49 protein-coding genes, 1 tRNA gene, 2 rRNA genes, 1 other RNA gene and 1 riboswitch are annotated in these 52,274 nt (G+C 46.3%); of the genes, 41 read left to right on the top strand and 12 right to left on the bottom strand.

Going from position 1 to position 52,274, the window contains the following annotated elements; all coding sequences use genetic code 11:
* Positions 1-81 precede the first annotated feature (81 nt).
* The 12 genes from rrf to PAHA3_RS29435 all read left to right on the top strand — a co-directional run bounded on the left by rrf (position 82) and on the right by PAHA3_RS29435 (position 10,930).
* Positions 82-198, top strand: a 5S ribosomal RNA gene (gene rrf, locus PAHA3_RS29485).
* A gap of 401 nt (positions 199-599) precedes the next feature.
* Complete coding sequence (guaB, locus tag PAHA3_RS29480; RefSeq protein ID WP_062838151.1) at positions 600-2,057, top strand: IMP dehydrogenase; 1,458 nt, start codon at positions 600-602, stop codon at positions 2,055-2,057.
* Positions 2,058-2,473: 416 nt separating this feature from the next.
* Positions 2,474-3,862 carry a D-alanyl-D-alanine carboxypeptidase family protein gene (locus tag PAHA3_RS29475; protein ID WP_062838150.1) on the top strand — a complete coding sequence of 463 codons (1,389 nt, stop codon included), beginning with the start codon at positions 2,474-2,476 and terminating at the stop codon, positions 3,860-3,862.
* Between the two features lie 218 nt (positions 3,863-4,080).
* Positions 4,081-4,671: a pyridoxal 5'-phosphate synthase glutaminase subunit PdxT gene (pdxT, locus tag PAHA3_RS29470; RefSeq protein WP_062838149.1), complete on the top strand. Its 591-nt coding sequence runs from the start codon at positions 4,081-4,083 to the stop codon at positions 4,669-4,671.
* Positions 4,672-4,950: 279 nt separating this feature from the next.
* A complete protein-coding gene (serS, locus tag PAHA3_RS29465; RefSeq protein ID WP_062838148.1) occupies positions 4,951-6,234 on the top strand; it encodes a serine--tRNA ligase in 1,284 nt (427 codons plus the stop codon).
* A gap of 194 nt (positions 6,235-6,428) precedes the next feature.
* A tRNA-Ser gene (locus PAHA3_RS29460) sits at positions 6,429-6,517 on the top strand.
* Between the two features lie 191 nt (positions 6,518-6,708).
* The gene (locus tag PAHA3_RS29455) at positions 6,709-7,050 is read left to right on the top strand and encodes a hypothetical protein (RefSeq protein ID WP_062838147.1); all 342 of its coding nucleotides are present in this window, start codon (positions 6,709-6,711) and stop codon (positions 7,048-7,050) included.
* Positions 7,051-7,077: 27 nt separating this feature from the next.
* A complete protein-coding gene (locus tag PAHA3_RS30700; RefSeq protein ID WP_017691325.1) occupies positions 7,078-7,254 on the top strand; it encodes a hypothetical protein in 177 nt (58 codons plus the stop codon).
* A 21-nt stretch (positions 7,255-7,275) separates the two neighbouring features.
* Positions 7,276-7,428 (top strand): small acid-soluble spore protein P, encoded by a 153-nt coding sequence (locus tag PAHA3_RS29450; RefSeq protein WP_036607296.1) that lies wholly within the window; start codon positions 7,276-7,278, stop codon positions 7,426-7,428.
* A 233-nt stretch (positions 7,429-7,661) separates the two neighbouring features.
* A complete protein-coding gene (locus PAHA3_RS29445) occupies positions 7,662-8,756 on the top strand; it encodes a hypothetical protein (protein ID WP_062838146.1) in 1,095 nt (364 codons plus the stop codon).
* A 165-nt stretch (positions 8,757-8,921) separates the two neighbouring features.
* Entirely contained in the window at positions 8,922-9,794 is an 873-nt protein-coding gene (locus PAHA3_RS29440; RefSeq protein ID WP_062838145.1) for a helix-turn-helix transcriptional regulator, read from the top strand.
* Positions 9,795-9,892: 98 nt separating this feature from the next.
* Positions 9,893-10,930 carry an ABC transporter substrate-binding protein gene (locus PAHA3_RS29435; protein WP_062838144.1) on the top strand — a complete coding sequence of 346 codons (1,038 nt, stop codon included), beginning with the start codon at positions 9,893-9,895 and terminating at the stop codon, positions 10,928-10,930.
* A gap of 124 nt (positions 10,931-11,054) precedes the next feature.
* Here the strand turns inward: PAHA3_RS29435 and PAHA3_RS29430 are convergent, their stop codons facing one another.
* Together PAHA3_RS29430 and tadA are read right to left on the bottom strand one after the other, a co-directional pair.
* A complete protein-coding gene (locus PAHA3_RS29430; RefSeq protein WP_062838143.1) occupies positions 11,055-11,624 on the bottom strand; it encodes a GNAT family N-acetyltransferase in 570 nt (189 codons plus the stop codon).
* 240 nt (positions 11,625-11,864) lie between these two features.
* A complete protein-coding gene (tadA, locus tag PAHA3_RS29425) occupies positions 11,865-12,365 on the bottom strand; it encodes a tRNA adenosine(34) deaminase TadA (RefSeq protein ID WP_062838142.1) in 501 nt (166 codons plus the stop codon).
* Positions 12,366-12,697: 332 nt separating this feature from the next.
* Between tadA and PAHA3_RS29420 the strand changes: the two genes are divergently transcribed.
* The gene (locus PAHA3_RS29420) at positions 12,698-15,037 is read left to right on the top strand and encodes an ATP-binding protein (protein ID WP_062838141.1); all 2,340 of its coding nucleotides are present in this window, start codon (positions 12,698-12,700) and stop codon (positions 15,035-15,037) included.
* An 18-nt stretch (positions 15,038-15,055) separates the two neighbouring features.
* Complete coding sequence (rluF, locus tag PAHA3_RS29415; protein WP_062838140.1) at positions 15,056-15,757, top strand: 23S rRNA pseudouridine(2604) synthase RluF; 702 nt, start codon at positions 15,056-15,058, stop codon at positions 15,755-15,757.
* A 219-nt stretch (positions 15,758-15,976) separates the two neighbouring features.
* Here rluF and motB read toward each other — a convergent pair whose 3' ends face one another.
* Positions 15,977-16,795, bottom strand: coding sequence for a flagellar motor protein MotB (motB, locus tag PAHA3_RS29410; protein WP_062838139.1), 819 nt, complete (start codon positions 16,793-16,795; stop codon positions 15,977-15,979).
* Positions 16,782-17,582, bottom strand: a complete 801-nt coding sequence (motA, locus tag PAHA3_RS29405; protein WP_062838138.1) for a flagellar motor stator protein MotA — start codon at positions 17,580-17,582, stop codon at positions 16,782-16,784. Before motA ends, motB begins: the two co-directional genes overlap by 14 nt.
* 234 nt (positions 17,583-17,816) lie before the next feature.
* On the opposite strand from motA, the gene PAHA3_RS29400 reads away from it, so the two are divergent.
* The 4 genes from PAHA3_RS29400 (at position 17,817) to rbsK (ending at position 19,694) form a co-directional block, all read left to right on the top strand.
* The gene (locus PAHA3_RS29400; RefSeq protein WP_062838137.1) at positions 17,817-18,110 is read left to right on the top strand and encodes a hypothetical protein; all 294 of its coding nucleotides are present in this window, start codon (positions 17,817-17,819) and stop codon (positions 18,108-18,110) included.
* A gap of 67 nt (positions 18,111-18,177) precedes the next feature.
* A complete protein-coding gene (locus PAHA3_RS30695) occupies positions 18,178-18,336 on the top strand; it encodes a hypothetical protein (RefSeq protein ID WP_167350969.1) in 159 nt (52 codons plus the stop codon).
* A gap of 30 nt (positions 18,337-18,366) precedes the next feature.
* A complete protein-coding gene (locus PAHA3_RS29395; protein ID WP_062838136.1) occupies positions 18,367-18,663 on the top strand; it encodes a 4a-hydroxytetrahydrobiopterin dehydratase in 297 nt (98 codons plus the stop codon).
* A gap of 44 nt (positions 18,664-18,707) precedes the next feature.
* A complete protein-coding gene (rbsK, locus tag PAHA3_RS29390) occupies positions 18,708-19,694 on the top strand; it encodes a ribokinase (RefSeq protein WP_062838153.1) in 987 nt (328 codons plus the stop codon).
* A gap of 71 nt (positions 19,695-19,765) precedes the next feature.
* On the opposite strand, the gene PAHA3_RS29385 is transcribed toward rbsK, so the two are convergent.
* From PAHA3_RS29385 to PAHA3_RS29365, 5 genes are all read right to left on the bottom strand, one after another.
* The gene (locus tag PAHA3_RS29385; protein ID WP_062838135.1) at positions 19,766-20,122 is read right to left on the bottom strand and encodes a c-type cytochrome; all 357 of its coding nucleotides are present in this window, start codon (positions 20,120-20,122) and stop codon (positions 19,766-19,768) included.
* Positions 20,123-20,272: 150 nt separating this feature from the next.
* Complete coding sequence (locus PAHA3_RS29380; RefSeq protein ID WP_062838134.1) at positions 20,273-20,767, bottom strand: GNAT family N-acetyltransferase; 495 nt, start codon at positions 20,765-20,767, stop codon at positions 20,273-20,275.
* A 364-nt stretch (positions 20,768-21,131) separates the two neighbouring features.
* Positions 21,132-21,602, bottom strand: a complete 471-nt coding sequence (locus PAHA3_RS29375; RefSeq protein ID WP_062838133.1) for a C40 family peptidase — start codon at positions 21,600-21,602, stop codon at positions 21,132-21,134.
* Positions 21,603-21,605: 3 nt separating this feature from the next.
* A riboswitch (cyclic di-AMP (ydaO/yuaA leader) is annotated at positions 21,606-21,743 on the bottom strand.
* A gap of 254 nt (positions 21,744-21,997) precedes the next feature.
* Complete coding sequence (locus tag PAHA3_RS29370) at positions 21,998-22,840, bottom strand: hypothetical protein (protein WP_062838132.1); 843 nt, start codon at positions 22,838-22,840, stop codon at positions 21,998-22,000.
* 10 nt (positions 22,841-22,850) lie between these two features.
* Positions 22,851-24,842 carry a M1 family metallopeptidase gene (locus tag PAHA3_RS29365; RefSeq protein WP_062838131.1) on the bottom strand — a complete coding sequence of 664 codons (1,992 nt, stop codon included), beginning with the start codon at positions 24,840-24,842 and terminating at the stop codon, positions 22,851-22,853.
* 101 nt (positions 24,843-24,943) lie between these two features.
* Here PAHA3_RS29365 and PAHA3_RS29360 point away from each other — a divergent pair, with 101 nt between their 5' ends.
* The gene (locus tag PAHA3_RS29360) at positions 24,944-25,447 is read left to right on the top strand and encodes a YwhD family protein (protein WP_062838130.1); all 504 of its coding nucleotides are present in this window, start codon (positions 24,944-24,946) and stop codon (positions 25,445-25,447) included.
* Positions 25,448-25,643: 196 nt separating this feature from the next.
* On the opposite strand, the gene PAHA3_RS29355 is transcribed toward PAHA3_RS29360, so the two are convergent.
* Positions 25,644-27,761 (bottom strand): transglycosylase domain-containing protein, encoded by a 2,118-nt coding sequence (locus PAHA3_RS29355; protein ID WP_062838129.1) that lies wholly within the window; start codon positions 27,759-27,761, stop codon positions 25,644-25,646.
* Between the two features lie 373 nt (positions 27,762-28,134).
* Between PAHA3_RS29355 and speE the strand changes: the two genes are divergently transcribed.
* Positions 28,135-28,962, top strand: a complete 828-nt coding sequence (speE, locus tag PAHA3_RS29350; protein ID WP_062838128.1) for a polyamine aminopropyltransferase — start codon at positions 28,135-28,137, stop codon at positions 28,960-28,962.
* Positions 28,963-28,976: 14 nt separating this feature from the next.
* The gene (gene speB, locus PAHA3_RS29345) at positions 28,977-29,846 is read left to right on the top strand and encodes an agmatinase (protein ID WP_036607280.1); all 870 of its coding nucleotides are present in this window, start codon (positions 28,977-28,979) and stop codon (positions 29,844-29,846) included.
* Between the two features lie 421 nt (positions 29,847-30,267).
* Here speB and PAHA3_RS31125 read toward each other — a convergent pair whose 3' ends face one another.
* A complete protein-coding gene (locus PAHA3_RS31125) occupies positions 30,268-30,399 on the bottom strand; it encodes a hypothetical protein (protein ID WP_260986711.1) in 132 nt (43 codons plus the stop codon).
* 618 nt (positions 30,400-31,017) lie between these two features.
* On the opposite strand from PAHA3_RS31125, the gene PAHA3_RS29335 reads away from it, so the two are divergent.
* The 5 genes from PAHA3_RS29335 to argS all read left to right on the top strand — a co-directional run bounded on the left by PAHA3_RS29335 (position 31,018) and on the right by argS (position 36,538).
* The gene (locus PAHA3_RS29335; protein WP_062838126.1) at positions 31,018-32,205 is read left to right on the top strand and encodes a WD40/YVTN/BNR-like repeat-containing protein; all 1,188 of its coding nucleotides are present in this window, start codon (positions 31,018-31,020) and stop codon (positions 32,203-32,205) included.
* Positions 32,206-32,419: 214 nt separating this feature from the next.
* The gene (locus PAHA3_RS29330) at positions 32,420-33,901 is read left to right on the top strand and encodes an alpha-N-arabinofuranosidase (protein ID WP_062838125.1); all 1,482 of its coding nucleotides are present in this window, start codon (positions 32,420-32,422) and stop codon (positions 33,899-33,901) included.
* A gap of 3 nt (positions 33,902-33,904) precedes the next feature.
* Positions 33,905-34,171, top strand: a complete 267-nt coding sequence (locus PAHA3_RS30085) for a DUF6171 family protein (protein WP_076334183.1) — start codon at positions 33,905-33,907, stop codon at positions 34,169-34,171.
* A 265-nt stretch (positions 34,172-34,436) separates the two neighbouring features.
* Positions 34,437-34,862, top strand: a complete 426-nt coding sequence (locus PAHA3_RS29325) for a DUF1934 domain-containing protein (RefSeq protein ID WP_017691299.1) — start codon at positions 34,437-34,439, stop codon at positions 34,860-34,862.
* On the top strand, positions 34,859-36,538 hold the full coding sequence (argS, locus tag PAHA3_RS29320) for an arginine--tRNA ligase (protein ID WP_062838124.1): 1,680 nt from the start codon (positions 34,859-34,861) through the stop codon (positions 36,536-36,538). The genes PAHA3_RS29325 and argS overlap by 4 nt, the downstream gene beginning before the upstream one ends.
* A 292-nt stretch (positions 36,539-36,830) precedes the next feature.
* Here argS and PAHA3_RS29315 read toward each other — a convergent pair whose 3' ends face one another.
* Positions 36,831-37,985: a S8 family peptidase gene (locus PAHA3_RS29315; RefSeq protein WP_062838123.1), complete on the bottom strand. Its 1,155-nt coding sequence runs from the start codon at positions 37,983-37,985 to the stop codon at positions 36,831-36,833.
* Positions 37,986-38,447: 462 nt separating this feature from the next.
* Here PAHA3_RS29315 and rpoE point away from each other — a divergent pair, with 462 nt between their 5' ends.
* The 15 genes from rpoE to PAHA3_RS29235 all read left to right on the top strand — a co-directional run.
* Complete coding sequence (rpoE, locus tag PAHA3_RS29305) at positions 38,448-39,017, top strand: DNA-directed RNA polymerase subunit delta (protein WP_062838121.1); 570 nt, start codon at positions 38,448-38,450, stop codon at positions 39,015-39,017.
* 453 nt (positions 39,018-39,470) lie between these two features.
* Complete coding sequence (locus PAHA3_RS29300; protein ID WP_062838120.1) at positions 39,471-41,075, top strand: CTP synthase; 1,605 nt, start codon at positions 39,471-39,473, stop codon at positions 41,073-41,075.
* A 288-nt stretch (positions 41,076-41,363) separates the two neighbouring features.
* Positions 41,364-41,693 (top strand): response regulator, encoded by a 330-nt coding sequence (locus PAHA3_RS29295; RefSeq protein WP_082763051.1) that lies wholly within the window; start codon positions 41,364-41,366, stop codon positions 41,691-41,693.
* A 260-nt stretch (positions 41,694-41,953) separates the two neighbouring features.
* Positions 41,954-42,808, top strand: coding sequence for a class II fructose-1,6-bisphosphate aldolase (gene fba, locus PAHA3_RS29290; RefSeq protein WP_062838118.1), 855 nt, complete (start codon positions 41,954-41,956; stop codon positions 42,806-42,808).
* Positions 42,809-42,955: 147 nt separating this feature from the next.
* A complete protein-coding gene (locus tag PAHA3_RS29285; RefSeq protein ID WP_062838117.1) occupies positions 42,956-44,209 on the top strand; it encodes a UDP-N-acetylglucosamine 1-carboxyvinyltransferase in 1,254 nt (417 codons plus the stop codon).
* A 469-nt stretch (positions 44,210-44,678) separates the two neighbouring features.
* Positions 44,679-46,004 carry a transcription termination factor Rho gene (rho, locus tag PAHA3_RS29280; RefSeq protein ID WP_062838116.1) on the top strand — a complete coding sequence of 442 codons (1,326 nt, stop codon included), beginning with the start codon at positions 44,679-44,681 and terminating at the stop codon, positions 46,002-46,004.
* 96 nt (positions 46,005-46,100) lie between these two features.
* Complete coding sequence (locus tag PAHA3_RS29275; RefSeq protein ID WP_062838115.1) at positions 46,101-47,375, top strand: radical SAM protein; 1,275 nt, start codon at positions 46,101-46,103, stop codon at positions 47,373-47,375.
* Positions 47,376-47,477: 102 nt separating this feature from the next.
* Positions 47,478-47,675 (top strand): 50S ribosomal protein L31, encoded by a 198-nt coding sequence (gene rpmE / locus PAHA3_RS29270; RefSeq protein ID WP_036607255.1) that lies wholly within the window; start codon positions 47,478-47,480, stop codon positions 47,673-47,675.
* 147 nt (positions 47,676-47,822) lie between these two features.
* Positions 47,823-48,090: signal recognition particle sRNA large type (gene ffs / locus PAHA3_RS29265), an RNA gene on the top strand.
* Between the two features lie 174 nt (positions 48,091-48,264).
* Positions 48,265-50,010, top strand: coding sequence for a DNA polymerase III subunit gamma/tau (dnaX, locus tag PAHA3_RS29260; RefSeq protein ID WP_062838114.1), 1,746 nt, complete (start codon positions 48,265-48,267; stop codon positions 50,008-50,010).
* A 41-nt stretch (positions 50,011-50,051) separates the two neighbouring features.
* Positions 50,052-50,363 (top strand): YbaB/EbfC family nucleoid-associated protein, encoded by a 312-nt coding sequence (locus PAHA3_RS29255; RefSeq protein ID WP_036607248.1) that lies wholly within the window; start codon positions 50,052-50,054, stop codon positions 50,361-50,363.
* A gap of 35 nt (positions 50,364-50,398) precedes the next feature.
* Positions 50,399-50,998 (top strand): recombination mediator RecR, encoded by a 600-nt coding sequence (gene recR, locus PAHA3_RS29250; protein WP_062838113.1) that lies wholly within the window; start codon positions 50,399-50,401, stop codon positions 50,996-50,998.
* 234 nt (positions 50,999-51,232) lie between these two features.
* Positions 51,233-51,460, top strand: coding sequence for a DUF2508 family protein (locus tag PAHA3_RS29245; RefSeq protein WP_062838152.1), 228 nt, complete (start codon positions 51,233-51,235; stop codon positions 51,458-51,460).
* A gap of 34 nt (positions 51,461-51,494) precedes the next feature.
* Positions 51,495-51,764 (top strand): pro-sigmaK processing inhibitor BofA family protein, encoded by a 270-nt coding sequence (locus PAHA3_RS29240; protein WP_062838112.1) that lies wholly within the window; start codon positions 51,495-51,497, stop codon positions 51,762-51,764.
* Between the two features lie 349 nt (positions 51,765-52,113).
* Positions 52,114-52,274, top strand: a 16S ribosomal RNA gene (locus PAHA3_RS29235); the annotation flags it as partial.

The raw sequence follows: 52,274 nt of genomic DNA, 5'->3' as shown, positions 1-52,274 counted from the left end.
ATATGCAAGTTCTGATCGCGTAAGTTTCGTTTCGAATCTAGTTTTCAGAGAACGATCTCTGAATGTAAGCTAAGCTATGCGTTTGGTGGCGATGGCGGAGGGGTTCCACACGTACCCATCCCGAACACGACCGTTAAGCCCTCTAGCGCCGATGGTACTTGGACCGCAGGGTCCTGGGAGAGTAGGACGCCGCCAAGCAATTAACCACTGCCGATGTTATTCGGTGGTGGTTTTTATTTGTTTATAACAGGATATTTGAAGTTCAATACATAGCCTAGAATCAGCAGTTTTATAGCTAATTTGCATCAAACGTCTACGCGAAGAGCCTGGTTTCTATGTATATAGAAAATAAACGTTGCTTAATATGAGTTGGCGTTTTTTTGATATAATGATTAGACTTGTCCGCATGAGAAAAACAGTTGTATTCATCAGACAACACACCTGATATAACCAAGTACTTTTCCTTGACAGTCTAAATATCGCTTTGCTAAGATGGCAATAATAAATTTTTCAGAAAACGTATTTTCGGCGTAAAATACAGCCTGGAATCTTCGGGTTTTGGACCGTAAAGCTGAGCAAACATAAGGAGGAACACTTGCGTGTGGGAAGATAAATTTGGTAAGGAAGGCCTCACCTTTGATGATGTATTGCTAGTGCCACGGAAATCCGAGACACTGCCTAAAGAAGTAGATGTATCTATTCGTTTGAGCGATAGTGTAAAGTTAAACATTCCTTTGATTAGTGCGGGTATGGATACGGTAACTGAAGCGACGTTGGCTATTGCCATTGCACGTGAAGGTGGTATCGGTATTATCCATAAAAATATGTCAGTTGAACAACAGGCAGAAGAAGTAGATCGTGTTAAACGTTCGGAGAGTGGTGTTATTACGAATCCATTCTCACTGACGGCAGATCATCTGGTATCTGATGCGGAAGCAGTAATGGCGAAATATCGGATCTCCGGTGTACCTATTATTGAAGGAGATCAGAAGCTGGTTGGTATTTTGACCAATCGCGATTTGCGTTTTATCCATGATTACGGCATCAAAATTAGCGAAGTCATGACTCGTGAGAATCTGGTTACCGCTCCTGTAGGTACTACACTACAAGAAGCTGAAGGTATCCTTCAGAAGCACAAGATTGAAAAACTTCCATTAGTTGATGAGACAAACACGTTGAAAGGTCTTATCACGATTAAAGATATTGAGAAAGCCATTCAATTCCCTCATGCAGCCAAAGACGCTCAAGGACGTTTGTTGGTTGGTGCAGCGATTGGTATTTCCAAAGATACATTTGAACGTGCAGATGCTTTGGTACAAGCTGGTGTCGACCTGATTACGGTAGACTCGGCTCACGGACACCACATTAATATCATTGAAGCTGTACGTCAGCTTCGTGAACGTTTCCCTAGTCTGACTATCGTTGCAGGTAACGTCGCTACTGGCGCAGCTACTCGTGACTTGATCGAAGCAGGGGCTTCGGTAGTCAAAGTGGGTATTGGTCCAGGTTCGATTTGTACAACACGTGTTATCGCTGGTATTGGTGTACCGCAAGTAACTGCAGTATACGATTGTGCAACAGTGGCACGCGAATATGGAGTTCCGATTATAGCGGATGGCGGAATTAAATATTCTGGTGAAATTACGAAGGCACTGGCTGCAGGCGCACACGCGGTGATGTTGGGAAGTTTGTTTGCCGGCACAGCGGAAAGCCCGGGGGAAACTGAAATCTTCCAAGGACGTAGCTACAAAGTATACCGCGGTATGGGTTCAATGGCTGCAATGAAACAAGGTAGTAAAGATCGTTACTTCCAAGATGATGACAAGAAATTGGTTCCGGAAGGAATCGAAGGTCGTGTCGCTTACAAAGGACCATTGTCTGATACGATCCACCAACTGATTGGTGGTCTGCGTTCGGGTATGGGATACTGTGGTACAAGTAACTTGGAGCAACTTCGTAACGATACAGGTTTTATCCGAATTACAGGTGCGGGACTGCGCGAAAGTCATCCTCATGATGTACAGATTACAAAAGAAGCACCTAACTACTCGTTGTAATACGAAGAGAGTTAATCATTTCCAGGACAGGCTCGGTGATTTTCACCGGGTCTGTCTTTTTTTGCAGATACCCCTGTGATAGAATAGAACAAGCGGTGACGATCCAGGGTTGGATTAAGGCGTTGCGGCGGCTATTTGACGTGAATCTATGAATATGGTTTTGAAAAAGCAAATGGAATGCCAGTAAAGGCTGGCAGCTAAACAGAAGCGCGGACGTCCTTTTACATAAGCATTCGCAAAATGCGGACTAAGTGACAATCGATAACGAACTTTAGGAGCAATAATATTGCTCGTTCGATATAGCGCATATACCACACAACTCATACATCATTGCACAGGTTAGGGAACAAGAAAATTGCAGCTCAAGCTGCACTGAAGCATGTAACAATGCTTTAGATCGAAGGGAGTATTCATCATTGAAAGCCAAACACATGAATAAAAAGAAACGCCAAATGCTCAAAAAGAGCGTAGCCTCGGTAATGCTAATTAACATGCTTTGCATGTCTGCAGTAATGCCGGTTATGGCTGCTGCGGACACCTCTGGTCAGGTTCTAACTGCTGCGGCAACAACAACGAAGACGGAGAAAGCTGTACAGGTGCCTGGGGTAGACTCGCTTGGGCTTGAGGTTAGATCAGCCGTCCTTATGGAAGCCTCAACTGGACAGATTCTGCTCAATGTCGATGCGGATAAAGCTATGCCGCCTGCAAGTATGACTAAGATGATGACAGAGTACATTGTCGCTGAACAAGTCAAACAAGGTAAATTCGGCTGGGATGATATCGTAACTGTTAAAAAGAATGCTGCACAAAGTGTCGGCTCACGTATCTTCTTGGCGGAAGGAGACCAGCACACAGTCAAGGATCTTTATATTGCTATGGCTGTTGGCTCTGCTAATGATGCTACGGTAGCTTTGGCTGAGTATGTTGCAGGTTCGGAAGAAGCTTTCGTGAAAATGATGAATGATGAAGCGAAGCGTATGGGTATGAAAGATACGTTCTTCATTAACTCTTCTGGTCTGGATCGGGCAGATATGCCTGCTGACTTCCGTCCAGCTGAAGACAAGGAAACAGTGATGTCCGCACTGGATGCTGCAATTCTGTGCCGTTATATCATTATGGATCACCCGGACTACAAAGAATTTACAACGATTCAATCCTACAAGTTCCGTCCTAATGATAAAGCGCCCATTATCAACTACAACTGGATGCTGGAAGCGAATAAAAATATAACCAACTTCAAAAGCTATGCCTATGAAGGTCTGGACGGAATGAAAACAGGCCATACCACGAACGCAGGTAATAACTTTACAGGTACAGCGGAACGTAACGGTATGCGTCTCATCAGTGTTGTTATGGGCACAGATTCGGAATCTGCACGTTTCAGAGAAACCAAAAAGGTACTGGACTTTGGATTTAACAACTTTGAAGTAAAACAGGCTGTCGCAGGCAAGACCAAAGTGACGGGCTGGGAAGCTGTACCTTTGAAAAAAGGTAAAGAAACGACCGTTCCTGTTGTAACAGATAATGCGGTAAGTTTCGTTGTTCCCAAGGGTACTCAAAACCTGGATGTGACGTTCAAAGCCAATGTAACTGAGGCTGACCAGCTGGTAGCACCAATTAAGGCAGGTACAAAGGTCGGTACGGTAACGTACACGTATAAAGCAGAGGGAATTGAGCCTCAGGAAAAAACAGTGAACTTGATTACTGCGGAAGAGGCCGATAAAGGCGGATGGTTCCGTCTGTTCTTCCGTGCTGTAAAGGATTTCTTCGTGGATCTCTTTGACGGAATCAAAAACCTGTTCTAACCCTTAGCAAACTTCATGAAAAGAGTATGATCATGATTTTGATGTTTATGTGATCAAATCATTGACAAAATACAAGTTAATCCGACCGGATGGATTGTATATTTACAATTTTTCCGGTAAAATATCAAGTTAGAATTCACGTATGATGAAGCGAAAAAGTCCAATGTTCGTTAACCATATGCAAGATCGTGGCTGGTCAGGAGAAGGAGAATGATCATATGAAGATCGGTGTTTTAGCACTTCAAGGAGCTGTCACAGAGCATATTCGAAGCATTGAACGTGCTGGAGCAGAAGGTGTGGCTATCAAACAGGTTCAGCAATTGCAGGACTTGGATGGTCTTATCCTTCCTGGCGGCGAAAGCACCACAATCGGTAAACTGATGCGCAAGTATGGGTTTATGGATGCGATTCGAGCGTTCGCAGCTGAGGGCAAACCGGTATTTGGTACCTGTGCAGGTTTGATCGTTATGGCTAAACATATTACAGGGCAAGAAGAAGCTCATTTGGAGTTAATGGATATGACTGTATCCCGAAATGCATTTGGACGGCAGAGAGAAAGCTTTGAGACAGACTTGCCAGTCAAAGGCATTGAGGAAACGGTAAGGGCTGTATTTATCCGAGCGCCCTTGATCGAAAGTGTCGGAGACCAGGTGGAGGTTCTCTCCACATACAAGGATGAGATTGTTACTGCTCGTCAGGGGCATTTGCTGGCTTGCTCCTACCATCCGGAGTTGACGGATGACTATCGTCTGCATACTTATTTTGTAGACATGGCCAGATCCTATAAACACACGGTAGACTCTAAATAATGCATGATGTACAACCTATGATCTCCCGGTCATCGGATCACTCCCCCAGAAGCCTTGTAGGGCCGCAGGTTGGCAGTTGCATCTGAACGGATGCCTGATGTTGCCTGTATCTGCTTCATAGCGGGAATCGCAGCGGAGGATGACACCGGGGCATAGGTTGTTTTTTAGGTTACAGGATCCGATAAGTATTATAGTAAGGTATATACATTAGAGTTTTGAGAATGGATTTAACATAAACATAAGGCTTCACTTTGTGAGGTTATTTAGGAGGGTTATATCGTGCTTGATGTGAAAATATTGCGGAATGAGTATGCACGTGTAGAAGAAGCATTGACTAAACGGGGCAAATCGCTGGATCTTGTTGCTGGATTCACCGAGATGGATACCAAGCGTCGGGAACTGCTTCAAGAGAGTGAAACACTGAAGAGTCGTCGAAATACGGTCTCCGCAGAAGTTGCTAGACTGAAGAAGAATCGTGAGAATGCTGATGATCTGATTGTGGAGATGCGTGAAGTCTCTGATCGAATTAAAGCTATGGACGAAGAAGTTCGTGAATTGGAAGTGAAGATCAATGATCTCACCATGGCAATCCCGAACATTCCTAACGAGAGCGTACCCGTTGGAGCTTCTGAAGAGGACAATGTTGAGATTCGTCGTTGGGAAGAGCCTAAGTCCTTTACTTTTGCACCAAAAGCACACTGGGAAATTGCACAGGATCTCGATATCCTTGATTTTGAAGCGGCTGCCAAAGTAACAGGTTCCCGTTTTACCTTTTATAAAGGTCTGGGTGCACGTCTGGAACGTGCATTGATTAACTTCATGATGGATCTGCACAGCGATCAACACGGATATGAAGAGATTCTGCCTCCATACATCGTTAATCGGGATAGCTTGTTTGGAACCGGTCAATTGCCTAAGTTCGAAGAGGATCTGTTCAAGTTGAAAGATACTGAATATTATCTGATTCCTACTGCTGAAGTTCCCGTAACGAACTACCATCGAGAAGAGATTCTGAATGTGGATCAATTGCCTAAGCATTTTGTGGCATACAGCTCTTGTTTCCGCTCTGAAGCCGGTTCGGCTGGACGGGATACACGTGGATTGATTCGTCAGCATCAGTTTAACAAAGTAGAGCTTCTCAAGCTCTCTACTCCGGAAACTTCATATGAAGAGCTGGAGCAAATGACTCAAAATGCGGAGCGTGTGCTTCAATTGTTGGGCTTGCCGTATCGCGTCCTAACATTGTGCACGGCAGATATGGGCTTCACTTCAGCTAAAACGTATGATATTGAAGTATGGTTGCCTGAGAGCAATACCTATCGAGAGATTTCTTCCTGCTCTAACTGTGAGGACTTCCAGGCACGTCGTGCCAATATCCGCTTCCGTAGAGATGCAAAAGCCAAACCGGAATTTGTTCATACATTGAACGGGTCAGGATTGGCCGTTGGACGGACGGTAGCGGCTATTCTGGAGAACTATCAACAGGAAGATGGTACGGTTGTCATTCCTGAAGCATTGCGTCCTTATATGGGCGGTACAAGTGTGATTGCACGTCGCTCTTAAGTAACAGTTAGCTAACCATCCTCATCAAGGGAGTACAATTTCAATCCGTCATTTCTGAATGACGGATTGGAGTGTTTTGTATAACGGGGGCAGTTGTCTGATACGGGATCATAATTTTAATATAAAAAGGTTGCATTATATTATCGAGATGTGGTATGATACTTTTCGTGGCAAGTTTATAAATTAATTTCCCTGGAGAGGTACCGAAGCGGTCATAACGGGGCGGTCTTGAAAACCGTTAGGGGGCAACTCCACGTGGGTTCGAATCCCACCCTCTCCGCCATACTACACTTATAACAAGGATTTGAGCGATATAGCTCAGGTCCTTTTTTGCGTTTATGCACGTGCTAAGTTGTGAGCCATGCAGGTTGGCAGCTGATGTATACGTTGCCCAATACATTGCTATATTTCAATAAGATTGTTATGTATAAAAACATCTTTATCGCCGCACTTTATAGGAGTGGAGGTGGTAAGATGAACCGCGAGTTAAACATCGATCAGACAGAGCTTGTAGGGGCCTGGCAAGAACGTTTGCCCGAAGTCCTGAATGTAGGCGATCAAGCTCAAGTGATGGCTGATGAAGCCGATCAGCAGGCTATTCGGATACACATCGCGACAGCAGGTCACGAGATGTACTCTTTTGATTTCAAATGCGCATATGTCGATTCACGTGAGGTCAGCGTACAGCTGATTGATGTGGAACGGGATGGACGAACGACCGATGAGCGTACAGAACCGATTCAGGAACTGGCTCACGATTATACACGGCACATTCACGAATGCGCTCAGTCGTTACAGTCCCAGACGAGACAATAGCCTGAATTCTGAAGGAGTGAACTTTAATTGACGAAAGCCAAAGCGGGAGTGGACAAAAACCTGCAAAATGTAGTCGATGATCTGGAGCAGCCAGCTGTAAACAGTCATCATGCCCAGCAAATTCAACAAGATATTAATGATCGCCGTCATCAGGATGCACTGAATCATGACAAAACGGAAGATAGGGACCCATCCCATTCCTAACAATGATGAGGGGGCAACATTATGAGCAAACCAAAAACAATTCCCGTACCGGAAGCGCAAGCATCCGAACAGCATCGTCATTCATCCAAACGCTCTTCCATGCAGGAACCACTATCCGGTTCCAAAAAAGTGAAAAATCAAAATCATGTAGATCATCTAAATCCCCAAGGTTAATAGAAGAAACAGATTCACGCAAAAGCCCCTTGTTACCTAACAGGGGGTATTTGCGTATTCATACACAAATAAAGACAGGCACATGCATAATCCCAAACCTTACATAGGTCTTTGTAGCCATTTTAAAGAGGAAAGATCACATTTTTCCCAAATTAGGTTTCGGTATCTGGTGATATGGTATATCATTAAGATTGAATTATTTTTTTGGGGTTATCACGAGAGGAGAGAAACAAATGACTAAACGTATGGGGGCGCTTCTTCTTACGTTGCTGTTGACCGTATCTATGGCCTTGACAGCATGTAGCAGCAAGCAGGAACCAAAAGAGGCATTGAAGACGGCTGCGGCCAATGCTTCCAAACTGACTTCGTATGAAATGAGTTCTAACTTCACTATTAATGAATTGAGCTATAAACCTGGAGATACTTCACAAACGGATCCAACCATGGCTCAATTTATGAGCATGCTGAAGGACGCTCAGTTGAATGTAACAGGTGTATACCAAAGTGAGCCAATGCAGACAGAGATGACTCTTGGCATTGAACTTAAAGGCGACATGGGTATGACCTTTAACATTCCAATGGTGATGACGGCTGAGAAACTCTATGTGAAAGTGCCGAATATTCCGTTCTTCCCGATTCCGGAGAACATTGTTGGAAAATTCTTGGAACTTGACCTGAAAGAACTGGCTGAGCAAGAGGGGACTGAATGGAACCCTGATGCTATGGACGCAGCCAAAACGCAAAAGCTGAGCAACGAAGTCATGGACGCAGTGCTGAGCGAATACGATCAAGCTAAATTCTTCAAAAACCTAGACACCAAAGATGCACAACTTCCTGAAGGTGTAGATGCGAAGCAGGTTGTACAATTCTCGGTGAATAATGACAATGTTAAAGAAGCGGTTACTGTACTGGTAACGAAAGCTATGCCTAAAGTATTGGATATTCTGTCCAAAGAGGAATATCGTGAAATGCTGCAAATGGATCAGGCTGATATCGACAAAGCTAAAGAAGATCTGAAAATCACTGAGGCAGATCAGGCTGAAATGGCTAAAGACTTGGATAAATTGAAAGATGTTCTGACAATTAACCAATTCAACATCGATTTCGCATTGGATAAAAACGACTTCCCGGTATATCAAAAGATGGTCGCTGATGTGCTGATCAAGCCAGAAGGTACAAAAGACGAAGTGAAATTGGCATTTACCGGTTCCAATACGTACACTAAGATTAACGAAAAAGCAGCATTCAAAATCAACATCCCTACTGGCGATGACGTAATTACCATGCAAGAGTTCGAAGAACTGATGAACGCTTCGTACGGATACTAATCTCGTCGAGTCAGTCCAAAGATAAACCGCTTGTTATTCAAGTGAAGGATGATCTCCTTCCGCTTGGGTACAGGCGGTTTTTTTTGTATAAAATTAGAGTCTATACAATGAATGGGACGGAAGATAAACTATTTATAAATGACAGGAGATCAGGGGGAGTACTCGATGATAACACCGGATGAAGAACAGCTTGCTTATGAATTCATTGAGCATCCTGTTCATGTATGTGGGATTTATCGTACTGTATTGCGTGCAGATATGATTTACGATGGGCACCGGGAGAAACGAACAGAAAAAAGTGCTTTGCTGCTGGTGTTACACGGACAAGCAGCGTTTCATTTTACGAATACGGATGGTACAAAATATCTTTATCATATGCAACCAGGCAAGGCTTTTATCGGGGGTAAGAATATGCATCTGGAGATCCATGTCGGAGACAGGAACTTTGAGTATGTATTAGTTCATTTTCTACCGGCAATGCAAAAGGAAGAGGGACTTCATTCATTTCATCCCGATCAGGTCTATGAGCTGCAGATGAGCTTGAATGATTCAGAGTCCCGAGTTCAAGGGGAATTGATGCTTGCTCTTCTTAACGTTGCCTCGAATCCGGGGTACATAAACCAATTGGAGAAACAGACCCTATTTTATCAACTGCTCATCTCGGTATTACGTGGAGCGAGAAGCTCGAGGAATACATCAAGTGGTGCATGGATAGATTCAGCTCAGGAATTCATTCAGCATCAGTATGCTGAACCACTGACGCTTGAAGGTGTTGCTGCTCAATTCGATATGAAACCGAAATACTTTTCACATATGTTTCAAAAATATACGGGGATGGGTCCAATGCGTTATCTGATGCATTATCGTCTGAATCGTGCACAGGAGCTGCTGGAGATCGGAAGTTACACCGTGAAAGAGGTATCTGCTAAGGTAGGTTATGCGGACCCCTACTACTTCAGTCGGGTGTATAAATTGCATAAGGGCTGTGCCCCGTCTGAAGTGAGAAAGATTATGGGACATGGAAAGAATCCATCCTGAATCGGACAGTGTCCATTGTACAGGCGGATATCACTGATATAATTGATAATGATAATTGTTATCATAAATTCGCTGAAGTAATTGGAGGAGCACTAGAGATGCATAGAACAAGATATAAGGGTTGGGTCACGCTTGTTGCAGTATTGAGTTTAGTTTTACTATTGGCTGCCTGCTCGTCGGGTGAAAAAAAATCGGAGCAAACGACAAGTCAAACGGAGCAAAGTGCTACCCGTACAGGTGAGAATTCCGGCTCATCATCTGAATCCGCAGATGAATCGTCTGATAACTATCCACGTACGGTACAGACTGCTCGGGGAGACATGGAAATCAAACAACAACCCCAAAAGATAGCTTTGGCTCATTGGGGATTGAGTGATGATCTGCTCGTATTTGATCTGGATTCCGTGGCTATCACGCTTCCTTTTACAGAAGATCAATCGTTATTGAAAAGTGACTTGTACAAACCTTATGTTGAAAACAAAAACACGATTGATATCGTGGGTGAGAATACACAAGTGAATCTGGAGGCATTACTTGCTTATGAACCGGATTTGATTATTGCCGGCAATGAGACGAACAAGGACATTCTGGAGCAACTCGATCAGATCGCACCCACTGTTGTACTGGATGAGACCAAGCAGGATGTATTCAAGGAATGGCGTAAAGTCATTACAGATCTGGGGCAGATTTTGGGACAGGAAGAAACAGCTGTACAGTATATTAATGATTTTGATCAAAAACTTGCAGATGGCAAAAGCGAGCTTCAATCTATTGAAGGAACAGTTGCATTCATGCAGGTTCGTGAAAAACAGGCTTATCTTCAAGGTGCCGACTATATCACGGAATATTATGATGGTCTGGGACTAACGCCTCCGTCCACAGAGGCTGGAGAGCTTACATTGGAAGGGATTGCGAAGCTCGACCCGGATTATCTATTTTTGGGGTACTTCAATATGGAAGATCCATCTCTGTCTGCTGTAACGGATGAATGGGAGAAAAGCGCTGTCTGGAAAGGACTCAAGGCAGTGAAGAATGGGCATGTTTATAAGATAAATGGACAGGTGGCCTTTGGTTTTGGACCGGTTAGTAAGTCTTACGGCGTAGAGCAAATAACGAATAGTTTGAAAGCCCAATAAAAAAAGTGCCATACGAATAAAACCGCACTCTTCCCTAACTAGTAGGGTAGTGCGGTTTCGTATTTTGAATTTGTATATTGTTGAATTGGAAATGTAGACGGTTGTGAGGATAAGCTTCTTCTTATTAGTTTGCAAGTTCGTCCAAGTCTTCAGCAAGTACAGCATAGATCTGATGATCCTGATATTTGCCGTTGATCTTGAGATATTTGCGAGCAGTACCTTCAACCTGAAATCCGTTCTTCTCAAGTACTCGCTGCGAACCTTTGTTGGTGGGTAATACTGCAGCCTGAATCCGATTTAACTTCAGCGCACGGAAGCCATAAGCTACGGCCAGTTTAACCGCTGCTGTCATTCGTCCGCCGCCCTGATAATCCGGATGGATAAAGTAACCCATATCAGCATAATTGGCAACGCCCAATACAACATTGTTGATACTTACTTGTCCAATCAGCAGGCTGTCTTTAATGGTATAGATTCCAAATTGATATCCTGTACCTTCTTCTGCTGCTTTGACCCGATCCTCAATCCGCCGAGTCTGAGCATCCAGTGTATAAAAATCATTCTCTCGCACGGGTTCTACAGCTTGATATGGGACACGTGTGACCTGAATCAGGTCCAGATAGGATTGTGTATCCTGAGATGTGAGCAACCGAAGGCTTATGCCATTGGCTGTATCATAGAGTGTTAGTGCCATTGCAGCACACTTCCTTTCCAATTGGAATGTTCGTAGTGCTATATGAATTGAACTAAAGAATATTACACTTGCCACTCCGATGACAGAACAACCTTCCGATCGCTGTTATCCCCCGATTTTTCGATTCTATATTATAGAGGTGGAAATCTGGGGATAAAGGCGAACGCGTTGCTTCTTCAGGTCATTTCTGTCCTCTACGTTCTCGTGTAAATGTTTAGTTTCAATTTATATAGTTTATTTTTATTTTTTACGCAGACGTCTGAAAAATTGAGTCAGCATCGTGGAGCATTCAGGCTGAAGAATATCCGCAAGAACTTCGGTACGATGGTTAAAACGAGGTTCTTGCAGCAGGTTCATCAGTGTACCTGCACAGCCGGCCTTGGGATCAGCCGTACCATAGATGACGCGGGGGACTCTGGATTGTACAATTGCACCTGCGCACATCGGACAAGGTTCCAGTGTGACGTACAGAGAACAGTCCAATAAACGCCAAGCTCCAATGGTCTCGCTGGCCTGACGGATAGCTACCATCTCTGCATGGGCGGTGGAATCCAGCGTAGTTTCACGCAGGTTGTATCCTCGACCAATGATTTGGTTGTTTTGTACGATTACAGCTCCGATCGGAACTTCCCCAAGAGCCTCAGCTTTGTAGGCTTCGGTAATAGCCTCCCGCATCCAGTGCTCATGCTGAGCTTCCTCAGATAATTGCGCAAGATCAGTCTGGAGAGAATGGTCAGTCATTACAATATAACTCCTTCCAAAATCGTTTATTCAGCGAACAAGCATTCGGGTTGTTAACATGTTGTGTATAGAATTGTGGATAACCGTGTAGTTGCTCACATAGTTATAAACAAACTATCCACAAGCCTGTGGATTTGTGGATAAATATAGTGATTAATTTCATTGTAGAGTTCAAAAAGACAAGAAACAACGAATTTCGAGCTTTTCAGCCAAGCGGTAACTTTTGGACAAGGGTCAATTATCCTTTTCAAAAAGACATACAAGCGTTATGATGGATATAGGTTTTGCCATATATCGCCAGAGGGTACAAGCCGAGAGGTGAACAAAAAAACTTGTCTATTAAAACGAAATTATCCATGATTATGTCGTGCTCAGTGCTCGTTATTTTAGTGTTGAATATCGCACTGAGTTATTATACTACAGAAGAGAATCTGAGGCAGGACAGTGAAACCAAGATGGTGCTCACTGCGAAGCAGATTGCAATTGCTGTCGAACAGAATCAATACAGTTCGGATTATGTAAAAAGACAGATTGGAAACAATCTGTGGCTTGCTGCTGTCATGGCGGCAGAAGAATTGGACCCGGATATTAATAATATCACAAATGAAGAACTTGTACGCTTGAGCCAAAAGGTCGGCGTTTCGCATATTTCGTTAATGGAGCAGACGGATGATGATATTGTGGTTAGCCGCTCCTCCGATCCGAGAGAGCTCGGGCTGTCCACCAAATCCATGACCTATTGGTATCAGGCATTTAAGCAGTTGTTTGAGAAACAACAGGTGACGATTCCCCAAGGGCAGAAGTTGGAACATTTCTGGTCAGATGGATTCGAGTATTCGACGTCTAGTCCTTCGGATATCGATATCTGGGGTTACTACCATGATGGAAAGAGAAACTACATAATCAATCCCTTCTATAATAATACGGAAGTTGATGACTATGTGAAAATCTCTAGTCCGGATGAGATTTTGAATAAAATTCGTGAGGTCAATCCCTCCATTCTGGAGATTACAGGCATCAATCCGTTAACTTTCGGCAGCCCCAACATGGGTGATGACGGAAGAGATTCGAACTTTAGCAAGTTGAATAACAGACCGATTCGTTTCGGCACATACCAATATGGTTCTACGGAAGAGGACCACCGTGCTGTGGTGCGCGCCATTCGAACAGGGCAGAATGTATCTTTTGTCAGCGAAACACACGAACAGAAGGTATTGAAGAGTTTTATTCCCATTTTCACACCCAATCAGTCTTCCTATGTCATCAGTATTGTCATGGACTATAAGCAAATATCCTCCATGGTATCTGAACAGCTGGTGAGCCATGCCTCAATATCTTTGGTTTTGCTGGAGATCGTGATCTTTGGCAGCTATTTGCTCGCAGGCTATATTACGCGCCCGATCCAATCCATACTGGGCAAAGTGAATGATGTAGCCGATGGACACTTTGACTTCCGTCTGAAAGTCCGGAGGAAGGATGAACTTGGCCAACTGGCTAATCGTATTAATGCCATGATTCGCAATCTGGGCCATTATACGAGCCGTCTAAAACAGATGTATGAAGAGAATCGAGCGGTGAAAGAGCATCTGGAATCCATTATCAATCAGACAGCTGATGCCATTCACATTACGGATCTTGAAGGGAAAGTGCTGCGGGTTAACCGGGCATTTGAACAATTATATGGCTTTCGAAGTCGTGAGGTGGAAGGTCGTAACCTGAAGATCATTCCGCCAGAGGCAGAAGAAGAAATGAAACGTCAGCATGCCCAACTCGTTGAGGGGATGTCCATTACGTCCAACGAAACCACCTGGATGAAGAAAGACGGGACCCGGGTAGAGGTTAGTGTCAGTACGGCCCCGGTACGAGATGAGGCTGGAGAGATTACCGCGCTCATTAGTGTCTCCAGGGATATAACAAGTCGTAATCGTATGGAAGAGCTGCTCAGACGCTCTGAGAAGCTTACAACCGTGGGTCAGCTTGCAGCAGGTGTAGCGCATGAGATTCGTAATCCGTTAACCACGCTGCGCGGGTTCTTGCAGTTACAGCAAGAGAGCAATAAGCTGAATCATCGTCATCTGGATCTGATGTTATCGGAGCTGGATCGCATCAACCTTATTGTCGGTGAATTTCTGATTTTGGCCAAACCGCAGGCGGTTCATTTTCAGAATCGGGATATTCGTTTTATTCTCGGCGATGTCATCTCGTTACTGGATAGTCAGGCGCATCTGCATGGTGTAGAATTTGTACTGCGTGCCTCATCCGATTCGGCTATGGTACACTGTGAAGAGAACCAGTTGAAGCAGGTATTCATCAATTTGCTGAAAAATGGTATGGAGGCCATGCCAAATGGAGGTAGTATTCATATCAAGCTCAAGCATGACGAACAGCTGAACCGCGTCAGAATTGAGATTAGGGATGAAGGGATTGGTATCCCGGAAGAGATGATGCCCAAACTCGGGGAGCCTTTCTTTACGAATAAAGAGTCTGGAACAGGGCTTGGACTGATGGTCAGTCAGCGCATTATTCAATCACATAAGGGCATGATGGATATTAAAAGCGTCATGAACAAGGGAACAACGGTTATTATTGAACTGCCTGCATCCGAGCAACAACCGGAAGTTATTGAGGTAGATCAGGTAACGGATGACACACTTACAGATGAAGAGAAATAGATGAGGTGAGATTACCTTTTGCGTATTAATAAATTTATTAGTGAAACAGGTTATTGCTCCCGGCGTGAAGCCGACAAGTTGGTGGATAGTGGTCAGGTAACCATTAATGGAGTTAAGGCTGAACTGGGCAGTCAGGCAGAAGAAGGCGACGATGTACGAATTAATGGTAAACCGATCAAGGAAAAGAGAAAACACGTATATATCGCGCTGAATAAACCGATTGGAATCACAAGTACAACCGAGCAGCATATTCAGGGTAATATCGTTGATTTTGTCGGGCACGATGAACGTATTTTTCCAATTGGACGTCTGGATAAGGACTCGGAAGGTTTGATCCTGATGACCAATGATGGGGATATTGTTAACCGGATTCTTAGAGCAGAAGGACGCCACGAGAAAGAGTATATCGTCACTGTTGATCGATCTGTAACCCCGAGTTTCCTTAGAGGTATGAGCACAGGAGTCAAGATTTTGGGCGAAATGACACTGCCATGTACAGTGACCCGGATGACGGATCGTGTATTCCGTATTATCCTGACCGAAGGAAAGAACCGCCAGATTCGGCGTATGTGTAGTGCCTTTGGATATGAGGTTCGTAAGCTGAAGCGGGTTCGGATCATGAACATCCATCTTGGAGAAATGGCAACAGGTGCATGGAGAGAGCTTACTGCCGCCGAAAAAGCGGAGCTGGGCGGACTGTTGGACTATTCACTGGAATAGTCGATTCGACTCTGAATAATTAATTTAACTAATTGAAGCTCTGCTTTCCATAATGGAGAGCGGGGCTTTTTGGTGCAGGGTGACAGAAGACAGGTGAATTATCCGAAATAATGTGAGAAATATATAGAGATAAACCAAACGTCAGCTATATATAAACCCAAAAGACCGTTCTCCCTGTACCTGGAGAACGGTCTTTTGTTAATGAATCGCTGCAGGCTTCTAGTTTCCTTCGCCCACGGCTTTTACATTGGTATTGTTACTTTGATACTTCCGAATGATCGAAACCTCTACGCGGCGATTCTGTGCCCGTCCGGTATTGGTGTCATTGCTGGCAATCGGGTGATACTCTCCATAACCACTTGGTGTGAATTTGGAAGGGTCCAATTGCGAGTTTAGCAACAGGATTTTCAGGAAGTTGAGCGCACGATCTGCGCTTAGATCCCAGTTATCCTTATATTGGTTGTTCGAAATGGGAATATTATCGGTATGACCGGATACAACCACTTCATATTCAGGGAACTCCTGCAGCATGCTTGAGATTGCTTTGGCCAGGGATCGTGATTCAGGCTTCACATCTGCTCGGCCTGAGGAGAACAGGGCGTTATCACTGATGGTGATCTTCAATTCAGACTGATTCAGCTTGGTGTTCAGCTGGTCTGAGAGCCCGTTCTTCGAGATATATTTGTCGAGTCGCTCTTTGAGTTTCTCCAGGTCTTCTTGTTCTTTCTTAGCCATCTGTGCATCCGTAATCTGAGCTGGTGTTTTCTTGGTGATTTCTGTAGGTTCCTGTTTGTTTTTACCCAAATCAGCACCTGGCGTATCCGGATTCATGGACGAATGGTCAAGAATTCCGGAACCTCCATTTAATGCACTGTTTAGTGCGGAAGCCATTTGCTCGAACTTGGCTGCATCGATTGAACTCATACCGAACAATACAATAAACAGAGCGAGCAACAAGGTCATCAAGTCGGAATAGGGAAGCAACCAGCTCTCGTCTATATGCTCTTCATGTGGTTCGTGCTTCTTAGCCTTTTTCACCTGATGAGCCCTCCTTCTCTTCCAGTTGTTTACGTTCGGAAGGTGTCAGGAATACAGATAATTTCTGATTGATGGCAATGGTAGAAACACCGGATTGAATCGAGAGCAGACCCTCAACCATCATGAGTTTGATTTCCATCTCTTGCTTGGACATACGCTTCAGCTTGTTAGACATCGGGTGCCACAGTACATAACCTGTGAAGATACCCAAGAGGGTAGCGATGAATGCTGCTGCAATCGCTTGAGATAGCTTATCCATATCGCTAAGGTCCGCAAGGGCTGCGATCAAACCAACTACGGCTCCGAGAACGCCAAGTGTTGGAGCATACATACCTGCTTGGGAGAAGATCAGTGCACCACTGCGGTGACGTTCCTCTGTAGTGTGAATATTTTCCATTAAAACATCGCTAACAAAGTCTTGATCGTTCCCGTCGATAATCATTCGCATGCCGCTGCGAAGGAAATGATCGTCAATATCTTCTACTTTTGATTCCAGTGCAAGCAAACCTTCACGACGGGTAGTGGAAGCCCAGTCCATAAACGTGCCGATTAGGGATACGCGATCGATCAATTTTTGCTGTTTGAACAAAACTCCGAAGAGCTTCGGAATTCTTTTGACTTCTGACATAGGGAATGCCATAAAAATACTTGCTGCGGTACCAACAAATATAATCATGTAGGCTGCTGGGTTGTTGACCAGATTAATTACGGGAGCATGCTTTAACATCATACCGATTACAAGTGAAGCGAGTCCCAAAACAAGTCCAATAATTGTTGAAATGTTCATCATACACCTCATCCATGAGATAAAATTGAATCCTTTCAAGCGGCTATATTCGGGCTTCCGGACGAACGTTGAGCCGCAATTCGTTTAATGCTTGGCACTCTTTTTGATTGCCAAAACAGTTAAAACGGTCATGTATAGTATTTATCGACCAATAGGCCTTTTTTTTTAAGGGTTATTTTCAGGTATAATAAGATCAAATCCGCTCCTTAGGGGCCGAATAGGAGTGAAAAGCCAATGGGCGTAAAGCATGGACGGGATTATGAAGGAATTTTGACAGATTTGACAACGGCAATCGGACGTATACCGGATCGGTATGTTTTCTTTGAAATGGACGCGGAAGAGTGGGAGAGACTCGGGGCACCTGAGCAACTTGAAGTGGACGAGGCGTTGGCGGAGGATCTGTTCTATGCGCTGGGTGAGGAGTCTGTCATTCCGGTTGGAAGTGGAGTGGTCATCCATGATAAGGAACAACACCGCATTCATATTTTGATTGGGGAAGAAGAGTTAACGTTTGTGCCATTAATTTAGTATGTGTACATGCCATTTTCGGGGGGGATGAGATGGAGAATGAATTCTCCTCAAAGCCTTACGGTTATTGGTTCTATGGCATGTAGTTGATTGGATTTTGCAGCTTGTCCGTGGTAAGATGTTAGTCGTGAAATGGGCCAACCGCATGGCGGTGAGCCTGGCCTTTGAGGTTGCTGTGAATTGCACCGAAGGTGTCGATGGTTATACGGACGCATGTCGTCTGTAAGGTACCATCCTATGGGGAGGAAGATAACGCATGGTTTTTTCGCAAGAGGAAGTCGAAGCTCATCTGGGGAGGCTGGAAGGCTGGGAACTGGAAGAGGGACGGTGGATTGTACGTAAATTCGTGTTTTCCAACTACATGAAAGGGATTGCATTTGTGGATGAGGTCGCTGCGATCTCGGAAGCATTCAATCATCATCCTTTTATTACGATTGATTATACAACGGTTACGCTGCGTCTCACGTCATGGGATGCGGGTGGTATTACATCTGTAGATATCAAGGAAGCAGGGCAATATAACGAAGCTTATGACAAAATGAGGTCGGAATAACGAGATTGGTTATTATCGCGCGGCCGGAAGTGAGTGAACCATACATGTCAGACTATAATCAGAAACAACCTCTTATTGCTGTCGTAGGCAGTCTCAATATGGATCTCGTGGTGAAGACAGATACGATTCCGGAAGAGGGAGAGACGGTGAGCGGTGAGGAGCTGCATTATCTCGCTGGTGGCAAAGGCGCAAACCAGGCTGTTGCCGCTGCGCGTCTGGGTGGACAGACCGCGATGATTGGTGCGGTAGGGTCGGACGGTTTTGGCGAACGTCTGCTGCACAGTCTGACGGAAAGTGGTGCAGATGCCTCGCAGGTTCGGATATTGGAAGACACGGTTACAGGGACGGCATCGATTTGGCTCTCTCGGGGAGATAACCGGATTATTGTTATTCCTGGCGCGAATGGACAAGTGGTGCCTGAGATGCTGGAAGAGGCGGATACGGTAAAAAGCCTGACTGCAGCCGCCGCGGTGCTGCTGCAGCTGGAGATCCCGCTGCCAGCGGTCACCCGCGCCGCCCAACTGGCCGCTGACGGCAGCGCACTGGTGGTGCTCAACCCGGCTCCAGCGGTGCCGGGTCTGCCGCAGGAGCTCCTGCGGTGCGTCGACGTAGTCACGCCGAACCGCAGTGAGCTCGCCGTGCTTACCGGCCGGGATCATCTCCGGCCGGAAGACCTGGATGCGGCGGTCGCAGAGCTCGCCGCATCCCTCGGGGCCGCTGTCGTCACGACGCTCGGCCCCGAGGGGGCTGTGTACGCGGCGGCGCCTGGCGGCCGCGTACAAGCAGGGCGTGCCGGCGCATGCCGTGCGCCCGGCTACGCCGTAAGCGCCGTCGATACGACCGGCGCTGGCGATTGCTTCAACGGCGCGCTGGCAGTAGCCCTCGCGCGCGGTGAGACTTTGGACGCGGCGGTAGGCTTCGCCATGGGTGCGGCCGCGTTATCCGTGACGAAGCTCGGCGCCCAGTCCGGGATGCCGTCCGCACGTGAAGTCGAGGCCTTCCTGGCTGAGCAAGCGCCAGAAGCTCAGTAAAGGATAGAACAAAGAGGCTCTTATTCTCCCAACAGGGGATTAAGGGCCTCTTTGTTCTGCGTGTGCAAAGATTATTTCTTCTCTGACAGCCACATGGCGATATTGGCAATCTCTTCATCCTGCAGTCTGCCCTTGAAGGCAGGCATGCCACCTTTACCTTTGACAATCGTGGAATAGATCTTCTCCAGATCATCCTGGCTGCCGATGTTCGCCAGAGCAGGTCCTACGCCACCCTGAAGCTGATCCCCGTGACAGGAAATACAATTGGCTTTGACCAGTGCCTCAGCCTGTCCTGCATCCATCGTCACTTCCGGCATGGTTGGTTTCGCTTCTTCAGCCACTTCTTCTTTCCCTGGAAGCGTAAACATTAAAACAATAGCTAAAGCGCATGCTGCAAAAAATACCCCGCTCATGATCCATTTGTGCATCCCTTATGTCCCCTCCAGAATGAAAGATCATCTAACCTGAAACTATCCATATCATTATAACGGAACCTGTAGTGACATCATAGCATTTTGTGGTAATTTTTTGAACTAATCACATAACAAGGGGCAGATTTAGCTGTTTTGCAATGAATTCTACTCACGAGGCCCCTCATAAACCATACAGTGAAAGGGCATTAAGCCACTTGGAGTCTGTCGTTCGTATGTATCCTGAGTGACAAATCCACTTTTTAAATAGACTTGAATGGCACGGGCATTCCATGTGAGCACTTCCAGGTCGATCTCATTCGTCCGGTTCCGGCGAATGGCTTCCTGCACAATGGCGGTGACAAAAGCTTTCCCTTGACCCTGACCACACAGCTCTGGATGCATGCCGAGGCCAATCCGGGTTACCCCTTGAAGTGGGAAGTATTGAGCGAATCCGCAGATCCGATCATGCTGATCTAGAACAATAGCATATTGTTCCTGTCGCAGCTGTGCATCTCCAAACTCCACTTCCAGTGCTTTCATCTGCTCCCAGGGTAGCCAGCTATAGATATTGTAAGGCGGATCATACTGCCAACTGCAGATAAGCTCCGCATGTTCTTCTTGCATGGGTACAACATGAAACGTTACAGGGGCTTCATTCATACATCTGCACGCTCCTCTCATTCATTACCAAACTCTCTGTCCACTCTACAAAAGAGCCGTTCATATAGCAAGTCTCCCTTTCGTGGAAAAAAAATGAAACAAAAGTTCCTGTAATTCCGTTTATATTATAACGGGATGGGTAAAAACATCATAAGGGCACGGACGAGCGAACGCAAAATGAACCTGTTGATGTCGCAGGATATACCTCGTGTGTAACTTGCAACGTAAAAACGTAAACAGGGAATGAAGCACAAAAAAACCGCCGGATACATTCCTGCGGAGAATGTACCGGGCGGTTCTGTTATGCTTCTTGCTTCGTTCCAGTATGGTTAATGGTTACAGCATCATGTTGCTCAGCTTGTCCCTAGTCAAGGGCCAGTGATTCATATGCGTCCGTGCTCATAATCCGTTTAGCGCCAACATAACGATTGGCCCAATAGTTTTCACTCAATGCACTGATCGTAACACCTTTGGAAGAAGAGGAGTGTGCGAACTTTCCATCCCCTACAAAGATTCCTACATGAGATACGCCTTTACCTGTTGTATTGAAGAAAACCAGATCGCCAGCTCTCATCTCCATGCGGGATACGGAATCACCCATGTCGAATTGGGAACTCGATTGGCGTGCCAAATCAATACCCAATTTGTCGAATACATACCGTGTAAATCCGGAGCAGTCAAAGCCGTTAAGCGTTGTTCCCCCACTTTTGTATGTAGTTCCCATTGCTGAATCAATTACTTTGTCCATCTTTGAATCTGCGAATGCGCTGCCTGCACCAAGCGATAACGCGAATGTGAGGCTAAGTACAGCTGCGGTTAATTTCTTCTTTAACAAGAGATATACCCCTTCCAACGCCTGCGAGGTTAGCTTAAGGATTCGGTTGAAGGTCCCCTATGATCCCTCTGTAGCAAGATCAATTCACCCATAACTGGTTCCCCCGCTTCCCAGGTGCCAGGAATTTGGCTATGCTAGTTATGCACCTGCGAAATCAAGAAATGACGATTTAATTTTAAGTAGTTACAAATATGAATGTAAAGATTACAAAGTTGTTACTAAAAACTCACTGCGATTATTGTAACAGAGGAGTACCGGTTTGGCAACGTTTAGCAACAAAATTAGCAAAAAAAACCTCGACCTTTGACGGGGAAAGGTTGAGGTTTGCCTATTTATAAGTACATATCAGGCCATAAGTTTAACATGTGATGGTAACAATTTTTAAACTATCTGCTCTAACCTTTGGATGTTTTGGACTGCCATAACTGGAAATGGGCGCATATTTTCCACAGGCTCAATAGACATCTGGCAAGTGGATACGTCTGTTGTAGTATAAGTCCGGTGAGTCCCGTTAGTAACCATGAGGCTGAAGTGAATGCCCCGAAGACGAGCAGGTGAACTCCGCCCAGCAGCAGTGCAATGCCGATCACAGCGATGAGATGACGCAGTGCAATCCAGAGCGCTTTGAGTGTACCGTGAGCGCCACCTTCCCCTTCCGGTGCCGAAACACCGAACTGCATGTAGAGCAAGGTGTGGTGAATAATCCAACCATATACGATCCAGGCAGCAACATAAGGTATGCCGGGCAAGAGTAATTGAAGGGAATGAAATCCATCCATTAGAATCGAGTACAGCTTTGGCACGAGCCAGTAGCCAGGCAGAAGCACCAATAATGTACGAATGGTGTGGAGCAGCAGCATCGGTTTCCACAGATTTTTAATCCCGCGGACGAATGGAATTCGCTCTTCTGTACTATTATAGTGCTGAAGCGAGTAGAGCAGTCCTGCCTGAATGAGGGGGCTGATTAACATACGAAGCAGTAGCATAGCCCCCAGCATCCACAGATAACGATGAACCTCCGGATGGGTAGACAGGTTCAGTTGGCTTTCCATTTTGAACAAAAGCGTACTCAGCTCCCCGGCATCAGTATCCGGATAACGCAGGAGTAGTGGGACGACAGCCGATTGTATCATTCGATAGAGGAAATATCCCCATATAAGTTGATAAAGAAATAAAAGTGCTGCAATGAACATATGCTGACGGACGAGAAACCAGCCTTCACGTATTTTCGCTTTCACCGTTTCCACCTCACCATGACAGACTTCCGAATATGGCTTCTATTAGTTTGGTTACACTCATGCTCCAGCGGGACTTCGCCTGCTCATCCAGTCCGGCTTTCAGGAAATTGTTCATATGGCGGTTCTCCAGCACGATCGTGTAGAGGGGATCGGTCATGGCCCAGGACACGGGAGATGTGTGAGTTAATTTATAGGTGATGCGATCTTCTTTGCCATCCCATTGCTTGGTGAGGATATGTCCGTCTTCAAAAACCATTCGAACAGGAACGGCGTTGTAATCACTGCCTTTTTTCGCAATTGTTACGGATGACTCGTACAATGTTTGGCCGTCTTTCTGTACGGGTGTAACATGAATCTTCTCTACAGCAAAGTCAGCCATTCCGTTACCATAGACATATTGTTCAAAATAATCAGACCAGGAAGTACGGGTCACTTGTTCCACAACTTTTTGAAAGTCAGTCGAAGTGGGATGTTTGAAACGGTACTTCTTCACATAGGTAGAGAGAATGCGTTCCATCTTTTTCGCACCGACTTGATGTTCAATACCGAGCAATACAAGCTTGCCACGCGTGTAGACATTGGCTGCATACTCGTTCTGGGAATCGAACTTCCAGGATTCTTGTGTTAAAGATGAAGGAGACGTAATCAGTCCCGATTGCACCGGCAGGTTTGGGATCAGTCCGTATTCCTGCTCCATCAGTTTGTCTTCTGCATAAGAGGTGAACCCCTCATCCAGCCAAGCTTCCTCGAATTCGTTGCTGGCAACCATGCCATAGAAGTATTGATGTCCAATCTCGTGGACTACGGTTCGTTCCAGGTCATAACCTGGCGTGGTGTCATCCGCTCCAAAGGCTGTGATTAGCGTGGGATATTCCATGCCCCCGGCACCATTCCCCGTTTTAGGTGGAACAACGATGGATAAGGTGGCGTAAGGATATGGACCAAACCATTTGCTATAATTGGATAGAGCGGCCTTCGCAGCGTAGAAATAACGTTCTTTCAGATCCTGATGAGCAGGGTCCAGATATAACTTGATTCGTACACCAGGAACGTTGGGTGCAGAGAATGGCTCTTCGGCGTACACAAAATCGGGCGAGGCTGCCCATGCGAAGTCATGCACATCATCGGCATAGAATTGATAAACTTTTTCTCCGTTCTTCACCACAGCTTGCTGCGTTGGAAATCCGGTAGCAGCGACCTTGTATGTTTCAGGCACCCGAATACGTACACTATATATACCGAAGTCGGCGTAAAACTCTGAATTGCCGTGGTATTGGTGCAGATTCCAGCCTTCCGTTGTTCGTCCACGCCTGCCCACCGGTTCATAGGCACTTAGTTTGGGAAACCATTGACCTGCCATGACAAAATCATCAGCGGTTCCCATCCGGGCAAAAATCTTGGGCAGATTCACTTCGAATCGAGTGTGGAGCGTGATGCTTTCCCCGCCTTTGACGGGTTTGGGCAAGCGTACTTTAATGAGGGTGGTGTCCTTGATATTTCCGTCATCTGGCTGCACATACTGCATCCGGTGCAGCAGAGAGAGCCCGTCCTCCGTTTTCATTTCGGTAATATGCATGGAGCCATAGCCATTGGTAGGCATGACATCACCCCGAAGCTTTCCGCCGGATTCCTTCATAAAGGTGGTGTCAGCAGAAGAGAAGGCATTGGGGTACATATGAAAATAAAGCTCATTGACGGTTTTTTTGCCTGGATGTGTCCATGTAATCGTCTGAGTTCCTTCCAGTACATTCCCTTCTGCCAGTTTTACATCCATGTGATATTCCACAATACGGTTACTGTACACTTCGGCGGTAGGGGTCTGTACACTTTCTGGAGGTGCTGGCGTTGGAGCTATTGCCTTGGGCTTGCCCGATTCCGGGGCGAGTACTGGCAATTCAGAATGAGTGGAGCGATTGTAACCCAGAGTGATCCATATCCCTCCGGCCAGCACACATAGGGCCAGGGATGCGGTGAGCCAGCTCTTGGCGCGTCGTGGAATCATCGATAAATACCTCCCGTTGACAAGCATCTACAGCATGTATATGTTTGCAATGGGCCAATTATTAGTTAAAATATTTGTATCAACCCTTGGAGGCTATAAACATGGACCAAAACGAGCAAAACGGCAAAAAACAGATTGCCTTGAATATCGTTAGTGCAAAAAGCAAGCATAAAGGCTTCGGTGCAGGCTCCATTGATCTGAACAACCTTTCTCCGGTCATTATTGATAATGGCGAAGCCAAAATTGATATCGGTGCGATGCATGCGAAGAGCAAAGTGGAGCGCAATATCAAGTTCTCGACGAATCGTGAGGATGTACCCAATGGACGCCAAGTATGGCTGGTGTGGGTAGCTGTGGATCGCACAGAAGAAGGGCAACTGTATGGTGGAGCAACGGCATGTGAGATGTGGATTGACACAGAAGCAAGACGTGGATGGAAACTGCTGGCGGAACATGTGAATCGCATGGATTATGCCATGAAGCGCCGTTTCATGTTGGATGAGCTAGGACCGGAAGCACGGGCCGCACTCAAGACGCTGTTGATCTCACACAACGAAGATTGGTGGAATGCTTCTCCGGATGTATTGAAGGAAGCACTTGCCTAAGTTAGATCAGTCAACACAGTATAAAAGAAAAAAGAAAAAGGCCCCTTACCGGAAAATTCGGTTGGGGCCTTTTTGGTCGTTCATTAACAGTATTCATCGATCTGAATAATTATGAGTTTTCATCTGAAGTAAATTTCCAAATGATCAATATAATCAGGGGTCAAAGGTGACGCAACTAAGTCATCGCGCATTTGCGTCATTCTACCCACCAACGTTTGAAATCTCCCCACCAGGAATGCTTCTCTTCCTGTATGCCTTGTTGATTCTGTACCTGACGAGTCTTCTCATCTTCTCCTGCATCCGAATCATCCGTCGTACCGTGACATACCTCTTTCGGTTCAGTGCCATCAATAAAGACTTCCAGTCGCTTCTCTTCACAGCCATTGCCTGCCAGCTTGCCGGATTCCGGGTCGATATAGACACTTACAACATGATCAGGTACGGTGAAAATTTTGGGTGGTACGCTCGCAAGGGCCTGCTCTGTGAACTGGGCAAAGATCGGTGCCGCCCGGCGGCCATCCGAAGTCGAGATGGCTTTGCCTTGATCGTAACCAACCCATACCGCAGTGGAGAGCTCCGGTGTGAATCCTACGAGCCAGGCATCCGTGTTGGTTGTTCCCGTTTTTCCTGCTACCGGACGTTTGATCGCCTTAGACACCCGATTGCCCGTTCCCCCATTTTCGAAGACACTTTCCATTAAACGAGTCAGTACATAAGCTGCCGCAGGTTCCACCACGGTCTCAGCCTTCGTCTGTGGCGATTCGTAGAGCACACGGCCTGCGGCATCCGTCACTTGTAGAATAGCGACAGTTGGTGTTCGTTGTCCACCAGCAGCGATGACAGAAAAGGCGGAAGCCATCTCCAGCGGACTAACAGGTGAGGTTCCCAGTGCAAGAGAGGGCACGGCGCTCAGGTTACTTGTAATGCCCAGATTTTTTGCCATACTCACAACCTGCTCAGGACCGATCTGCATAATGGTGTTCACCGCATAGATATTGTCTGAAGCCGCGATCGCCTGCCTAAGATCAATCTCACCTAGATACTTGTCTCCGAAATTGCCAGGTTTATAGGTTTTGCGGTCGTTGTCATAATGAAACAGGGTAGGTTCACTGTTAAACATGGATGCACTGGTAAGCTGTTTGGACTCCAGGGCTGCCAGATACATAATCGGTTTAAACGCCGAACCCGGTTGGCGTGTAGTCGCTAATACATGGTTTATCTGATTGGTGCGGTAATTCTTGCCGCCCACCATGGCTTTGATGTAGCCTGTGCGAGGGTCAATGGACACGAGGGCCGTCTCCAGCTCGCTTTTGGCATCCATACCTTTCGCTATGGCGTCTTCAGCTGCTTTTTGTACACGTAGATCCAGGGTGGTGTAGATGTTTAATCCTCCGTGATCCAGCATTGCTTCACTGATTCCCAGTTCTTTGATAGCCAGACTCCGAATATAGTCACGGAAATACGGGGCGCTTTCCACCGTTTTACGCTCACTTTCTGGTTTGAACGAAAGCATTTTCTCATAGGCCTTATCGGCTTCGGTCTGTGTGATCTCACCGATATCAGCCATGGCATTCAGCACAATCTTCTGCCGGTCTTTGGCATTCTTCATATGGTTGTAGGGTGAATAGTAGGTGGGTCCTTTCGGGATTCCTGCCAACATGGCGCTCTCTGCGAGATCCAGCTGTTTGGCTGATTTGCCAAAATACATCCGCGAAGCCGCTTCGATTCCGTACGCTCCATGCCCATAATAGATTTCATTCAGATACATTTGCAAAATTTCATCCTTGCTGTATTTCATCTCCAATTGCGCCGTGTACATGGCTTCCTTGGCTTTACGAGTCCATGTTTTCTCATGAGATAGATACAGGTTACGCGCCAGCTGTTGAGTCAAGGTACTCGCACCCTGCGACATCTGCATATGTTCGAGGTTAACGAGCACAGCCCGTCCCATCCCTTGCACGTCGAACCCGTAGTGATTATAGAATTTTCGGTCTTCTACAGCCAGAGTGGCATTGACCAGATCTGGCGCGATATCCTCCAGTTGAACGGGTACAGAATCTTTGCCACCTGCGGAGAAGGTAGAGATGACTTCACCTTGACTGTCCAGCAATCTGGAATTTCGATCAGAGTCTGCAAGAGGCAGGCTGGTTGCGTATAGGTACACCAATCCCGCAGCGGTAGCAAGCATGGCGAGTACGGCGAGCAGAGACAGGTTTTTAATGAATTTTCGTACACGGACCCGCGTTTGCGGGTCTTTTGATTTGGCTTGGTCATGGAACGGGCTCCTCTCTTTTCTTCCAGTATGGGACTTCATTGGCAGGGATATTCAATCGGGTGCATAAGCAAACAAAATGTAGCATTTTCAACGGAAAAACCGTTTTGCAGTATAAACGTCAATCGCGTATAATGCAAAAGGGTAATGAAAAGGTAAGATTCGGCACAAGATACTAAAGCGCGTAAGGACGAACAGACGAATGGTCATTGTTTCATTGATTAGTCAGACGCTCTGCACGCTCTGGTCAAATTTAATCTATATAATGAAGTGAACCGCGGACCTTTCCCGCAGGCCAGCAATCATAACGCGATAATGGCGCCGAACGCTGGACGTGCTTGGGCGAACCGATTATAGTGCATAGCGCTTGTCGGGTATGGCTGATCATTAACTTTACGGAAAGAAGGTAGAGATTATGGAATTGTGGTTTACGGAGAAACAGACCCCGGTATTCGGGATCACCGCGAAGATTAAGCAGACCTATGTTACAGAGAAAACCGATTTTCAAGACTTGGCCATGGTAGAAACCGAGGAATTCGGTAACATGTTGCTCCTTGATGGCATGGTGATGACTACCGTAAAAGACGAATTCGTATATCACGAAATGGCGGCACACCCTGCGCTGAACACTCACCCCAATCCAAAAAAAGTTCTGGTTGTCGGTGGCGGCGATGGCGGCGTCATTCGTGAAGTCATTAAGCATACTGCTGTAGAAAAAGCAGTTCTCGTCGAAATCGACGGTAAAGTCATTGAATACTCTAAAAAATATTTGCCTGAAATCGCCGGCAAGTTGGACGAGCCTAATGTTGAAGTACTCGTAAACGACGGCTACATGCATATTATTGAACATAAAAATGAATACGATGTGATTATCGTAGACTCCACGGAGCCTGTAGGCCCGGCTGCGCCACTGTTTGAGCGTGGTTTCTACCAAGGTATCTACGAAGCACTCAAAGAAGACGGAATCTTCGTTGCCCAAACGGACAACCCGTGGTTCAAAGCGGATCTGATCCAGAAGGTGAACAAAGACGTCAAAGAAATCTTCCCGATCGTACATGTGTACGGCTGTAATATTCCAACCTATCCAAGTGGTTTGTGGACATTCACCATGGGTAGCAAGAAACATGACCCGCTTGAAGTGGATGAGACTCAAATCCCGGAGATGGATACCAAGTATTACTCTCCGCGTCTGCACAAAGCAGCATTTGTACTTCCTAAATTCGTGGAAGATTTAACGAAATAAAGGGGAAATCATTAATGAAACTGGATCAAGCTTATTCAGGAAACGTATTTATTTGCAGCTCTGAGGATTATGAGAACTCGAAAGCAGTTATCTATGGTATGCCGATGGATTATACTGTCAGCTTCCGTCCGGGTTCCCGTTTCGGCCCATCTCATATCCGTCAAGCATCGGTTGGACTTGAAGAGTACAGCCCGTATCTCGACAAAAGCATTGTAGACATGACGTACTTTGACGCTGGAGACTTGCTCTTGCCTTTCGGTAACGCGGGACGCAGCCTTGAAGTGATTCATGAATACATCGGCAGTCTGCTCGCTGACGACAAATTTCCAGTTGGTCTCGGTGGCGAGCATCTGGTTACTTGGCCAGTCATCCAACAGATGTACAAGAAATACCCGGATCTTATCCTGATTCATATCGATGCACACGCAGACCTTCGTGAAAACTATGAAGGCGAGCCCTTGTCCCACTCCACGCCAGTACGTAAAGCAGCTGAGTTGATGGGTGGCAAAAACATCTATCAGTTCGGTATCCGTTCTGGTTCCCGTGAGGAGTTCCAGTATGGTCGCGAGAACATCAACTTCTATCCATTTGAAGTGGCAGCTCCGATGAAGGAAGCTCTTCCGAAGATGGGCAACCGTCCGGTATACGTGACCATCGACATCGATGTGCTTGATCCGTCAGCAGCACCAGGAACAGGTACAGCAGAAGCGGGCGGCATTACGTCCAAGGAACTGCTGGAAGCCATTCATATGATCGCGGGATCTGATGTAAATGTCGTTGGTTGTGACTTGGTTGAAGTTGCACCAATTTATGATCCAACACAACAGACACAGATTGTAGCTGCGAAGCTGATCCGTGAAATGCTGCTTGGATTCGTGAAATAGTCACAGAATAATTGATAAACATGATGCTCTCTGTCTGCGCGGGTTCAAACCTGTGCAGGGGAGGGCATTTTTTTATTGATAACCGTTCATCTGCCTGTCCTCAATTATTTCAGCTTAATGAACAGATTGGCTGATAGAGCCTAAACTATTCTGCCAAGCAAAATGACGAAGTTAAATTAAGTTAACTTAATTTAACTTTTATCCAGAGCTGTGCTATACTGACTACATCAGTATTTAGTAGTATATTAATTGATATATTACACTCGTGAAGTATATGGTGATCGGGTTCGGTCATATACTAAATAGAGCCTTTACCGCGTCAACGGTAAAGACTCTTAGGACCCGAAAGGCTGTGGATTGCCACGGCGCGCATGAACTAAATAATGCTATTCAAGCGAAACCCACCGTCAGGCGTCCAACCTTATGAGGTGGGTTTTCGCTTGTTACGAAACTTTTTGCGCAACCAACGGTAAAGCTTTCGCCCACTCAGTACAATACTGAGGATCGCAGCAATCCATCGGATTACATCAAGCAACGCCACAAGTTTGACCATCGACGTCACCCCCTTTCGGGAAGCTGCGCCGTGGTCTGGAAAACATCCACCGATATTAAAAGTCCATAACATTAATTATAGCACGTATGTTCCCGTGTCTCTACCATTTATTTCTTGTGTTACTACAGGCTCGCACATGCAGATATCTTGCCTTGGCGTGACTCTATCTTAATATTTATGTATAATATGGAAATAGAGGTAGGTGAATGTGTATGCGTGTGATTCGGGCTCAATTGAGTGTGTATCCCAAATGGCTAACTGCAGTTTTTATAGTGTTTGTCATCAATTTTGTATTAGCAGTGACGATATTTCTCAACTTTACGTTGATGGTGGCTAATCTGGCTATGCTTTTTACTGCATATAGTATTCGGGAATATAAATACAACAAAATATATTTTAGTTTATGTCTTTTATTAAGTATCAGTTTTGTTATCCTTGCTGTGATGACGTATCCCATTTAACTTAGAGTACACACCGTTTGGTGATGAACCACCCTTGCCTACATGATCCAATCATGGGTAAAGGTGGTTTTTTTCTTGCGAAATTGTCATCGGGGTTTATCAGATTGTTACGTTATAACCATCCGATTTGGGTAAAACCATAGAAGGAGGTGTTACGATGACAACCAAGAGTACAGTGACATGGAAGCGGATTGGTGCACTCGCATTATCGTTAACGCTGGCTTGGGGGATGGGACCGGTACATACGCTATCAGGTGCTGACGCTACATCCTCGCAGGCATGTGGAAAGGGAGATCATGGACTATCTACTACATTGAAAAAGGGCAGCGGTGTGGAGGAGCAACACCTGCAATTTACTGACATTGATTTTCTTAATGATACGACTGGACGAGCTGGGGGTGAAGGCTTCCTGATCGGTACCTCGAATGCAGGATGTACGTGGCAGTCCATATATACCGGGCAGTGGCAATTCACACAGCTTGATTTTCCGAATAATGTGAATGGATATGCGTTGGCACAAGTGAAAAATTCACCTGCAACCTATCTGATCCGTACCAATGATGGGGGATCGCACTGGAAGCGGATCGATACGCCGGGCATTCAATTCACTCGAATCGATTTTCGCAATAAAGATGTAGGTTATGGTTACACCTATAATGGTGCATATCAGACGAAGGATGGCGGGGTAACCTGGCACAAAATGAATACACCTGCCAACACACGTGCAGCTGCTTTTGCGACAGAGAAGCAAGGGTATGCCGTCGTGGTTGTACCCGGATCGGGATATCATTTGAAGCAAACGAGTGATGGTGGCAAGAATTGGACAACCTCTCTTCGAGTTGTCTCAGACACCTGGAGTGGAGCGGATCTGTATGCACATGGCCAGCAAGTATGGGCCCTTCTGTATGGTGATGCAGGTATGTCCCAACAATCCTACTCCCTCTATGCGAGCGGTAATCAAGGCAAGAACTGGACCCAAGTATTTGCGCAATCGACAGCAGGAGGAGGACCTGCACCCGGTACAAACAGTACGGGCAAAGGAACCGGACCAGCCAACCCGGGTGGTCATCCCGGCAACATGGCGTTGATTGGTAATCAGACGGCTTATCTGTCCGCAGGTTCACCGGCAGCTGGCAAAGTGGGTATTGGGCGTTCTTATGATATAGGTTCCACGTGGAAAAACGTTGACTTGAAAGATCCGGGGTACAGTTCGCGTATCTCTTTCCCATCGGCCAAGACGGGTTGGCTCGTCGTAACAAGTGATAACTCCCCTGCGATTTATCAGACTACAGATGGTGGAACGACGTGGACACAAAAAATGTTGTTGCCTTCAGAGCAGGATTAAGTGCTTGTTATCTGAAATAACAACCAGGCAAATCCAAATTAGAAATGAATGATAATCAATTTGGTATGTCTCTGCATGGATTCTATAACAAACAAGCCTCTTCCTAAAAAATACACAGGAAGAGGTTTGTTTGTGTAGAAATAAAAACGGTTGAAACCTACTCCAAAACGAGTTATTGTAAGCGATAACAATACAATTTATGGGGGTTGAAATCATGGTTGATGTTATTCTAAAGGCAGATTCAGACCAAGGATTAATAAATCGCAATATATATGGTCATTTTTCCGAACACTTGGGTCGTTGTATTTATGAGGGGCTGTGGGTAGGAGAGGATTCACCTATTCCGAATACGGATGGGATTCGGAATGATGTGTTAACGGCCTTGCAGAAGCTTAATATTCCAGTGCTTCGCTGGCCAGGAGGTTGTTTTGCCGATGAATATCACTGGAAGGATGGTGTAGGTCCGAAGAGTGAGCGTGCTCGTATGATCAATACACACTGGGGCGGTGTGGAAGAGAACAACCACTTTGGTACGCATGAATTCATGAGATTATGTGAGTTGCTCGGCACGGAGCCATATATTAGTGGCAATCTGGGTAGCGGTACAGTGCAGGAGATGCAGGAATGGGTGGAGTACATCACGTTTGACGGTGAATCCCCGATGGCGAACTGGCGGAAAACTAACGGCCGGGAAGAACCGTGGAAACTGAAATATTTTGGCGTGGGAAATGAGAACTGGGGATGCGGCGGAAATATGCGTCCTGAATATTATGCGGATGAATATCGCCGGTATGCTACATATGTACGAAACTATTCCGGAAACGAGATTTATAAAATCGCTTGCGGACCGAACGAAGGTAACTATGAATGGATGGAAGTCCTGATGCGGGAGGCTGCTCGCTTTATGGATGGAATCAGTCTTCATTATTACACTATCCCTACAGGAGAGTGGAATGATAAAGGCGCAGCTACAGGATTTGGTGAGGCTGAATGGTTCACGACTTTGAAAAAGACGCTCCATATGGATGAATTACTGGTGAAGCACTCCGAGATTATGGATAAATATGATCCAGAAGGCAGAGTCGGCATTATTGTGGACGAATGGGGCACGTGGTATAACGTTGAGCCGGGAACCAATCCGGGGTTCCTTTATCAACAGAATACGATGCGGGACGCTGTGCTTGCAGGTGTTAACCTGAATATTTTCAACCAACACAATAAACGGGTACACATGGCAAATCTTGCGCAGATCGTCAATGTGCTTCAATCGCTTGTGCTCACGGAGGGTGACAAAATGCTCCTGACCCCTACGTATCATGTATTTGATATGTATCAGGCTCATATGGATGCGCAGCGACTGGACTTGAATTATGAAAGCCCAGGATACACATTCGGAGAAGAGACCATTCCGCAGCTCAGCTTATCAGCATCCCGCAACAAAGATGGGGTCATTCATGTGACGGCTTGTAATCTGAGCCATACAGATGAGTTGGAAGTTGTGTGTCAGCTGGAAGCAGCTCAAGCGGCTAAAGTATCCGGGCAGATTTTGCATCATACTGATTTTGGTGCATTCAATACCTTTGAACAGCCGAATCACGTTCAGCCTGTGGCGTGGGATGGAATCACACTGGAGAACAACACATTGCGTTTTATCCTTCCACCAGCATCGGTTGGGGTGCTTGCTGTAGAGGGTTAATGAATGAAAAGGCAGGAACCTTGTAAGGGCTGCAATGATCAGTATGATGTGAAGATTAGCGATGCCAAAATGGCCAGACTTGTGGAGATGGCCTCACGCTCGCGTTCGACCGTACAGGATGAGGAATATGAGCGGCGATTATCCATCTGCTCTGCCTGTCCAGGATTACAATATGGCACAACCTGTAGGCATTGTGGTTGTCTCGTACAGGTGCGAGCGAAGCTGAGCGAGTCGACATGTCCTTTTCCTTATGAATCCCAATGGGCCTGATCGGATGAACGAATCTTATTATAATGAAGCAAAAGGGAGTTGCACTTTACAGGTGTGGCTCTTCTTTTTTGGCTTGATGAGGAAAAAACTCTGAATTTGGATTTGAATTGAGCGAGGGAACTGGATATAGTTATACAGTAGAGTGTAGGATAGCGAGCTATCCGGGAATATGAGCGCGTATAGCGACACAACAATACGGGAAGGGCTGTTCTCACCGGCCGTGCCTGATTTTGCGTCGCCTCGAATATAATGGAGGTTAACATTCATGTCGAACATGCGACCGGTACACATCCGGCTGCACAGCCGTTATGAAGGTGAAGATGTGCTGCAGGAAATGCAGGGTGAAGCCGTGTTGAAAGGGTCTGTTCTTTATGTTCGTTATGAAGAACCGCAGGTTGGACCCGAGGGAGGCACAACTCGTACTACATTGAAGCTGGGCGGACAATCCATCAAGATTATACGTCATGGTGAAGTGGAATCGGAGCAGACTTTTGAATTGAATCGGAAGCTTCCTGGTTTCTACCGATCACCATACATGTCGTTTGCCCTGTCCACGCATACACAGAAGCTGGAACTTTCCATTCAGGGATTGAGCGCACGCGCAGCGTGGAGCTACGACTTTTACCGCTTTGATGAAGAATCCGGACATTTCGCGATTAGTTTGCATATACAGGAGGAACCAATTTCATGACACGTAATCCACTAGATACGATTAACGAACGGGTAAGTACGGCCATCGGCAACGCCATTGTGGCAGCCGGAATTGTTACACAGGACGAATTGCCAGCCATCACATTGGAAGTGCCGCGTGAGAAGACGCACGGAGACTTGGCGACCAATGCTGCCATGCAGTTGACCAAGATTGCCAAGCGCAATCCGCGTCAGATTGCTGAAGAGATCATTGCCAATCTGAATCTGGCTGAAGCCGGGATTGAGAAGGCTGAGATTGCGGGTCCAGGATTCATTAACTTCAAATTGGACAAGAGTTACCTTTACCCAGTACTTGCGCTTGTGCAAGAGCAGGGTAAAGATTACGGAAGAATTAGTATCGGAGAAGGACGCAAAGTCGAGATGGAGTTCGTCAGTGCCAACCCGACAGGCAGTTTGCATCTGGGTCATGCCCGTGGAGCAGCTGTAGGGGATGCACTATGTAACATACTTGACTACGCAGGATATGATGTAACCCGTGAATACTACATTAATGATGCAGGTAATCAGGTGTTTAATCTGGCTCGTTCTATTGAAGCTCGTTACCTGCAAGAGCTGGGTCAGGATGCTGAGATGCCTGAAGACGGTTATCACGGCGAAGATATTAAAGGATTTGCCAAGCAGCTTGTTGCTGAAAAGGGTGAAGAATTGCTGTCCATGCACCCCGGTGACCGTGCGGCTTATTTCCGTGACTTTGGTCTGGAGAAGGAACTGGACAAGATCAAACGTGACTTGAATCGCTTCCGTGTTAACTTTGACATCTGGTTCAGCGAGACTTCCCTGTATGACAACGGAGAAGTGCTGCGAGTATTGGATGAATTGCGTGACCGCAATGAGATCTATGAGCAAGACGGGGCAACTTGGTTGAAAACGATGCAGTATGGTGACGACAAAGAACGTGTATTGATCAAGAACGATGGCACGTATACTTACCTGACTCCGGATATTGCTTATCACCGTGACAAGTATGCGCGTGGATACGACACGATGATCAACATCTGGGGTGCGGATCACCATGGATATATCCCACGGATGAAAGCCGCGATGCAAGCACTGGGCAATGACCCTGAGAAACTGGTGGTCTTGATTGCACAGATGGTGAGCTTGTTCCAGAACGGTGAAAAAGTGAAGATGTCCAAACGTACAGGTAAAGCTGTAACGATGGAAGATCTGATGGATGAAGTGGGCATTGATGCCATCCGTTACTTCTTCACCATGCGCAGCATGGACTCCCATTTGGACTTTGACATGGACCTTGCGATTTCGACATCCAATGAGAATCCGGTATTCTACGTACAATACGCGCATGCACGTGTATGCAGCGTATACCGTCAGGCTGAAGAACAAGGTATTGAACTGCTGCCACTGGCACAGATTGACCTGTCCAAGCTGACAACAGAGCATGAGTATGACCTTCTCCGCAAAATGGGAGAGCTGCCTGAGGAGATCTCGGCAGCGGCAACAGGATATGCACCTCATCGTATCATCCGTTATGTATACGAGCTGGCATCCCTGTTCCACAGCTATTACCGTGCGGAACGTGTCATTACGGAAGACGCTCAGCAAACGCAGGCGCGTCTGGCCCTAATCGGTGCTGTGCGCACCGTTATCGCAACAGCACTTCGTCTGGTAGGCGTAACCGCTCCAGACAAAATGTAAAATCCAGGCCCGCGGCACATCGCCGTTCTGCCTAAAGCAAAAAGTCTCCATGTCCACGTTGTGTCATCAACGCGGTACATGGAGACTTTTTTTGTTGTGTACCCGGGGCTCAGAAACCTGCCTATCCCTGGTACACCACAAGGTCTGCTCAGCCCTGCTCTGTCATTACAGCGGGAGCAAGCTAGAGGCTTTGCCGCTATGCAATGCCCCTTCTCGCGTACTGTGCCGGGAGAGCTACTGCGTTTCGCCACCAAGCTTCAATCGAGTCCTGCTGATGGCCGGCAGAGCCGGATCACTCCCCGCCTTCCTGCATTAGCCGCAGGGCGTCTATCTCGCCACCGCGTACCTTGCTTTTCGCGGTGGTGGTCTTACGAGCGCGCAGCGGGATCGTAGCACGCTTGACGAGCGTTTTGATTTCACTAGGGGATAACCCCGGATGTTTTGCGAGCAGCAAGGCGATAGCGCCACTTACATGCGATGTCGCCATGGATGTACCACTCATCTCGTGATGCTTCCCTTGTACCCAGGAGGAGACGATCTTATCACCAGGTGCATAGACATCGACGTATGCGCCACGATTGCTGAAGGACGCAATACGTCTGTTTTTGTCGGTTGCCCCAACAGATATGGTCTGCGGATACCGTGCTGGATAATCAATACTGCGGCGTTTGCCGTCATTTCCTGACGAGGCAACAATGACGATTCCAGCATGGTATGCACGATTGACCACGTCAAGAAGCGCCTTGCTGCGTGTTTTCATGCCAAAACTCATATTGATGATATCGACCTTGTTGCGCACACACCAGTCGATGCCAAGTACAATGTCGGATACATAAGCCGATCCGTTGTGGTCAAATGCTTTCACTGGATAGATCAGGGAGCGTGGAGCTACACCAATCATGCCTGCGGTGCTGTTGGCTGCAGCGATGGTCCCTGCAATGTGGGTGCCGTGTCCATTATCATCATGGGGAAGCAGGCTGCGATTTAACAGATTGATTCCGCGTGCCAGAGAATAACGAAGATCGGGGTGGTGGTAATCAGCACCTGTATCAATTACGCCGATTTTAATTCGGTGTCCGGTAGACACAGACCATACTTTGGGTGCCCGAATCTGCTTCACTCCCCAAGGTATGCCTTGGGCATTGCTCGGTTTACTGTGAAGTGCAGTGGCGTGAAGGGAGATGGGGACGTCTGCTTCAATCGTAATTTCATCCCCATAGCGGTACAAGTCCTCCGGGCGTTGCACTGGGGCGATAATGGAACGAGCGAGTCGCGAAGAGCGAACAGCCCCAAGGTCGGTGAATTCGTTCCGCATTCGGGACAATTCCAGGAGACAGGCTTCATACTGCTGTGGTTTGGCAAATCGGATCAAATATCGCCCTCCCTGTTCTGGTTCAGGGCGTCGCATTCCGTCAATCAATTGATGCAATAAACCAGTATAGTCCATAATGGGCAGCCCCCTTCGGGATGAACATGCTGAGGTATTCTATGAATGCGCTCATCCCGCCGCATGGGGAACTTGCCCTTTTTTTACAAAAACACATTCTCTTCGTGTCAAAACGGGCGCAGGGACATATGATGGATGGAGAGCTAGAGGGCTCTTGCGGGGAACCTGGTGAGGAGCAATCCTTCAAGGGTATACAGTCAGAAGGCGGAGGGGACTCCGTCTTTTTTATTTTGGAGTTGTCTTTTTTGTGAATGAGGATGTTTATAGAAGTTTGATGTCAACTTACGATCAATATATGGACAGATTGGACCTGCTCTCCGCATTTGCGTCACATCCATACATAAAAACTTGCTTTTTAACGCTAAATAGGTTTTACTTAGGTTTGTTAATGGATATGTTATACGTAACAGTCCAGTTCGTAGGGGTTAAAAAGTGAATTTTGTGTGAGAGGAAGTGTCTGCAGTGAGTACCTCGCTCAATTTGAAAATTGATAAAGAAAAGGTAAAAGAGATCCCTTTGGTGGACCTTGCCTTTATGGTGCTGAAAGCGGCTAATACGCCGTATTACTATCGTGACTTGATGAATGAGGTAGCGAAGCAGCGCGGAATGACTGATGAAGAAATCAACGAGTTTATCGCCCAGCTATATACCGAGATTAATATCGATGGTCGTTTTGCTTGCGTCGGTACGAGTCTGTGGGGCTTGAAGCGCTGGTATCCGGTAGCTGGAACAGAAGATTCCATGACGGGTGCGAAGCGTCCGCGTATCATCAACGATGAAGACGATGATCTGGAAGATGAAGACTTCGGTGAAGAAGAAGACAGCTATAACAGCGACGAAGACTTCGACAGCACGGATAAAGACGAAGATGAAGACGAAGAAGATGAAGACGAAGACGACATCTTTGATGAAGAAGACAGCGAAGAAGAAGTGCTGGTCGAAGATGACGATCTGGAAGATGAAGACCTCGAAGAAGACGAAGAAGAGTCCGAAAACGAGGATGAATTTGACGACGATTCTGATAATCGGTAGTCATTTTTGACGTCTATAATTTACCCGTTTCCCCGGAATAGTCAGCCTTGACAGCGGACGGGGTAACGGGTAAACTATTGCATGGGCTTATGAATGAGCGATAATATATTTATGTTTTTTATAGAAGGTGCCCCGTCCTGCGGGAGTACTTTTTTTTGTATTTTTAGAGGCATAATTTTGCAAAATGTTTTCATTTCCGCATGCTCCCGGCCAACATTTCCTGGCCCGTTTTTGTATATCAAAAACACCAAATGGAATGAAGGCTACCGGAATGTTTGCACCATTTTTTGCTGTAGAACAACGTTTATTTAAACCGTCTTCGCAGAAAGAGCAGTTCGCAGATGCAGGGAATTTCTGCCATTGCTCTTTTTAACGATGATTACCTGGGAAACAGGTTACGATAACACCATATATCGCCTGAATTTCTGTACTTATATTAGGAGGGTAATAACAGTGACAAAGTATATTTTCGTGACGGGCGGAGTTGTGTCCTCCCTGGGCAAAGGGATTACGGCTGCTTCGCTGGGCAGATTGCTGAAAAACAGAGGGCTTAAGGTAACGATTCAAAAATTTGATCCATACATCAACATCGACCCAGGGACAATGAGTCCTTATCAGCACGGCGAGGTTTTTGTTACGGATGATGGCGCGGAAACGGATCTGGACCTTGGCCACTATGAACGTTTTATTGATATCAATCTCTCCAAAAACAGCAACGTCACGACTGGTAAAGTATACTCTTCCGTCATCAGCAAAGAGCGACGCGGGGAATATCTGGGCGGAACGGTACAAGTTATTCCACACATTACGAACGAAATCAAAGAGCGTGTATTCCGCGCTGGACGTGAAGCAGGTTCGGATGTTGTTATTACGGAAATTGGCGGAACAGTGGGCGACATCGAGAGCTTGCCTTTCCTGGAAGCTATTCGTCAAATCAAGAGTGATGTAGGTCGCGACAATGTAATGTACATCCACGTAACGCTTATTCCTTATATCAAAGCAGCTGGTGAAGTGAAAACAAAACCAACGCAGCACAGTGTTAAGGAATTGCGCAGCATCGGTATTCAACCGAATGTGATTGTATGCCGTACGGAGTATGAATTGTCTGATGACATGAAAGCCAAAATCGCTCTCTTCTGCGATATTGATGAGAATGCCGTGGTTGAATGTCGTGATGCAGACACGTTGTATCAAGTACCTCTGAACCTGCGTGAAGAAGGCTTGGATGAGATCGTGGTAAACCACCTGAAATTGACTACTCCTGCACCGGATATGAGCGAGTGGGAAGGGTTGGTTGACCGGATCAACAAGTTGGAGCATACGGTTGAGATCGCTATTGTTGGTAAATATGTTGCGCTGCACGATGCATATCTGAGTGTTGTTGAGTCCTTGTCTCATGCAGGATTTGCATCCAATGCTGATGTGAAAATTCGCTGGGTTCCTTCTGAGGATATTACAGATGAGAATGTAGGCGACCTGTTACATGGTATTGGCGGTATCCTTGTTCCTGGTGGATTCGGAGATCGTGGTATTGAAGGTAAAGTATCAGCAATTCGTTATGCTCGTGAGAAACAAATTCCGTTCTTCGGTATTTGCCTGGGTATGCAGGTTTCCGTTATTGAGTATGCACGTTCCATCGTTGGTTTGAATGGTGCGAACAGCTCCGAGATTAATCCGGCTACGGAATTCCCTGTGATCGATCTGTTGCCTGAGCAAAAAGATATTGAGAATCTGGGTGGCACGATGCGTCTGGGTCTGTATCCTTGTAAGCTTCAGGAAGGTTCTTTGGCGATGGCTTGTTATGATGACGAGCTGGTGTATGAGAGACACCGTCACCGGTATGAGTTCAACAATGAATACCGTGAAACGATCGAAAAAGCAGGACTGGTTATCTCGGGTACATCCCCGGATGGACGTCTGGTTGAGATCGTGGAACTTCCGGGACACCCATGGTTCCTGGCAGTACAATTCCATCCGGAATTCACTTCACGTCCGAACCGTCCGCAACCATTGTTCCGTGAGTTTGTAAAAGCTTCTCTGGAGAATGCGCAGAAGTAATACATGGTTTTAGTGTTAACATAAAAGATATCGGGGATGTTCCTGGCAACCATTTAGCGGATGCCGGAACATCCTTTTTTTTACGTAAAAAGCAGGTCGAAATGCTTTTTGTCATTTTGTGAAGGTAGCAGGATTTTAATGGAAGAGGTAGAATACTTATCATGACGACTATGGGATAGTTATCCAGATTCGAAGATGTACATGCTTTCCTAATTCTAGGAGGTTACAGAGTGGAAGATAAAAAAAGTTTTGATTGTTGATGACCAGAATGGTATTCGAATCCTGTTAATGGAAGTGTTCAGCAGTGAAGGATATAACACGTTTCAAGCACCCAACGGCAAGGTTGCCCTGGAGATTGTGAATAATGACAAGCCTGACCTGGTATTGCTCGATATGAAGATTCCTGGGATGGACGGTCTGGAAATCCTGAAGCATATTAAAGAAATTGATCCGGATATCAAGGTCATCATGATGACCGCTTATGGTGAATTGGACATGATTAAGGAAGCCACGGATCTTGGAGCACTCATGCATTTTACAAAACCGTTTGATATCGATGAGATGCGAGTGGCTGTGAATATGCAACTTCGCAATGGGGCCGCCAATAAATGCAGTTGAATCCTGTAGATACAGGATTTTTTTGCGTGTGAAGAACATAGATGGTACTTGGTGGAACAATGGGGTATTTCACTCCTTCATCCGGGGAATATTGGAAATGGGGAAGTCATAAAGCGGTGTCTATGAAAACTGTGCTGCAAAGCACAGCATTTTTGCAAATGCTTGTTTAGTATTTGACATGGGATGTGGTATAATAAGCCCGTATGTGATTTCGGCTAAAAACCATAGACACAACCCAAACCCCTAGGAGGATTGAAACCATGCCATTAGTATCTATGACAGACATGTTGAACAAAGCACTCGAAGGAAAATATGCAGTTGGTCAATACAACATCAATAACCTTGAGTGGACTCAAGCGATTCTTGGTGCTGCTAAAGAAGAGAAATCCCCAGTAATTCTGGGTGTATCCGAAGGCGCAGCACGTCACATTGGTGGCTTCTACACTGTAGTTAAAATGGTAGAAGGACTTATCCACGACATGAAAATCACTGTTCCAGTTGCAATTCACCTGGACCATGGCTCAAGCTTCGACAAGTGTAAAGAAGCGATCGATGCTGGATTCACATCCGTAATGATCGACGGTTCCCACCACTCCATCGATGAGAACATCGAAATGACTAAAAAAGTTGTTGAATATGCACACGCTAAAGGCGTTTCTGTAGAAGCTGAAGTAGGTACTGTAGGCGGACAAGAAGACGACGTTATCGGCGGTATCATGTACGCTGACCTGAACGAGTGTATCCGTATCGTTAAAGAAACAGGTATCGACACATTGGCACCAGCTCTTGGTTCCGTACACGGTCCTTACCATGGCGAGCCTAACCTGGGCTTCAAAGAAATGGAAGAAGTTCGTGACGCGGTACAAGTTCCACTCGTATTGCACGGTGGTACAGGTATTCCTAAACACGACATCGACAAAGCCATTTCCCTGGGTACATCCAAAATCAACGTAAACACAGAGAACCAAATTGCTTTCTCAAAAGTGGTTCGTGAAGTGCTTGCAGCTAAACCAGATGCTTACGATCCACGTACATTCATCGTACCAGGCCGTGATGCAATCAAAGAAACAGTTAAAGGTAAAATCCGCGAGTTTGGTTCCAACAACAAAGCGTAATTTATCTTTACCAGTTCCATACTGTGAAATGGAAAAACACCGCCTAGCCGGTGTCTTTCCATTTTCACACCTTATTTCTACATCGGAAGCCAACAGCACGTATTGCCGTTCATCGGCTGCAAAACACGTAGGGGGACATTAAGCTTTATGGAAAAATTGATGATTAGTGGCGGACGTCCGTTACAGGGAACTGTAACTATAAGCGGCGCCAAGAACAGCGCCATTGCGCTTATTCCTGCAGCATTGCTTGCCGAGTCAGAAGTCGTGTTGGACAACCTGCCGCTTTTGAGTGACGTGGCGGTTTATGCAGAAATTTTGGAGGAACTCGGAGCACGTGTGACTTGGGAAGGCAGTCAGATGAAGATTGATCCTTCTGACATCAAATCCATCCCTATGCCGAATGGTCCTGTGAAGAAGCTTCGCGCTTCGTATTATATGATGGGTGCATTGCTAGGACGTTTTAAAGAAGCGACCATAGGTTTACCAGGGGGCTGTAATTTTGAGCCTCGTCCAATTGATCAACATATCAAAGGGTTTGAAGCGCTTGGCGCAACCGTAACAAACGAACACGGCTCCATTCATCTGCATGCCAAAGAGCTGCGCGGAGCAAAGATTTATCTTGATGTAAGCAGTGTCGGTGCAACCATTAACATTATGCTGGCGGCTACTCGTGCCAAAGGCTCTACAATTATTGAAAACGCGGCTAAAGAGCCTGAGATTATAGATGTAGCAACACTTCTGAATTCCATGGGTGCCAGCATCAAGGGTGCAGGTACCGAAACGATCCGTATTGAAGGAGTTTCGGAGCTTAAAGGCTGCCGTCATTCTATCATTCCGGACCGTATCCAAGCAGGTACGTATATGATTGCTGCAGCGGCAACGCGCGGAGATGTTCTGATTGACAATGTGATCCCCAAACATCTGGAGGCTTTAACGGCAAAGTTGCTGGAGATGGGTGTTGGCATTGAGGAATTGGATGAAAGTATACGTGTCATTGGTAAACCAAATTATAACCATGTTGACGTGAAGGCACTTGTATATCCTGGTTTCCCAACAGATCTACAGTCACCGATGACCAGTGTTTTGACACAGGCAACTGGCGTGAGTGTCCTGAGCGACTTTGTATATAGTAATCGATTCAAGCATGTGCCTGAGCTGGTGCGGATGGGTGCAAAGATTCGGGTAGAAGGACGGTCAGCGATTATTGAAGGCAGTGCATTGAATGCGGCCAAAGTAAAAGCATCCGATCTTCGCGCTGGAGCGGCGCTAGTGATTGCGGGTCTCACCGTCAGTGAAGGTGTGACTGAAGTAACTGGGGTCGAATATATCGACCGTGGTTACGATCATCTGGTGACCAATTTGCGTCTGCTTGGTGCAGATGTATGGCGGGAAACCGATTAATATGGCAGTATCATGCATGATTCAGTCATACACATGTTTATTTTAACTGAACTGCATATCCTTTCAGTAATTGGGTAAACCTGTTTTAATAGAGTTCTCAGTCTCTCCGGCATAAGACGAAATGTTTCTGTTTCCTTTACCGGAGGGTCTTTTTTTGAGTCAAACTTCATATGGCTGTAAGAACATCATTTCTCTTCCCCAACCCCCGGTTTTGTTTGAACCTGCGCTCCATAGCCGGTCTATCCGGATTGATCGCCTCAATGCATCGTGTTCACTCATTAGCGGATCTTGCCGAATATTGGCCATCCCACCCGGAAACTTACACTCAAAGACAAGTATTTGCATTATAACGGTTACATTCCGTACAATGGACAGAAGAGATTGTGGCAGATGCTACGCTCTATAGCCGGAACATCTAGCGAAACTATCCATTTCACACGGACTTATTAATTGAATAGGTGGTTATTATATGGATCTACAAATTTCCGATTTGGAAGAAATGAAATTAACGGACCTCTACAAGCTGGCCAAAAAATATCAGATACCTTACTATGGTACGTTAAAAAAGAAAGAATTAATCTTTGCTATATTACGCGCACAAGCTGAACAGAGCGGTCTGATGTTCATGCAAGGCGTACTCGAGATTTTACCTGAAGGTTACGGATTCTTAAGACCCATTAACTACTTGCCAAGTACGGAAGACATCTACATCTCAGCTTCTCAGATTCGCAAGTTTGACCTAAGAACAGGTGACCTTGTATCAGGTAAGTGTAGAACGCCTAAGGAAAACGAGAGATACTTCGGATTGTTGCAAGTCAACGCTGTAAATGGTGAGAATCCATCGGCGGCTGCAGAGCGACTTCACTTCCCGGCACTAACCCCACTGTATCCGCAGAAAAAACTGGTTCTCGAAACATCCCCCAACCATTTGTCCACACGCATTATGGATGTGCTCGCCCCGGTAGGATTGGGACAGCGCGGATTGATCGTAGCACCTCCCAAAGCGGGTAAAACGCTTCTCCTCAAAGAAATTGCCAACAGCATCTCAACTAACAATCCTGAAATTGAACTGTTTGTCCTGTTGATTGATGAACGTCCAGAGGAAGTAACGGATATGTCGCGTTCGGTAAAAGGGGAAGTTGTGGCTTCGACATTCGATGAACTGCCTGAGAATCATATCAAGGTGGCAGAGTTGGTACTTGAGCGTGCGCTTCGTCTGGTTGAGGCGAAAAAGGATGTCGTGATCCTGCTGGATAGCATTACGCGTCTTGCTCGTGCATATAACCTGGTTATTCCACCATCCGGTCGTACACTTAGTGGTGGTATTGACCCGGCTGCGTTCCATCGTCCAAAACGTTTCTTCGGTTCTGCCCGGAATGTGGAAGAAGGCGGAAGCCTGACCATCCTGGCAACAGCATTGATTGATACCGGATCACGTATGGATGACGTCATTTATGAAGAGTTTAAGGGTACGGGTAATATGGAGCTGCATCTGGACCGTCGTCTGGCAGAGCGTCGCATATTCCCGGCGATCGACATTCGTCGTTCTGGTACGCGTCGTGAAGAAGTATTGCTCAGCAAGGAAGAGCTGGATACGATCTGGACGATTCGTAAGAACATGAATGATTCCCATGACTTTGTCGAAGGCTTCCTCAAGAAACTTCGTAACAGCAAAACGAATGCAGAGTTTTTGGCGGCATTTGATTCAGCTGGTAATGGTCCGACAAGTAATTCGGGGACAACAACAACCCGTCGCTCACCGAGACAGACAGCTACGTCAGGTACATCGACATAAGTGTCGTTCGACCAATAACATGCTTTTACAGCGTTGCTGTGAATTTTACAATACACTCGTCGTTAGGTTTAACCCATTAGATGTGAGGAGAACATCATGTATTTAGTATACGCAGATGAAAAAGGTAATGTATTTGATCACCCTTCCCTGTACGGGCTTGCCCGCAGTGGAGATATGATCGTTGAGATTATGGAGGATGAGTTGATTCCTTTGCCAGAGGGTGCAACGTTGGTTGGACTCCCAAGTACCCGGCCCATTGGTATGGACCCGGACACAGGTGAGATGCTCCCAATGCCAACCGACACACAGGCTGTAGGTGCGTTGCTTCCACAAGGATTCACTCGTTTGTGTCTCCCTGGTTATGTGAAGACGGATAAGGAGTATAAGTTGCCGTTGTTCGGTTATTCCGCAGTAGTTTGGAAAGACGGCGGTTTCTATGTCACGGCTTCGAAGTCGGATAGTCCCGACAAATGGAATCCGCTGAACTGTGATCGGGACGATGTGCGTTCCGGAGTTAAACGGTTGACGGAGCAATATCCCGAGAACCGCCTTTATACCCACCTGTCCAATTGTGCACTGGGATATGAATGTCTAACTTCGTCGAACACGTTCCTGAATCGTTGGGAAGGCGGAGTACCGGTATCTTATTCCTGTAATGCGGGCTGTTTCGGATGTATCTCCGAGCAACCGGATGACAGTGGCTTTGTTTCACCGCAGACTCGTATGAACTTCCGTCCGCGTGTGGATGAGATTGTCCAGGTCATGATGGAACACCTGAAAACGCCGGAATCCATCATTAGCTTTGGACAAGGTTGTGAAGGGGAGCCCTCCACGCAGGCCAAGCTGATTATTGAAGCGATTCGTGAAGTGCGTTCTGTAACGGATATGGGGTATATCAACATTAATACTAATGCTGGTCTGAACGATCACATTAGAGGTATTGTAGACGCTGGATTGGATCTGATGCGTGTAAGTACAATTAGTGCACTGGATGACCATTATAACGCCTACTATAAGCCACGTGGTTATACCTTGGCTAATGTCGAGAAGTCGATGAAATACGCGGCGCAGCAAGGCGTATACACATCCATTAACTATTTGATTTTCCCGGGCGTAACAGATCGTGAAGAAGAGATCGAGGCAATGATTGAGTTTGCACGAAGAACGGATCTACGTCTGATTCAGATGCGTAATCTCAATATTGATCCGGAGAGCTACTTGGAATTAATTCCTCCAGCTCAAGGCGATATCTTAGGTATGAAGCAGATGATTGAGATCTTTGAAGACGAGCTGCCTGATGTGGTGATTGGTTCGTATACCCACGTTCCACCAGCTGGAATGGCACGCCCTAAACGGTTGATTACCTCTTAACAATAATGGATTGCAACAGGCAATAGGCCGTGTTATAATCTCAGAGTTGTGCCATTTACTCTGGGTCCGCTTGAGGCTCAGGGCGGAAAGAGGTGAAAGGTAATGAAAGAAGCAATTCATCCTAATTACACGATTGGTCAAGTATCTTGCGCTTGCGGGAATACTTTTGAGACAGGTTCGGTTAAAGACGGACTTCGTGTAGAGATTTGCTCCGCGTGCCACCCGTTCTTCACAGGTAAACAGAAGTTTATCGATGCTGGCGGCCGTGTTGATCGTTTCAAGAAGAAATACGGAATCTAATAGGACAATTCTCGGAGTTGTCTGCTAATTGCATCCAACCCACCCCTGCTGAACTGGCAGGGGTTTTTATATGTTTTATGTGTGCCTAGTTGTCTACGCGTTCCTTCTGGTTGCAATTTGGATAACCTTACGTTATACTATTTCTTACCGTGCTAGATGGGGAGGTAGCGGTGCCCTGTAACTCGCAATCCGCTATAGCGAGGTTGAATTCCTGCTAGAGGTTTTGTCGATGTGAGGTTTGGTCCCTAAACGTGGTGTTGACGGTTGGGTCCTCCGCAATGAGTACTCATGAACCTGGTCAGGTCCGGAAGGAAGCAGCCATAAGTGAGATCACTCTTGTGCCGGAGGGTTGCCTAGCCCGAGCTATTGTTCAGGGGTGCCACTTGGATCGCAAATATCGATAGCAGGTGCACGGCTTACCATTTAAATGTAGAGACCTTTGCAGTTGTATGTATGCAGGGGTCTTTTTGATATGTCTTAAAAAACCACGCATGAATGAGTCAGATAAAGTTTGGATTCACCCCGGAATATAGTATAATAGGGGAACGACAAAGGACTCGAATGCGAAGTGGAAGGAAGGTAACGCATCATGGAGCATATCGCGTTATACCGGGCTTGGCGTCCCCAGTCGTTTCAAGATATGGTGGGACAACAGCATATTATTCAGACCTTGCAGAACGCGATTCGTGAACAGCGGACTTCCCATGCCTACTTATTTAGCGGGCCCAGAGGAACGGGAAAGACAAGTGCCGCCAAGATTTTGGCCAAAGCTGTGAACTGCGAACGTGGACCTGCGCCTGAACCTTGTAACGAGTGTGAAGCTTGCCGCAGGATTACGACTGGCGCTGTGATGGATGTGCAGGAGATTGATGCTGCATCCAATCGAGGCGTTGAGGAAATCCGTGATCTTCGGGAAAAGGTTAAATATGCGCCAACCGAAGTCCGGCAGAAAGTCTATATTATTGATGAAGTGCACATGCTGACGACGGAGGCATTCAATGCTTTACTCAAAACATTGGAGGAGCCACCACCACATGTGATGTTTATTTTGGCAACAACGGAACCACATCGCCTACCGGCTACCATTATATCGCGTTGTCAGCGATTTGATTTTCGTCGGGTTTCCCTGGAGGAGCAGACAGCAAGGCTTACACTGATCTGTGAACAGGAAGGCATGGAAGCTGACCAGGATGCACTCCAATACATTGCCCGTTTATCGGACGGTGGAATGAGGGATGCACTTAGTGTGCTGGATCAGATCTCTTCATTTACGGATGGACGAGTAACGTACCAGCAGGTTATGGATATGACTGGTGGAATTGCTTCAGAGCAATTTGCCAAATTGGCTGCTTCGCTACTCAAAGGTGATGTTGGTCACATTTTGCAGATGATTGAAGGCTTCATGCACGAAGGAAAGAGTGCAGACAAGTGCATGGAGAATTTACTGTATTATTTCCGTGATTTGCTTATGATTAAGATGGTGCCTGATGCAGATAAACTGACGGATCGGGTACTTAATCCGGAATCTTTCCGTGATATGGCCGATTCCTTCACAAAGGAACAACTGTTCCATATGATCGACACCCTTAATCGGTACCAGAGTGAGATGAAGTACGCGGTACAGCCACAGACATTATTTGAAGTCGCGTTGCTTAAACTGTGTAGTATTCCAGCACAAGGAGAGGCTTCTGTTCAAGTTGGAGCTTCGTCTCATGCGGCACCTGCTGATGGGGGAGAGATCAACCGCTTGAAGCAGCAACTTGCTGAGCTGGAGAAGAAACTGGATCGAGCACTTAAAAGTGGGTTGTCTGGTGGAGAGGGTGCATCAAGTGCTCCATCGCGTCCGGCAACAAGAGCCCCTGTATCGAGAGGGAACTCGCCTGCGAAGCTTCCTTCACAGTTGGATCAATATGTTGCGCGCAAGGGAGCTCCTGAGTTCACAGAGATCAGCAAAAAATGGAGTCAGATCCTTCAGCGAGTGAAGGAAGAGCGGGTTACCGTTCATGCCTGGTTTGTGGATGGTGAGCCGGTATCATTGCTTGAAGACAACGTTCTGGTTGCTTTTAAAAACAATATCCACCGTGAAACGACGGAGAAGCAGGCTAACCGCGAAGTTATTGAGCGGGTGTTGTCCGAACAACTTGGGCGTCCGGCACGTTTGGTGACGATGATGCTCAAAGATTGGACCGGGGCAATGGAAGGAGCTTCTGAAGCGCCAAAGGAGGACTTTAAGCTTGAACCTGAGCATGAAGACGGCGGTTCAGGCAACAAACAGCCTTGGATTGATGAAGCCATCCAGCTCTTTGGTGAGGACCTTGTAGTGATCAAAGAATAATGCGCATAGCGCGATAACCATAACAAAGGAGATGAACAATTATGAACAACATGAACCAAATGATGAAACAAGTGAAGAAAATGCAGGAGCAAATGCTGAAAGCACAAGAGGAACTGGCGGACAAAACGGTCCAAGGTACTTCGGGTGGCGGTGTTGTGACGGCTGAAGTCAACGGACACAAGAAATTGCTTGCTATCACGATCAAACCTGAAGCGGTAGATCCGGAAGATGTTGAAATGTTGCAGGATCTCGTTATGACAGCTGTTAATGATGCAATGGCCAAGGCTGATGAGATTGCCAACAAGGATATGGGCAAGTTCACAGGCGGTATGAATATTCCGGGATTATTTTAATTAAAAATTGATCCTGTCAAAGGAGACACAATCGATTGTATTATCCCGAACCGATAGCCAAGCTGATTGATGCCTTCACCCGGTTGCCGGGTGTGGGTCCCAAGACTGCGGCGCGTTTAGCTTTTCATGTGCTTAACATGAAGGAAGATGACGTTATCGATTTTGCCAAAGCACTCGTGAGTGTGAAGCGTAACCTTCATTACTGCTCTGTGTGTTGTAATATCACCGATACGGATCCGTGTCGCATCTGTCAGGATAAGTCCAGGGATGTCTCTGTAATCTGTGTAGTCCAGGATTCGAAGGATTTGGTGGCGATGGAGCGCACCAAGGAATTCGATGGGTACTATCATGTGTTACAGGGTGCGATTTCACCTATGGAGGGAATTGGCCCAGACGATATCCGTTTGAAGGAACTCCTGATTCGATTAAGTGATGAACGGATAAAAGAGATCATTCTGGCGACGAACCCCAATATTGAGGGTGAGGCTACAGCGATGTACATCTCCCGCCTGGTGCGTCCGTTTGAGATTAGTGTGACCCGGATTGCCCATGGATTGCCTGTAGGTGGCGATCTGGAGTATGCGGATGAAGTGACTCTTTCCAAAGCGCTGGAAGGGCGTAGGGAGATGCGTTAGTGTGTTAGAATTGGTTTCGCACAGCATACTTCCATAGAAACTTCGGATGCTAAATATGCTTTGATGTGCAAAGAGAGCCCTAGGGCTCTCTTTTTTTATGATTAAAATGAAACGTCCAAGTTCTAAGTTTGTCCTTTCCCTGATAAGTATGAGAATATGCTGTGCTGATCAGGAGGAGGAGAGCTTATGTTTATGTGGCGGAATACACGGAACTCGGTAGAGAAACACAACAGAATGTTGAAGGATCTTGAGGCGGACCAGATCTATACAGATATTCAGACGGCAAAGCAGGAATGGGAACGGGCTATGAGACAGTTCGAAGAAGCGCAGGGGCAAGATGAGATTGATTATGCCATCTATGTATTGGAGGCGGCCGAGCGGAAGTATCAGATCCATTTAAAGAGAGCCAAACGTGCCAGAGCTAATGATGAGGTTGAAACACAGCGAGGGATTAGTATGTAGATTCAGAATTACACTATACATGGAGGTGTTGGATGTGAAGAGTATCATATTGGGAAGTGTATTGGTTATATCATTATTGGGGCTTATCGTTATTTTATTCAGAAAGCGGATAGGTGTATCGTTTTTCACATCGTTTGGAATTCATCTGGTGTTGGCAGCAGTAGGTATATATATCGTCAATTATTCCGGCTGGTTAACTGGAACCTATATCCCTCTGAACCCTGCAACCATAGGAACTGTAACTGTTTTAGGATTGCCGGGTGTGGGGCTATTATTGGGATTGAAAATTTCTTTGTTTAGATAGTTGACTTCGGAGATATTTATATGGTACATTATATCTCGTTGCTTTGCTTGCTTGGTTACATGCTTTTGATGAAATAAAGAAGTTCATTACGAGCTTCGAAAAAAGAATTTCAAAAAAACACTTGACCAAAACAAACGAAGTGTGATATATTATAAAAGTCGCCGCTGAGAGAAAATGGTGATGAAAAAACAAGTTTGATCTTTGAAAACTGAACAACGAGTGAGTAAACATTCTGCTTGCAGAATGAACGCGAAAGTTGGAGGCAAGCCTTGGCTTGGATCGGCTGGAGCACAAATGAGATTTTTAATCTCGTCAGATTCAAAGTGAGCTTATCGCTCTTTTCAATACTTTATTGGAGAGTTTGATCCTGGCTCAGGACGAACGCTGGCGGCATGCCTAATACATGCAAGTCGAGCGGAGTTGATAGGAAGCTTGCTTTCTTGATACTTAGCGGCGGACGGGTGAGTAACACGTAGGCAACCTGCCCTCAAGTTTGGGACAACTACCGGA

The sequence above is a fragment of the Paenibacillus amylolyticus genome, from assembly GCF_001570725.1.
Taxonomy (GTDB): domain Bacteria; phylum Bacillota; class Bacilli; order Paenibacillales; family Paenibacillaceae; genus Paenibacillus; species Paenibacillus amylolyticus_A.
This window is presented reverse-complemented; position numbering and strand designations above follow the sequence as displayed.

What these genes read in the sequence shown, in the direction of transcription:
- PAHA3_RS29245 (WP_062838152.1), top strand. Translation starts at nt 51,233, where the DNA reads ATGTTGAAGGATCTTGAGGCGGACCAGATCTATACAGATATTCAGACG.
- fba (WP_062838118.1), top strand. Translation starts at nt 41,954, where the DNA reads ATGCCATTAGTATCTATGACAGACATGTTGAACAAAGCACTCGAAGGA.
- rpmE (WP_036607255.1), top strand. Translation starts at nt 47,478, where the DNA reads ATGAAAGAAGCAATTCATCCTAATTACACGATTGGTCAAGTATCTTGC.
- PAHA3_RS29385 (WP_062838135.1), bottom strand. Translation starts at nt 20,122, where the DNA reads ATGCACAAATGGATCATGAGCGGGGTATTTTTTGCAGCATGCGCTTTA.
- PAHA3_RS29455 (WP_062838147.1), top strand. Translation starts at nt 6,709, where the DNA reads ATGAACCGCGAGTTAAACATCGATCAGACAGAGCTTGTAGGGGCCTGG.
- tadA (WP_062838142.1), bottom strand. Translation starts at nt 12,365, where the DNA reads ATGACTGACCATTCTCTCCAGACTGATCTTGCGCAATTATCTGAGGAA.
- PAHA3_RS29400 (WP_062838137.1), top strand. Translation starts at nt 17,817, where the DNA reads ATGGGCGTAAAGCATGGACGGGATTATGAAGGAATTTTGACAGATTTG.
- PAHA3_RS29365 (WP_062838131.1), bottom strand. Translation starts at nt 24,842, where the DNA reads ATGATTCCACGACGCGCCAAGAGCTGGCTCACCGCATCCCTGGCCCTA.
- PAHA3_RS29330 (WP_062838125.1), top strand. Translation starts at nt 32,420, where the DNA reads ATGGTTGATGTTATTCTAAAGGCAGATTCAGACCAAGGATTAATAAAT.
- PAHA3_RS29445 (WP_062838146.1), top strand. Translation starts at nt 7,662, where the DNA reads ATGACTAAACGTATGGGGGCGCTTCTTCTTACGTTGCTGTTGACCGTA.
- PAHA3_RS30085 (WP_076334183.1), top strand. Translation starts at nt 33,905, where the DNA reads ATGAAAAGGCAGGAACCTTGTAAGGGCTGCAATGATCAGTATGATGTG.
- PAHA3_RS29395 (WP_062838136.1), top strand. Translation starts at nt 18,367, where the DNA reads ATGGTTTTTTCGCAAGAGGAAGTCGAAGCTCATCTGGGGAGGCTGGAA.
- PAHA3_RS29450 (WP_036607296.1), top strand. Translation starts at nt 7,276, where the DNA reads ATGAGCAAACCAAAAACAATTCCCGTACCGGAAGCGCAAGCATCCGAA.
- PAHA3_RS31125 (WP_260986711.1), bottom strand. Translation starts at nt 30,399, where the DNA reads ATGGTCAAACTTGTGGCGTTGCTTGATGTAATCCGATGGATTGCTGCG.
- PAHA3_RS29275 (WP_062838115.1), top strand. Translation starts at nt 46,101, where the DNA reads ATGTATTTAGTATACGCAGATGAAAAAGGTAATGTATTTGATCACCCT.
- rbsK (WP_062838153.1), top strand. Translation starts at nt 18,708, where the DNA reads ATGTCAGACTATAATCAGAAACAACCTCTTATTGCTGTCGTAGGCAGT.
- pdxT (WP_062838149.1), top strand. Translation starts at nt 4,081, where the DNA reads ATGAAGATCGGTGTTTTAGCACTTCAAGGAGCTGTCACAGAGCATATT.
- PAHA3_RS29360 (WP_062838130.1), top strand. Translation starts at nt 24,944, where the DNA reads ATGGACCAAAACGAGCAAAACGGCAAAAAACAGATTGCCTTGAATATC.
- PAHA3_RS29325 (WP_017691299.1), top strand. Translation starts at nt 34,437, where the DNA reads ATGTCGAACATGCGACCGGTACACATCCGGCTGCACAGCCGTTATGAA.
- speE (WP_062838128.1), top strand. Translation starts at nt 28,135, where the DNA reads ATGGAATTGTGGTTTACGGAGAAACAGACCCCGGTATTCGGGATCACC.
- PAHA3_RS29335 (WP_062838126.1), top strand. Translation starts at nt 31,018, where the DNA reads ATGACAACCAAGAGTACAGTGACATGGAAGCGGATTGGTGCACTCGCA.
- dnaX (WP_062838114.1), top strand. Translation starts at nt 48,265, where the DNA reads ATGGAGCATATCGCGTTATACCGGGCTTGGCGTCCCCAGTCGTTTCAA.
- PAHA3_RS29285 (WP_062838117.1), top strand. Translation starts at nt 42,956, where the DNA reads ATGGAAAAATTGATGATTAGTGGCGGACGTCCGTTACAGGGAACTGTA.
- PAHA3_RS29435 (WP_062838144.1), top strand. Translation starts at nt 9,893, where the DNA reads ATGCATAGAACAAGATATAAGGGTTGGGTCACGCTTGTTGCAGTATTG.
- PAHA3_RS29295 (WP_082763051.1), top strand. Translation starts at nt 41,364, where the DNA reads ATGGAAGTGTTCAGCAGTGAAGGATATAACACGTTTCAAGCACCCAAC.
- argS (WP_062838124.1), top strand. Translation starts at nt 34,859, where the DNA reads ATGACACGTAATCCACTAGATACGATTAACGAACGGGTAAGTACGGCC.
- PAHA3_RS29440 (WP_062838145.1), top strand. Translation starts at nt 8,922, where the DNA reads ATGATAACACCGGATGAAGAACAGCTTGCTTATGAATTCATTGAGCAT.
- PAHA3_RS29430 (WP_062838143.1), bottom strand. Translation starts at nt 11,624, where the DNA reads ATGGCACTAACACTCTATGATACAGCCAATGGCATAAGCCTTCGGTTG.
- PAHA3_RS29380 (WP_062838134.1), bottom strand. Translation starts at nt 20,767, where the DNA reads ATGAATGAAGCCCCTGTAACGTTTCATGTTGTACCCATGCAAGAAGAA.
- PAHA3_RS29255 (WP_036607248.1), top strand. Translation starts at nt 50,052, where the DNA reads ATGAACAACATGAACCAAATGATGAAACAAGTGAAGAAAATGCAGGAG.
- speB (WP_036607280.1), top strand. Translation starts at nt 28,977, where the DNA reads ATGAAACTGGATCAAGCTTATTCAGGAAACGTATTTATTTGCAGCTCT.
- PAHA3_RS29355 (WP_062838129.1), bottom strand. Translation starts at nt 27,761, where the DNA reads ATGAAGTCCCATACTGGAAGAAAAGAGAGGAGCCCGTTCCATGACCAA.
- motA (WP_062838138.1), bottom strand. Translation starts at nt 17,582, where the DNA reads ATGAACATTTCAACAATTATTGGACTTGTTTTGGGACTCGCTTCACTT.
- PAHA3_RS29315 (WP_062838123.1), bottom strand. Translation starts at nt 37,985, where the DNA reads ATGGACTATACTGGTTTATTGCATCAATTGATTGACGGAATGCGACGC.
- rho (WP_062838116.1), top strand. Translation starts at nt 44,679, where the DNA reads ATGGATCTACAAATTTCCGATTTGGAAGAAATGAAATTAACGGACCTC.